General features: G+C 54.3%; 40 protein-coding genes and 5 pseudogenes. 20 read left to right on the forward strand and 25 right to left on the reverse strand.

The features are described 5' to 3' along the window. Positions 1-379 (forward strand): RES family NAD+ phosphorylase (locus ACQZ51_RS22415; RefSeq protein WP_448780697.1); only part of this gene is annotated, 379 nt, incomplete at its 5' end. Positions 380-739: 360 nt separating this feature from the next. Continuing rightward, positions 740-1264 carry a ClpX C4-type zinc finger protein gene (locus tag ACQZ51_RS22420; RefSeq protein ID WP_448780699.1) on the forward strand — a complete coding sequence of 175 codons (525 nt, stop codon included), beginning with the start codon at positions 740-742 and terminating at the stop codon, positions 1262-1264. A 101-nt stretch (positions 1265-1365) separates the two neighbouring features. Here the strand turns inward: ACQZ51_RS22420 and ACQZ51_RS22425 are convergent. The 5 genes and pseudogenes from ACQZ51_RS22425 to ACQZ51_RS22445 form a co-directional block, all read right to left on the reverse strand. After that, a pseudogene (locus ACQZ51_RS22425) lies at positions 1366-1608 on the reverse strand (EAL domain-containing protein); the annotation flags it as partial. A 255-nt stretch (positions 1609-1863) separates the two neighbouring features. Next, complete coding sequence (locus ACQZ51_RS22430; RefSeq protein WP_448780701.1) at positions 1864-3297, reverse strand: DUF6880 family protein; 1434 nt, start codon at positions 3295-3297, stop codon at positions 1864-1866. Between the two features lie 235 nt (positions 3298-3532). Beyond that, positions 3533-4468, reverse strand: coding sequence for a nucleotidyltransferase and HEPN domain-containing protein (locus ACQZ51_RS22435; protein WP_448780703.1), 936 nt, complete (start codon positions 4466-4468; stop codon positions 3533-3535). A 208-nt stretch (positions 4469-4676) separates the two neighbouring features. Next, the gene (locus ACQZ51_RS22440) at positions 4677-5255 is read right to left on the reverse strand and encodes a cytochrome b (RefSeq protein WP_448780705.1); all 579 of its coding nucleotides are present in this window, start codon (positions 5253-5255) and stop codon (positions 4677-4679) included. Positions 5256-5504: 249 nt separating this feature from the next. Further along, the gene (locus tag ACQZ51_RS22445; RefSeq protein ID WP_448780707.1) at positions 5505-5885 is read right to left on the reverse strand and encodes a mobilization protein; all 381 of its coding nucleotides are present in this window, start codon (positions 5883-5885) and stop codon (positions 5505-5507) included. Between the two features lie 201 nt (positions 5886-6086). Here ACQZ51_RS22445 and traA point away from each other — a divergent pair, with 201 nt between their 5' ends. Next, positions 6087-9488: a Ti-type conjugative transfer relaxase TraA gene (traA, locus tag ACQZ51_RS22450; RefSeq protein WP_448780758.1), complete on the forward strand. Its 3402-nt coding sequence runs from the start codon at positions 6087-6089 to the stop codon at positions 9486-9488. 262 nt (positions 9489-9750) lie between these two features. On the opposite strand, the pseudogene ACQZ51_RS22455 reads toward traA, so the two are convergent. Continuing rightward, positions 9751-10038 (reverse strand): annotated as a pseudogene (locus ACQZ51_RS22455) (integrase core domain-containing protein); the annotation flags it as partial. A 135-nt stretch (positions 10039-10173) separates the two neighbouring features. Between ACQZ51_RS22455 and ACQZ51_RS22460 the strand changes: the two are divergent. Further along, complete coding sequence (locus ACQZ51_RS22460) at positions 10174-11433, forward strand: IS110 family RNA-guided transposase (RefSeq protein WP_448780709.1); 1260 nt, start codon at positions 10174-10176, stop codon at positions 11431-11433. 245 nt (positions 11434-11678) lie between these two features. Here the strand turns inward: ACQZ51_RS22460 and ACQZ51_RS22465 are convergent. From ACQZ51_RS22465 to ACQZ51_RS22530, 14 genes and pseudogenes are all read right to left on the reverse strand, one after another. Continuing rightward, positions 11679-12486, reverse strand: a pseudogene (locus ACQZ51_RS22465) (IS3 family transposase); the annotation flags it as partial. Between the two features lie 149 nt (positions 12487-12635). Continuing rightward, complete coding sequence (locus tag ACQZ51_RS22470; protein WP_448780711.1) at positions 12636-13484, reverse strand: FkbM family methyltransferase; 849 nt, start codon at positions 13482-13484, stop codon at positions 12636-12638. A 50-nt stretch (positions 13485-13534) separates the two neighbouring features. Then, complete coding sequence (locus tag ACQZ51_RS22475) at positions 13535-15079, reverse strand: glycosyltransferase (protein ID WP_448780713.1); 1545 nt, start codon at positions 15077-15079, stop codon at positions 13535-13537. Then, complete coding sequence (locus tag ACQZ51_RS22480) at positions 15076-17253, reverse strand: capsular polysaccharide export protein, LipB/KpsS family (RefSeq protein WP_448780715.1); 2178 nt, start codon at positions 17251-17253, stop codon at positions 15076-15078. Before ACQZ51_RS22480 ends, ACQZ51_RS22475 begins: the two co-directional genes overlap by 4 nt. A gap of 27 nt (positions 17254-17280) precedes the next feature. Continuing rightward, complete coding sequence (locus tag ACQZ51_RS22485) at positions 17281-18573, reverse strand: capsular polysaccharide export protein, LipB/KpsS family (protein ID WP_448780717.1); 1293 nt, start codon at positions 18571-18573, stop codon at positions 17281-17283. 18 nt (positions 18574-18591) lie between these two features. Next, entirely contained in the window at positions 18592-19872 is a 1281-nt protein-coding gene (locus ACQZ51_RS22490) for an RkpR, polysaccharide export protein (RefSeq protein WP_448780719.1), read from the reverse strand. After that, positions 19869-20534, reverse strand: a complete 666-nt coding sequence (locus tag ACQZ51_RS22495) for an ABC transporter ATP-binding protein (protein WP_448780721.1) — start codon at positions 20532-20534, stop codon at positions 19869-19871. Before ACQZ51_RS22495 ends, ACQZ51_RS22490 begins: the two co-directional genes overlap by 4 nt. Further along, positions 20531-21301 carry an ABC transporter permease gene (locus ACQZ51_RS22500; RefSeq protein ID WP_448780723.1) on the reverse strand — a complete coding sequence of 257 codons (771 nt, stop codon included), beginning with the start codon at positions 21299-21301 and terminating at the stop codon, positions 20531-20533. Before ACQZ51_RS22500 ends, ACQZ51_RS22495 begins: the two co-directional genes overlap by 4 nt. 99 nt (positions 21302-21400) lie before the next feature. Continuing rightward, complete coding sequence (locus ACQZ51_RS22505) at positions 21401-22555, reverse strand: polysaccharide biosynthesis/export family protein (RefSeq protein ID WP_448780759.1); 1155 nt, start codon at positions 22553-22555, stop codon at positions 21401-21403. Between the two features lie 204 nt (positions 22556-22759). Further along, entirely contained in the window at positions 22760-24070 is a 1311-nt protein-coding gene (locus tag ACQZ51_RS22510; protein ID WP_448780724.1) for a capsule biosynthesis protein, read from the reverse strand. Beyond that, on the reverse strand, positions 24067-25617 hold the full coding sequence (locus ACQZ51_RS22515; RefSeq protein ID WP_448780725.1) for an LTA synthase family protein: 1551 nt from the start codon (positions 25615-25617) through the stop codon (positions 24067-24069). Before ACQZ51_RS22515 ends, ACQZ51_RS22510 begins: the two co-directional genes overlap by 4 nt. A 150-nt stretch (positions 25618-25767) precedes the next feature. After that, positions 25768-26571, reverse strand: coding sequence for an SDR family oxidoreductase (locus tag ACQZ51_RS22520; RefSeq protein WP_448780726.1), 804 nt, complete (start codon positions 26569-26571; stop codon positions 25768-25770). After that, the gene (locus ACQZ51_RS22525) at positions 26540-27943 is read right to left on the reverse strand and encodes an aminotransferase class I/II-fold pyridoxal phosphate-dependent enzyme (RefSeq protein ID WP_448780728.1); all 1404 of its coding nucleotides are present in this window, start codon (positions 27941-27943) and stop codon (positions 26540-26542) included. The genes ACQZ51_RS22520 and ACQZ51_RS22525 overlap by 32 nt, the downstream gene beginning before the upstream one ends. Continuing rightward, a complete protein-coding gene (locus tag ACQZ51_RS22530; protein ID WP_448780730.1) occupies positions 27940-35364 on the reverse strand; it encodes a type I polyketide synthase in 7425 nt (2474 codons plus the stop codon). Before ACQZ51_RS22530 ends, ACQZ51_RS22525 begins: the two co-directional genes overlap by 4 nt. Positions 35365-35910: 546 nt before the next feature. On the opposite strand from ACQZ51_RS22530, the pseudogene ACQZ51_RS22535 reads away from it, so the two are divergent. Then, a pseudogene (locus tag ACQZ51_RS22535) lies at positions 35911-36196 on the forward strand (IS3 family transposase); the annotation flags it as partial. Positions 36197-36733: 537 nt separating this feature from the next. Here the strand turns inward: ACQZ51_RS22535 and ACQZ51_RS22540 are convergent. Further along, positions 36734-36961 carry a DUF6894 family protein gene (locus ACQZ51_RS22540; protein ID WP_448780732.1) on the reverse strand — a complete coding sequence of 76 codons (228 nt, stop codon included), beginning with the start codon at positions 36959-36961 and terminating at the stop codon, positions 36734-36736. 785 nt (positions 36962-37746) lie between these two features. Then, positions 37747-37968 (reverse strand): hypothetical protein, encoded by a 222-nt coding sequence (locus ACQZ51_RS22545; protein WP_448780733.1) that lies wholly within the window; start codon positions 37966-37968, stop codon positions 37747-37749. A 197-nt stretch (positions 37969-38165) separates the two neighbouring features. Here ACQZ51_RS22545 and ACQZ51_RS22550 point away from each other — a divergent pair, with 197 nt between their 5' ends. Continuing rightward, positions 38166-38366, forward strand: coding sequence for a hypothetical protein (locus ACQZ51_RS22550; protein WP_448780735.1), 201 nt, complete (start codon positions 38166-38168; stop codon positions 38364-38366). A 404-nt stretch (positions 38367-38770) separates the two neighbouring features. On the opposite strand, the gene ACQZ51_RS22555 is transcribed toward ACQZ51_RS22550, so the two are convergent. Next, a complete protein-coding gene (locus ACQZ51_RS22555) occupies positions 38771-38980 on the reverse strand; it encodes a hypothetical protein (protein ID WP_448780736.1) in 210 nt (69 codons plus the stop codon). Positions 38981-39445: 465 nt separating this feature from the next. Here ACQZ51_RS22555 and ACQZ51_RS22560 point away from each other — a divergent pair, with 465 nt between their 5' ends. Genes ACQZ51_RS22560 through ACQZ51_RS22570 form a run of 3 tightly spaced genes read left to right on the forward strand, consistent with a single transcriptional unit; the run spans position 39446 to position 41476 of the window. Beyond that, a complete protein-coding gene (locus tag ACQZ51_RS22560; protein ID WP_448780738.1) occupies positions 39446-40105 on the forward strand; it encodes a nutrient deprivation-induced protein in 660 nt (219 codons plus the stop codon). Further along, positions 40098-40514 (forward strand): phage holin family protein, encoded by a 417-nt coding sequence (locus ACQZ51_RS22565; RefSeq protein WP_448780739.1) that lies wholly within the window; start codon positions 40098-40100, stop codon positions 40512-40514. Before ACQZ51_RS22560 ends, ACQZ51_RS22565 begins: the two co-directional genes overlap by 8 nt. Beyond that, positions 40514-41476 (forward strand): DUF3618 domain-containing protein, encoded by a 963-nt coding sequence (locus ACQZ51_RS22570; protein ID WP_448780741.1) that lies wholly within the window; start codon positions 40514-40516, stop codon positions 41474-41476. The genes ACQZ51_RS22565 and ACQZ51_RS22570 overlap by 1 nt, the downstream gene beginning before the upstream one ends. Before the next feature lie 125 nt (positions 41477-41601). On the opposite strand, the gene ACQZ51_RS22575 is transcribed toward ACQZ51_RS22570, so the two are convergent. Beyond that, the gene (locus ACQZ51_RS22575; RefSeq protein WP_448780742.1) at positions 41602-42009 is read right to left on the reverse strand and encodes an alpha/beta fold hydrolase; all 408 of its coding nucleotides are present in this window, start codon (positions 42007-42009) and stop codon (positions 41602-41604) included. A 252-nt stretch (positions 42010-42261) separates the two neighbouring features. On the opposite strand from ACQZ51_RS22575, the gene ACQZ51_RS22580 reads away from it, so the two are divergent. The 3 genes and pseudogenes from ACQZ51_RS22580 to ACQZ51_RS22590 all read left to right on the forward strand — a co-directional run. Continuing rightward, positions 42262-42558 carry a DUF982 domain-containing protein gene (locus tag ACQZ51_RS22580; protein WP_448780744.1) on the forward strand — a complete coding sequence of 99 codons (297 nt, stop codon included), beginning with the start codon at positions 42262-42264 and terminating at the stop codon, positions 42556-42558. Positions 42559-42612: 54 nt separating this feature from the next. Then, positions 42613-42804: a hypothetical protein gene (locus ACQZ51_RS22585; protein ID WP_448780746.1), complete on the forward strand. Its 192-nt coding sequence runs from the start codon at positions 42613-42615 to the stop codon at positions 42802-42804. Positions 42805-42819: 15 nt separating this feature from the next. After that, positions 42820-43745, forward strand: a pseudogene (locus tag ACQZ51_RS22590) (pyruvate oxidase); the annotation flags it as partial. On the opposite strand, the gene ACQZ51_RS22595 reads toward ACQZ51_RS22590, so the two are convergent. Then, complete coding sequence (locus ACQZ51_RS22595; protein WP_448780747.1) at positions 43744-45108, reverse strand: MmgE/PrpD family protein; 1365 nt, start codon at positions 45106-45108, stop codon at positions 43744-43746. The pseudogene ACQZ51_RS22590 and the gene ACQZ51_RS22595 sit on opposite strands and share 2 nt — an antisense overlap. 117 nt (positions 45109-45225) lie before the next feature. Here ACQZ51_RS22595 and ACQZ51_RS22600 point away from each other — a divergent pair, with 117 nt between their 5' ends. The 8 genes from ACQZ51_RS22600 (at position 45226) to ACQZ51_RS22635 (ending at position 54660) form a co-directional block, all read left to right on the forward strand. Beyond that, the gene (locus ACQZ51_RS22600) at positions 45226-46164 is read left to right on the forward strand and encodes a LysR family transcriptional regulator (RefSeq protein WP_448780749.1); all 939 of its coding nucleotides are present in this window, start codon (positions 45226-45228) and stop codon (positions 46162-46164) included. A 14-nt stretch (positions 46165-46178) separates the two neighbouring features. After that, positions 46179-47087 carry a LysR family transcriptional regulator gene (locus ACQZ51_RS22605; RefSeq protein WP_448780760.1) on the forward strand — a complete coding sequence of 303 codons (909 nt, stop codon included), beginning with the start codon at positions 46179-46181 and terminating at the stop codon, positions 47085-47087. 176 nt (positions 47088-47263) lie between these two features. Then, complete coding sequence (locus ACQZ51_RS22610) at positions 47264-48208, forward strand: ABC transporter permease (protein ID WP_448780750.1); 945 nt, start codon at positions 47264-47266, stop codon at positions 48206-48208. Further along, entirely contained in the window at positions 48205-49023 is an 819-nt protein-coding gene (locus ACQZ51_RS22615; RefSeq protein ID WP_113170315.1) for an ABC transporter permease, read from the forward strand. The genes ACQZ51_RS22610 and ACQZ51_RS22615 overlap by 4 nt, the downstream gene beginning before the upstream one ends. Next, complete coding sequence (locus ACQZ51_RS22620) at positions 49020-50648, forward strand: ABC transporter ATP-binding protein (protein ID WP_448780752.1); 1629 nt, start codon at positions 49020-49022, stop codon at positions 50646-50648. The genes ACQZ51_RS22615 and ACQZ51_RS22620 overlap by 4 nt, the downstream gene beginning before the upstream one ends. Before the next feature lie 2 nt (positions 50649-50650). Continuing rightward, a complete protein-coding gene (locus tag ACQZ51_RS22625) occupies positions 50651-51526 on the forward strand; it encodes a serine hydrolase (RefSeq protein WP_448780754.1) in 876 nt (291 codons plus the stop codon). 32 nt (positions 51527-51558) lie between these two features. Next, the gene (locus ACQZ51_RS22630; RefSeq protein ID WP_448780755.1) at positions 51559-53103 is read left to right on the forward strand and encodes an ABC transporter substrate-binding protein; all 1545 of its coding nucleotides are present in this window, start codon (positions 51559-51561) and stop codon (positions 53101-53103) included. Positions 53104-53217: 114 nt separating this feature from the next. After that, positions 53218-54660 (forward strand): M20 family metallopeptidase, encoded by a 1443-nt coding sequence (locus ACQZ51_RS22635; protein WP_448780757.1) that lies wholly within the window; start codon positions 53218-53220, stop codon positions 54658-54660. Positions 54661-54971 lie beyond the last annotated feature (311 nt).

Genomic DNA, 54971 nt, shown 5'->3' on the forward strand with positions numbered 1-54971 from the left:
TTATACGTCATTGACCATCATGACGGCACTGAGGGAAGCAAATCAGGCAGGAAGCCTACAGCCAACCACTCTTGTCTCCTATGAGGCCGATCTCGAGCCTTTGTTCGATACCCGTGACGCGAACGCGCTGCAGGACCATGGCATCAAACCTCAAGATCTTGGCGCGACAACTTGGCGCGACGACATGAAAGTGCTCGGTGAAGCTCCGACACAGCGGCTGGCACGCGATTTGAAGAGCGCGGGCTTCTGCGGCTTGGTCGTCAGGAGCTTTGCTCCAGGCGCCACCGATGCCGACCTCAATATCGTCCTCTGGACATGGCGTGGATCAGTCCCACCTCCCCTGACCTTGATCGACGACGAACGGCGATTGTCGCAATAGCAGCGTTCCATTTCAACAATCACAGGATCACCGGAGCCACGCTTGAGCCGGACCTTGCTAACATCAGGGAACTGGAAGCAGCCTGACACGGCAACCCGTACCCACAGCGCGAACTGTGACGCTTTTCTCAAGCTTGAGCCAAGTTCTGCGGCACTCGAAAGCGGCTTAACCCGTGACGTCAGGCATGTTGGCCACTTTGGCACGGGCGACTTACAGGTCACGCTGAAGTCGATGGCGGACTTTGAGAAGGCACAGCCGTTGTTGCTAAAGGCGTATGAGGGTGGATAGCCTTGTTTTCGTCTTGGCAGCAACGAACAGTTATGCACAATGACTGGTTGTCCGTTCAAGAGCGAGTGCAGTATGAACCAGCTCTCTATAAAAGACCGATTTCATGCAGCGCGCCGAGTGCTCTTCGGTCAAGGCGACAACGCTGTAATATGTAGTTTCTGCGGAAAATCCCGGCAGGACGGCGTCGGCAATATCATTGCAGGACCAGGAGTGGCGATCTGCGCCTCATGCGCGCGGATCGCCGTAGATTGGGACCTCACCAGCTATTTTCAAGAGATGACCGGCACCACGATCGACACATTTTCGATCTTTTATCAACATCAGGCATGCCTGCTCCCACAACATAGGCGCCAGATTGATGATGACCTCCAGTGGTGCGCTGGGGAATTAAACGCGGAGCTCATAGGCTGGAATTATGGATGGGCAAAAGGTGATTCAGTTGACGGGTTGACCGTTTACGTGCGAACTAGAGACAATGTGAATATCGCTATTTTCAGAGAGACATTCACCCAGACCTACCTCCGTCTGGCGTCAACCGATGTGCCTTCACCACGCTCCGCCACACTGGCGGCACCTTGGCCCAGTGAAATCCTCTAACCGGCGCACGTATCAGTGCAAGCACCCTTATTAGGCACAACGCGATTGCGAAACCGCTGCCTATCATCTGCATCCTTTTCAATAACCTTCTTGGGACTGGACTAATATAGCGTGTCCAGAAGCGCATCAATCGTGAGATCGCAGACGGGACGACTGTAGAAATAGCCCAGACCGAGTTCGCATCCCGCTTGATGTAGAAACTTCGCCTGCTCGATGGTCTCAACACCCTCCGCAACTACCTGAAGCTTGAAACTTCGCGCCAAGTTTAAGATGGCCGTGACAATTGCACAGTCTTGTTCGTCGTCTGGCGTATTCGTGATAAACGATCTATCGATCTTAAGACGGGAGAACGGGACTAACGAGGGGGCTACCCGACACCGCTATGTTCTCCATCGCTCAGTTACTCCAGCAGAGGCGATTGCATTGTCGTCATTATTGGTTTCATTAGAATGAACAGCTTCTCCCGATTGGCCTGGAATGTGCCGGGATAAGCCTTGGCTCCCCTCGGGGGCCGTCCGACGCACGACCTTCAATATGATTGAAGACCACGATGGCAACGATCCGGAAACTGAGAGGATGCTGGCAATCGCAGGTGAAAATCACTGCACCAGGCTCCAGAAACCTGACTTCCGCCCGTGCTCTCGTTTCAGGTCAGCTACATACGCATCATTCGACTGTATGCTCCCAAAGTCCTTTATCTGGCTCGCCAGCGATCGGCATTCTGCAAGGTGTCGTGCGGCGTGCTTGTATCGGCTCGACCGGCCACTCCTCAGAGTGAAGTCGACCATGGATCGAAGGACAACGGTCGCTGCTAGCGGGTGTTTCGCGGAAAGCGCGTCTGCAGCTGGTGTCATCAGTCCGTAAAGATCACCATCCAGCTCGGCTTCTCGCTTCATGACCACCTTTGCCGCCTCTGCTGGCGACGGCCAACGGAGGAAGAAGTGCAGAGCACGATGGACGTTCGGGAATGCCTGAGCGTAGCTGAACGCCTTCGCCTCTGCCTCAAGATCATCGAAGTCAGGCAGGCGTCGGACATAGGCGCGCAGATGCTCATCGTTCAACGACTGCTCGAAGCACCTCCACCGGAATGCCTGAGCTTCTTCACCACGTCCGAGTGCTTCCAGAACCTCAATGCGGGCCAACTCCCACTCGAATGGGACATCCGTTCGTTCGCTCGTATCGACTTTGTCGAGCGCCTTCAGAGCTTCTTCGGCTCGTCCCGCTGACACGAGGCGGTGGGCGATGTCTGCTGCAACCATAGGCGCTGCGCGTGTCTTTTCAGGCTGTTGTGCGATATAGGCATCTACGTCACCCAAGGCGTCAGCGATTTCCTGGAGCGCGATACGGATAGTGAGGTCGTTGTGGTTGCCATAAACCTCCTCATAAATCGCGCCAGCACTGCTGCGGCCTATGACTGTCCGGTCCGTCTTGCGAGCCTTCTCTTCCGGTTCTTTCGACCAGGTCACAAAGAGCGCTCTGAGGCGCTCAAGCCCATCATTCTTCAGCGCTGGGACCATGGCAGTGATCAGCCGGTCAAACTGACCATAGCCGTTGTCCTGCAATGCCTTGAATATCTTTTCGGCCAGCACGTCGATGTCGATGTTCGCAGCCTTGGCGATCGCCCCGGCATCATTGCATGCCTGATGGAAGCTTTGGATCAACGAGCCACTCCCATCGTCCGACCGTCCAAACAGCGGAGCCGCAACAGCCAGGAACTGCCAGATCAGTTCGAAAGCTTCAACTGGATCGTGCAGTGCAACGGTATCGACGATCGTCTTGCGCTGGGTCTCCAGATCCATCTTCATCGCCTTGACCTTGCGCCAATCGATGAATGTGCGGGCGCGCATGATACTGGAAAGCCTCTTGCGGACCTCTCTGGAAACATCAGCGCTGCTGTGGTTGCCTGCGATCTCCATCCGGAGACGACGCTTGTGTGCGGCGCTGCCGGTGCTGATCTCAATGAGAAGCTCGGCAAGCCTTTGTGCGCCGAGTGCCTCGAGGTTCTTCGCGTTGAGTGTTGTCTTGGCTGCCATGCGTCGTCTTTGATTTGTTTCGCGCCAACGTTAAGCTGTCTGGTTCTTCTGGCCAAGGCGGGCGTGCCGGAATTATCCTTGGCCTCCTCCACGGGGCATCCTACGCGTCATGTCGATCGCAAACGGAGATTGATGTCGCGACGACCAGGAAGCTTAGAGGACGCTGGCAAGCACCGGCGCGTCGTCAGGGATTGCCATTTCTGCAAAGCAACTGACGTGTTTAGAGCGCGAATGACTAACCACCCGTCTGAGACCCTTTTTCATTCGCATTCTCTGCGAGTTTTGTCAGGTGCTCTTCGCAAACCTGTTTGACCAGCTCAAGCAGATGCGCGGTCCGCTCTCCAAGCCAGACAAGCGCCTCTTCGCTGATCTCGAAATGCTTGGAATACCTTGCCTTCACATAGGCCTCATTGATCGTGTTGAACCAGGCCCGCTCGCGGTGTTGGTCGCGCGGAAAGGCTTCGACCAAGCGAAGATCCTGCTCTTCCGCAAGGGAACGGAGAAACTTGATGTTATGCGATGCTGGTCCGTAGTTTGTCAGAGTGAGCAGGACGCAAGCGTAGGCTTGCTCTATTGCTTGATGAAGCTCGAAAGAGGCAACCTTAGTATGGCCTTCGCTTAGATAAAATTTCGAACCTTTGATGAACGTCGAAGCGAGTTCGAAGCGCTCCTTAAAATGCTCCCGCGCCACTCTCAACCGCTCTTCGGCCGTGAGCGGTTTGGGCTCAGCCAGAGGCTCGTCATCCAACTCGTAGAGAACGATGCCTTCCTTGCGGATATCCGAGAAGAAGTAATGACCCTCCTTCAGCTGCGTGTTTACCTCGCGACGCGAGTGCACGATGAACTGCGTCGGCGTTTCGATAAAGCTGTCGCGGATCAGACGGTCGGCTGCCTTGTACCAGTATTGCGCAAAGTCGGTCAGCTTGCGATTGTTGACGATGACGAGAAGATCAAAGTCAGAGCGATAGCCCTTCATCGTATGCGGTTCGTCAACGAAGGTGCCGCGGGCGTAAGAGCCGAACAGGATGATTTTGAGAATGCGCCCGCGCTTCTTGAAGTCGGCTGTTCCTTCGCCCAGAGCATCCTCGAATTCCTCGTGCAGGATTTCCAGAGCACGGGCGAGTTCACGTTGCTTGCGCGGCGGGATATGATTGAGGGAGGACTTCATCATGGTAGCGGCTTCTTGGCGTTGGCGGTATCGACGTCGACTCTCTGAATGGTGGCTCTAAAAATCTGACACAGTTAAACCGAAACAACAACTGCAGGAAATCCCACCAGGCCTTTGACACACATTGCACAAAAGCTCTCAGAGGCATTGACCAATCTGCGTCTTCGACCCTGTTTTTCGGATCTGGTCTAGTGGTCATAAACGTGATTGGTTACTCATCAGCCGTGGCCCTGGCCCACCTTCCCACCATCCGTCCAAGCGTTTGGTCATTCAACGCGAACCGGTGAATGAGCGCCATGATGACATGGCCTGCGATCAGAACCGACAAAACCCATGCCAGCAAACTATGAAGAAGATCAGCCGGCTTTATCATCCACATGACCTCTATCCCGCTTGCAGGAACCCACGGTGCCCACCCCTTGCCGCTGCCATAGGCCCGCAACAGCCCCAGTGCCGGAATGCTAAACATCAGAAGATAAAAGCTGGCGTGAACAACAGCGGCTGCACGACCGGTAACGGTTGTCGATTGAACCGGGCGACGATTGCGATTGACGGTCCACCAGATAGCGCGAATGACAACAAGCACGATCACCAAAAGGCCAACGGTGCCATGGCCAGGTCCAAGCGAGGTGACCGTCCTGACCAACTCCGTATCCCCGAACAATCGCCACGTCAAAATGACAACAAACTGCCAGATCAAAAGATAGGCCATTGTCCAATGCAAGGTCCGGCTGATCAGACCATAATGCTTCGGCGTATCCAGCCACATGCGAAAATTCCTCTTTATCATTGCCTGCCTCTAGCTGCCGATGGCGCAGAGCGCAACGCTGGGATCAGACCCGGATCGTTCGTTAGATCCTGGGCTGCGTTCCCTCACCCGATGGCGCCAGACGCACGCCCGTCCTGCCGCTCACTACGGCGCTATGGAAAGCGCGTTCCCGTCAGGACAGGCTCATCCCGCAATCCCTCTTGAGCGTCCAGTCATCCGTATCGCCGCGAAGGCGTAACTCAGGGCCAAGCGTTGGGACATCGAGCACCGTCATGGTTCATTGTCCCCGATGACATCAGCTTGATTGCCATTGGCTTGACGATGGTACCCATTGCTCCGTTGCGCGTTACCGTCTTCCACACCGTGGCCTTGACCCAGCTGGCATTCTTCGAGCAGGTCGGCAAACAAGGCACGATCGGCATCGCGACGGAGAAACGCCGGCAGCTGTGTTGCAAGCCAATGCCTGAGGGCAGACTGATCGCTGGTATCACCATCCTGCGCTGATCGACACGCCAGGCGCTCCAGCACAAATGATCCGAGCAATATCTTGCGCCGGGTGTCCTGCGCGCACTCCTGCTTGCCCAGCCGCGATTGCAAGGCGCGTTTGCGCTCCTCGAGCTCTTTGATGCGTTGCGCGATCGGCTTTCTCATCGCGGTGTCATCCTTTTGTCAGTCTGCCATTGGGGCACATTGGAACCTCGATTTGTCCGGTCCGCAAGATGCAGATCTGCACGTCGCCATTCCATGCCTTCCAATGCTAGCCGTGCCCTGACGAAAGCAACAAGGGCGCACTTACGAGTTGCAGCATTCCTCACCCAGCCGGTTGTCAGCACCGGGAAAGGACAGATGGCGGTGGCGATTTACCATCTGAGCAGCAAGCCAGTCTCCAGATCAGGGGGTCGCAGTGCCGTGGCTGCCATTGCCTATCGCACTGCAAGTCTGCTGATAAATGAACGCGACGGTCTGGTGCATGATTTTACCGCCAAGCAGGGTGTCGACCACTGCGAGATCGTGCTTCCCGATGGTATCGACGCAACTTGGGCGCTGGATCGATCTGAGTTGTGGAATGCGGCAGAGGCCGCCGAGAAACGCTGCGATGCGCGCGTGGCCCGCGAGTTCGAGATTGCCCTTCCCCATGAGCTTAGTGACGAAGAGCGTCTGTCTCTAACACGTGCCTTCGCACAGGATCTCGCCAATCGTCATAGTGCCGCCGTCGACTTTGCCATCCATGTGCCCCAGGGCAAAACAGATACCCGCAATATCCACGCCCATGTGATGATGACCACGCGGGTGGTAACGCCAGATGGCCTTGGCGACAAAACACTGATCGAGCGCGAGAACAAATGGCTGCTCGCCCATGATCTGCCAACCTCTCACCTGCAGATGCGCGATATCCGCCAAACCTTTGCAGAGCATGCCAACCGACATCTGATGCGCGCTGGTCTTGATGTGCGGATTGATCATCGCTCACATCTGGAGCGCGGCCTGTCGATCGAGCCTACCGAACATATGGGCGTGCATGCCAGCCAGATGCAACGGCGCGGGCTGGATGTTTCAAGGACCCGGATAGAAGAGCAATCCGCGAAACGAAACGCTGAGCGCATCCGGCGCAAACCCGACGAGGTCCTGCGCCTTCTGAGCGACGAAAAGAGCGTGTTTACCCGTCACGATATCGCCCGCACGCTCCATCGCTACATCAACGACAATGACGGTTTCCAACGCGCGCTTGCTGCCGTCATGGCCTCACCGCAATTGGTTAAGTTGCAGCCCGGGCAGGACGACGAACTGGCGCGTTATTCGACACGCGAGATGGTCGCCATCGAGCATGCCATGGCGGCCAGTGCGCTGCGGATGGCAGAGCGCAATGACCATGGTGTGAGAGCAGATCGTGTCGGCGATGCGCTCGATCATCAGGATGCCCTCTTGAAGGCAAGCAAGCTCAGTGACGAGCAACGGACAGCTGTGCGTCACATCACATCATCGCAGCAGATCGCCGCCGTGATCGGCTTTGCCGGTGCGGGCAAGTCCACCATGCTTGCGGCAGCCCGCAACGCCTGGGAGCGCCAAGGTTATCGTGTCTATGGGGCAGCCCTTGCCGGAAAGGCAGCCGAAGGCTTGACGCAATCATCCGGCATTGCCGCTCGCACATTGGCATCATGGGAGTATGGCTGGAACAAAGGCAAAGATGAGCTTGGTCACGGCGACATCTTCGTTATCGATGAGGCTGGCATGGTCGCAAGTCGCCAGCTCGCACGGATCGTCAGGGAGGTCGAAGCGCGCGGTGCCAAGCTCGTTCTGGTTGGCGATCACGAGCAGCTTCAGGCCATCGGTGCAGGCTCGCCGTTTCGCGCGATAGCCGAGCGCATCGGCTCGGTCGAATTAACAGAGATCCGCCGACAGACACAGGACTGGCAGCGTCAGGCATCGGTGGCGTTTGCGACCCATCGCACCCGTCACGCATTACGCGATTATGCGGATCGTGGTCACGTTGTGTTTGCCGATGACCGGGAGATGGCGCGCGAAAAACTCGTGGCTGACTATCTTGCCGACATCAACCAACATCCATCCGAATCCCGCATTGCTCTCGCCCATCGCCGCGTCGATGTTCGCGCCATCAATGACGGCATCAGACAGGCGCTTCAGGCCAAAGAGTTGCTGGCGAAAGGCGATCATCAGGAACTCCAGAATGGCCCCGTCAATACGATCGGCGATGGTCAAAGAACAGAGGAACGACACGCAGCCACGGCTGGTGCCTTACAAGCTGATCACAACCGTCAAACCGATCGCGAAATCGTCTACCAGACCGTCAACGGCAAGCGGGGCTTTGCACCCGGTGACCGTATCCTTCTTCTGGAAAACAATCGCGATCTCGGCGTCAAGAACGGCATGTTGGGAAGGGTGGAGGCCGTCGAGCCGAACGCAATACAGATGCGGCTCGACGGAGATTCAGCTGGGCAAAACAATGCCCGTGTTCTCTCCCTACCCGTTAAAGATTACCAATCCTTTGACCATGGTTACGCCACCACCATTCACAAGGCACAAGGCGCTACCGTTGACAGGGCCTTTGTCATGGCATCCTCAACCATGGACCGGCATCTCACCTATGTCGCCATGACCCGTCACCGTCATGAGGCAAAGCTCTATGCCGGTCGCGATGAGCTTCCCGACATGAAAGAGATCGTCGCCAGCATGAGCCGGTCCGGTGCCAAGGAAACGACGCTTGATTATACCAACGTCTTTGCCGAGCGGCGCGGACTGACATCAAAAGTGAACGCCACAGATGAGATAAAACTTGAAGTCGCGACAGCTGTGGCGCACGACGTTCAGCACCTCACCGGGCGGCCGGTGGGCCAGATGCAGGATCGGCCACATGATCGCAGCCAGGCTGACGAGGAGCCGGTCTACGATCTGGTCGGTCCTGCTCTCAACGCCCTCGACGCCGCGCATGGTCTAGAACACGTTCAAGCCGATCAGGGTGCGCGTCTCGTTGTCCCCGCAGACGTTACCGCCCCGCTCATTCCCGCCGTTCGTTTCTACGATCGCACCATCGAAGACATCGCCCGCGAAAAGGCCTTGCCCAATCTGGTCAGCTCTATGGAAGACGTGCGGTCAGTGGGTCGTGAGGTCTATGTCGATCATGAACAGGCGGCAGCAACGCTCAGTGCCGCAATCGTAGAAAAGGGGATTGAGGGGCGCGTCCTGGCCAGATCACTCATCGAGACCCCCGAGCAGTTCGGACCCCTGCGCGGCAAAGTCGGGCTTCTCGGCGACAACAAGGAGCGCAAGCTTGCCCGCCATTATGCACACGCCCTTGGCAACCACGTCCTATTCGCTGCTCAAACCTGGCAGCGTCGCCTGGAGGCAGAGCGCAAGTCAGAAACCTGGAAACGTGAGCGCCAGGACATTGTCGAAGTGCCCGGCTTGACAGAGCGCAGCCAAGCCCTTCTGCAGCAGTTTGACAGCCTGGCCCTTGAAGACAGGCCGACATTCCTCAAGCATCTTCTGACAACGCCAGAGGGACAATCGGCTCTTGCCGAAGCCCGCACAATTACAGCCGCGCTCGAGCAGCGCTTTGGCAGCGCCGATCCGCGCCACCTGAAACCGGACGCGCTACGCCTGGAGCCAGACTTTGCCAAACAACTCGACCGGATCAAACACGTCGCCCGCATCGTCGAGCGCGCCCAACGAGCCGAGCTCACACAACAATACGAGCTCAAACAGTCCCTGAGGAACGGTCTGGGGTTGAGGATGTGAAACGTGTAGCCGTGGCTTACGCAGTCAGCCTGTGAATGCGCAGCCGCCTTGCGATCATGTCAAAAACCAGAGCGTCACCATGGCAATGATCCCGAGACCGACACCCTGCCAAAATGCTGAAAAAACTGCGGACCTATTTCTGACCGCGCCGACGTCATTGGCTGCTGTCGGCCTATCGGGCCCGGGCTTTACGACCGGGGACGTGACTGAGGTGCTCCCCGATTTTGGGCCATCGGGAGCTGGAATTTTCCGGGGTTTTGGCTCAGGTCGGCGTGGGTGCCGATGAGCCGTTCATGAGCGAAATCGGCACCTTGTTGCCGATCGCGCTATGTGGCCGGAACTCGTTATAGTCTCTACGCCAATCCTCCATCTTTGCCCGTGCGTCGTCAAGGCTCATAAACCAATGAGCGTTCAGACATTCAGCCCGGAACTTGCCATTAAAGCTCTCGATGTAGCTGTTGTCCGTGGGCTTGCCCGGCCGCGAGAAGTCGAGCACGACGCCTCTATGATATGCCCAGAGATCAAGATCACGAGAGATAAATTCGCTGCCGTAACACCTTCGGAAGAATACGCTGAATGAAGCTTTGACTGACTGCGTAGCCCTTATCAGGCGAAGCAGGTGGTCATAGCCGGGCATCAGGTCTCACAGTGGTTTTGCAAAGCCACACTGTAAAGGAGACCGGCTATGACCAAGTGCGACATTACCGCATCTGCCACCATTCTGGCAGCGATTGATATTTCGAAGGAACGTCACGAGGTGCTGATCGAGGCGCCGGACAAAAAGCGGCGCCGTCGAGTGAGTGTGCTCAACAACCTCGATGAGTTCGACAGGCTCATCAGTCTATTGCACAGCTATCAGCGGCCTGTCCGCGTCGCCTTCGAGGCGACGGGAAACTATCACCGCGCTTTGGCATATCACCTCGGCACGGCCGGCTTTAAGGTAAAACTGATCTCGTCGGTCGCGCTGGCTCGCACCAGAGAAGCGTTGCACAATTCCTGGGACAAAAATGACCCGAAGGATGCCCAGGTTATTCTGCATATGATGACCATTGGCGCCGAGCAATTCTATCACGACCCGTTGATGCACGGCACGAACGACATTCAGGAACTGTCGAAGACCCACGACATGATCTCAAAGTCGAAGACCGAACTGTGGCATCGGATCCTGACGCATTACCTGCCATTGTATTTCCCTGAGGCGGATCGATTTCACCGCAGTTCACGCAGCGACTGGTTCTTCGCTTTCCTCGAACTGTTCCCGTCTCCGCATTTCATCGCGGCCCTGGACAGGGAGGCTTTCATCGAAGCCGCATGGGATGTCGTTGGTCGCAAAGTTGGGAAAGAACGTCTGTTGGCAGACATTTACGCTACCGCTACGCGCTCGATCGGGCTTCCGGTCGCACCGGACTCGGACGCTATAAGCATGTTCCGTATGGTTCTCGCCGAGGGCAGAAGCCTTATCGCCCAGCGTAATCAAATCGAGGCAAGGGCGGTAGCGATGCTGAAGGATAATCCCGACTACCAGCTGCTATGCACTATTCCCGGCATAGGTCCTATCAACGCTCTGACAATCCTGGCGGAAGCCGGAAACTTACGCCGATTTCAACACCATCGCCAGTTCCTAAAGTTCTGCGGCATGGACCTCGCCACAATCCAGTCAGGAATGTTCCGCGGTCAGACCAAGCTCTCCAAGTATGGTAATGCACGGCTGAGGCGGACATTATGGATGGCAGCACAGGTCGCCATTCTACAGCGTGCCAACAGTTTCCGCGACAAGTTTGAGCGATACATCACCAAGGACCGCCACAACACCAATTTACGCCGTAAGGCGTCTACAGCAATCGCCGCCAAAATGGCCCGGACCGTGCATGCGGTTATCAAAAGCGGCGAACCCTATCGCCCCTTCTTTGAAGGGACGATCCACAGCGGAAGGACCCTTCTCTGACAGGGCCGTGGAGGCGCTGATCTAATCAGCGACCTCGTAGATAATGTTCAGGCCTTCCGCTCGACGGCAAAAGGATCTCGTCTTAAGGACGGTGAGAGCCGCATCATGCGTACTCTGTGTTTGTTATGGGAGAGACCGTTCGTTGACGATCGGCGTGGCCTACATCATAATTCAAACGCATCGGGATAACCGACGCGACAACGACCTGCTGCCAAAATGGCGTTTTATTCCGAATATAGGACGTTGTCTACCCGAATGGTGGCTGGGTAGCCGACCTGGCGACATACCCTCTCAAGCGTCTGAACAACATCCTCACCCTTGTAACTGAAGCGGGCATCGACTGCCGGCGAAAAGCGTGAAAATGTATCAACCACTGTCAGAATCCTGATTTTGCGGCCGGTAGCCAATTGGTCGTGTACGAAGTCCATCGCCCAGACATGGTTAGAATGGGTCGGTTCCGTACGGTCTGCTCGCAGCTTAGCCTTGACCCGACGCTTGGGAACCTTGTTGCGGAGCTGGAGGTCCATCTCCTTGTAAAGACGATAGATTCGCTTCGGATTAACAGGCCATCCATCACGCCTGAGCAGGACATGGACGCGACGATAACCGTAGCGCACGCGCGTTTGGCAGATGTCCCTGATCTTCAGCTTTAGTTCGGCCTGCTCGCCACGTCTGGACTTGTAGACATAAAGCGACCGGTCAATCTTCAACACCGAGCATGCACGCCGGATCGAAACCTTCCAGTCCGCCTTGACTGCGTCGACAAGCTTGCGCTTGCGGGCAGGCCTCAGAGCTTTTTTGACAGAACATCCTGGAGCATGGCCTTGTCGAGTGAAAGATCCGCTACAATCCGCTTCAGCTTGGCATTCTCCTCTTCAAGCTGCCGCAGTCCCTTCATCTCCGAGGGCATCAGGCCCGCGTATTTTTGCGCCAATTGTAGAACGTGGCATCCGAAATGCCGGCCTTGCGGCAAACCTCACCGATCGGTGTCCCATCCTCTGCCTGCTTCAACACAAATGCGATCTGCGCTTCCGAAAACCTGGACGCCTTCATTGAATTCTCCTCTTCTTCCCAGCAGGGATAATAAGTGAAAAATTCCAGTTCAAAATGGCCTAATTTATTGGGGGCACGTCAGGATGAAAGAAAGCAGCGCGACCGACTAAACTAGCCGGCCGCATCAACACCAAAAGCACAACAAGGCACTAAACAGTAAGAATGACATCCAATTTACGACGCCATATTTCACGATATCCAAAGCTGGACTTAAGCATCGAAATCGCCGCTTTCTCTGGACCGGAAGTTTCCTCTACCAACAGCACCGGTTTATCCCGCGAAATCGTACTAATGGCACCATTGATAACACCGTCACCTCGGCCTTCTACGTCAATCTTGATGAAATCGACTTTCGAAAAGGCGAGATCGTCTATCCGCTCGATGCGCACGTCCCCTGCCTCATCGTCAGCAATTTGATTCCCCCCTAGATTGCTGCTCCATGTATTTAAATTACGCGCACGCGAGGACCTAGCGCCCACGCCCACTTGGTGGAGTTCAACAACATCATCCAAACCATTAAGTTCAACGTTTTTCTGCAATATAGAGAACGCAGGTGGGTTGGGTTCGAAAGAATGCACCTTCTTCACCTCCATCGCCCTGCCAAAGAAAACAGTGTGGTTTCCAATATTAGCACCAACATCAAGAACCACACTCGATGCGCTAACAAGTTTGTGTTGCTGGATAAAATTAAGCGGCTTCGGCTGATAGAAATAAGCCGTCCGCAGAATGTCTTTTTGGATTTGATCAGATCCCCCCAACGGCAAGTAAAACGAAAACGTTACTCCATTGGTTGAAAACCTAAATATCTTATCGTCACTGGAAAAATACGCCGCGTGACCATCAATCTTTTCGTTCTGGAATCGGAAAAAGGGATCAACTGCATTTCTGATAATTTCGGCCAGGCGCGCCTCGCTGAGTTGCTCCTTTAACTCTTTCAATTCGTTTTCCAACTTTTCTAGCCGTAGCAGCATATTTTTTTGGTCATTCTCACTTGCCATCGGTTTCCCACTCCCCCTTATACTAACCAGTTACGATCTCGGCGAACGCCCTAAAGTTTGCTTTTGGCAAGAACACGCAAATAACCGTCACGGAAAGATGTAACCGCACCACGCTTCACGTCCTCGCTACTAGATTTGCGCAATTCATAATTGTTACAAAAGCGATCTGCTAACGTCAGGAACGCTTTAATCCCCTCACCAGAAGGGATATCTTCCGCCGTATATACTAATTCAGTCCTAGGTAACGACTTACTTCCAAGCGAATTTACGTATACGGGAACACCGGCCACAAGACTTTCCATAATCTTAATATTGAGACCTCCCTGCATCAAAACGGGAGAAACAAGCGCATCGATAGACGTATAAAAACCTCGCAAAGAAGCCACGAAGCCAAGACAAGTTATATTAAAAAGCTTGTAATTCCTGCTTTCCACATAACTACAGATATTCCCAGCGATAAATAATCGAGCATTTGGTCTTTGCTTACAAATAAGCGGCCATACGTCAGTTATAATATGATCTATCGCTTTTCTGTTTGCGATCATATCTGCACCAATAAATCCGAATGTCAGCGCTTGAGCATTTCCCGTACCTTCCACCGTATCAATCCAATTGAAACTTGGAGGCATTAAAATAATCTGTTGCTTCAAATCAGTTTTACTAAAAATTTCATAATCTGTTGTAGAAATGGCCGCAACTTTGTCCATCGAGCTCAAAAGCCTGAGTTCCAAATATCTGCCAAATCGACTTAATAACTTTCCGATAAGACCACGTCCTATATAATATCCACTATCACGGACAAAATTCACGTCGTGGGTATCAACGACATACTCAAAATTATTCTTGCGTTTAAGAAAAAATGGAATCATCCAAGCATACGAAAACACAACAATTCCAGATGTTTCAGAATGGCGGTCGATTAACGAGCGATAGCTTGGAGACAGACTGAATTCCATCCGAGCAAAAAGTGGCAAAAAATACCCTCCACCCAACAATTTCTTGCAAGTCGCTCTTAAACGCTTGAGGATTCTTTGAACAATGGTGGAGCCCTCAAAAGCTATAACTTTCACACCAAATTGCCTCAAAAATTCTCTATAGCTCGTATCTAGCGTCTGCTTACCGGCTGCAATCGTTATATTTTCCCCAGAGGAAATAAGCTCAAAAAATAAGCTTAATGCCCGTTGCCTTGAGCCATTATTAGCAGGAGCAAGAGGCCCTGGATAAATGAAAAGAACGTTCTTTGAAATCTCTTCTCTTGCTTCTAAGAACGAATACCCTTGTACTACACCATCGTCAAAACTGAAAAAACTCGGAACTGACTTCGATAAAACTACGGCCAGAACGCTGCGCGCGCACAGCCAAAAACCGTGAGGCCTGAACAACATAGCAGAAATTTGCATCGAGGCGATAAAAGCTTCGAACTGCGTCAGCCCACCCGTGTCATCTTCGAAAAATGAAATACGCTGCCCATCAACAGGTTCACCAGAAGACCGACCGATGACGGCGACCAATGAAGATGGAAAAGACTGATCGATTGCCGCTAAATCGACAGATGTTAACGGACGCTCGGGGGAATAGACAACCACTAAACTCATGATGCTTTTTCTGCCAATTCAATGTCACGATGTTGAGCGACTAGCTCACACAACCCTGCTATGTCTGTCCGCGAACCCTTGTATGGATCGTAATAGACCGATCTCGCCATATATGCCCAATAAAATATCTCTTCTATGGAGCGGGAGCGAGCACGCCAATCAAGTTTTAACGAGTCCTCAGTCAGCCCCCACCCAGCGTAAAAAGGTGCACCGTAAGTCTTCACCTCTTTTCCGGCAATTAAAGCCTCGAAACCCATACCAGATGTGACGCAGCAGACCCGATCAACAACGTTGAATAACGAATACGGATTAATCTCATTATCTTCGACAATAATGCATTCATGATCTAGCAAGCTACCCAGGAAACTTCGACTAAAGTAGGAACCCTTCCCCCCCAAAGTCCCATCAGGATGTCGTTTGAGAATGACTAAAGGGCTTCCACTATCATTTACCGCATCAATAACCATTTGCCGAAACGAGTACTCAGTCGCCAGCCCCGACGCGACCGACTGGTCACCAAACCGTTGATCGACGAGAAGATACTTCTTTCTTGTCGAACCCGCCCAAGCCGGAACATATTCAGGTGCATGATTGTACTTGCTAACTTTTAGCCTCTTGATATTTCCGAGCACATCAGCTGCAAATGCCCGATCCGCTGCGCCTATCTCCCAACTAGACGCCAACATCAATTCAATACGCGACCACTGCCGAGCATCGTAATACGGGGCTAAATCATCAATCAAAAATGATAGCCCAGGGCTACCCGTTAGCCCAATAGACAGGGACCGGACAAAACCGTCTTCAATAAAAAAGAGAGGAGCACCGGATATCTTCGCATTTCTACGCAAGTTGCGGCGACGGTTCGATTCCGCAGTACCCCATTGCAAAAATGCAGCTGAAGCTGAAACCGCAGGAACCGTTGATATCTTGTTGGCGCCGTCGACGCGCCCCACAGCGTCGAAAGACTGCACAAGGAATTTCTGAACGCCTTCGATAACCTCCTTTGTCTCTTCGGACTGAGCAAGCGCAACGGTACCTTGAACCCGGCCCGATACAAGCTTCTTTCCGACAAGTAGCCCAAAATCAGGTGATTGATGAATTTCTAAAATCGAAGCCAAATACGCTGAAACGTTCGCGTTAGTCGATTTAATTTTTTCAAAATTTTCAAATAGCCAATCCAAGCGTTTTTGAGATATCAGCAGCAAAGACAATAAATCTTCCCATTTCGATTTATTCAATTTATGAATCCAGCTACCGAAATGTATTGTCCTCTTACTAGATATTAAGTTTTTTAAAGTTTCATCATCTTTTACTTCCCCCGGAAATAGTGAAACTTTATCCGACTTAATGATTCGATCGTAAGTATTCGTGTTAAGAGCGTTCTCAATACAATCTTCAACGATTATCAAATTCGCGCTTTTTCGCTCACAGTCTTCAATAAGCTTGATAACTAGCTCGTTCCAATATTTTCGATCACGCAAAGCTCCGTTCCCTCCAACAAGAACAAAACAGTTCCGCGTGCTCCTCAAGCCGCAGAAAAATTGCAGACCTCTTATAAAATCTTCGTCGTCTGCATTCTTGCCACGGCGACCCTCAATCCCGTCGGGAAGCGAAACCAAAGTCCTATTCTCAGCCGAGTTCCAAGGAATTTCTCCGATAACATCAAATCCTCCGCGCCCCTCAATAGAATAGAAGCCTAAATTATCGGAAATTGAACTTAGAATTTTAGATAATCTCGTATCTGGAGTGTTTTCTAAAAGCACAAGCTTAGTCCCTTGCTTAGTGCAGATTTTATTCAACTGAAACAATGCAGCCCGAAGTGGCATCGGATCGGCCAGTATGGCATCAACGTCTACACGAGAGTTGCACAGACTAGACAGATCTACAGTTACAATATCGCGCGCCTCGAAATCGGATAGATGCCTCGTTATTCCGCCATCAATTCCGTCGCCAAAACGTGTGCACACAACCAATAATCTTGGTTTGCTGCGAAGCAAATCATCAGCCAAATCCGAATTAATCGACATATAATATCGGCGACTCATAGGCTTAATTGGACTTATTGCCTTCTTTTTTGCAAACATACTGTCAAATAACTTAATCGCATATGGATTTTTTCTCAACGCAGCGGGCGCATTATTCTTTATCAAGGATCCGATCGATTGAATTACCATAGTACATTATTCCTTTACTATTCAGTCTCAATCAATAGACCAAGGATATAGTATCCCGCCGATTGTCTGAAACCGCTTATCGGAAAGCTCTCTGAAAAACCCAGCCGGATTGCTGCGGTACTGGACCTCATCCCGCTCATTCCCCACCTTTGCCACCACACGCGCTACGACTGGCGTTAGCAGATGTCTCCAGCCGAGAAGGCCGTAAGTGCCATACGGTTTCCACTTTACTCTACCGGCCAGTGAAACGTTTGGCTTTGCGGCAGGGTTGATGATGCTGGCTATCGTCTGTTCAAACGAGCTGCTTTTGCCGGTGGCGGGATCAAAATACAGCGGATAAAGGATATAGGTCGCTGCAAAGAGGGCTTCGACGGGCAAGATTCTGCCTCTGCGGGGTGTTGCTTGCCTGTCATCTGTAAGGCCCCAGCCAGCGTAGAAGGGCGCGCCTATTGTGGTGACTTTCTTTCCGCGCATGAGGGCTTCGAAGCCGGCCAGTGACGTGATGGTATAGACGTGATCTGCGGCATCCAGCGCATCTGGCAGGGACATCTGGCCTTTTATGATCGTGCAAAGGCGAGCGACATCATCCGGGTTTGAAACTTCGCGACGCATGCGGCTGAGGACATCAGGGTGGGGCTTATAGGTAATCTCAGCATGCGGGTTTTCTGCTGCGGCCAGGCGCACCAGATCATTGTTCGTAAAGGGGCGATCACAGCCATACAGGATTGAGGCATCTTCCTCCACCTGACCAATGACCAGCACCCGTTTGCGCGTTTGGGCGGTCTGCGTGTGTGCAGGCGTCTGGCTCGCGAGGCGTCCGTTATATTTCGTCAGCCGCTGTTCAAGCAAGGTCTGCATGCCCTTGCACGCGCGCTGCATGAGTTGCCGGTCATTTTCGAAATCATAATGCAGGAGCAGGTCTTCAAGATCGCTTATGCCGCGACTATCGAAATATGGCCGGTTGCTATCCAGCGACAAGGAGAGCGGGACGGAGTAACCGGCGTGTGCTTCCAGAGAGCGGATAAAGCCATCTTCCATGAAAAACACCGGCAGGCCGAGGCGAGCGATTTCCTGCGCCGCGAAATCCGGCAGGTTATTGCTCCAGACGAAGACGACAGGCTTTTGCGGTGCCTGGAGAAGCGGCAGCACATGACGCCGAAACGTGCGCGGGGTGAGCTGGAACGGCGCGAAGTGAATGTGTTTATGCGGGAAAAACTGTTGCAAGAAGGGGTGTTTCCACGCCTTCATGTGGAATGCGATGACCGTGCCTTCGGCACTTAGCATTTCTGCACGGTGGGCTAGCGGCGCTTGGCCTGTCATCTCACTGGGCGCCATCACTCAGTTGCGGTCACGAATGTTGTAATAGGCCATTGTGACCACGCCCCATGCGAAGAGGCAGGCAAGGAACACCAGAGCTACATTCATGGAGCGGCTTGGATATTGCGCCATTTGCGACAATGTTGGCTGGATGAAGGTGGCGAGGTATCGCTGCTGGTTATTGGCTTCCATCCGCGCCTTTTCCAGACCGCTCAAGGCTGCGGTATAGGCTTTTTCCGCAAATTCACGCTCTGTTTCCAGGGCCTCATAGTTCAGAATGCGGGTGGCGACATCACTGGACTGGCTGTTGCCGGACGTGCCGCTGCCGAAGCGCTGCTTTTCCTGCTCCAGCTGTTTCTCAAGGCTGTTGATCTGCGTGGTGATGACGCGGATGCGCGGGGAATTTGCCGCCATTCTGGTCTGTGCAGCGGTGAGTTCGGTTTTCAACTGGGTCAGCTGCTGTTCCAGTGTGCCAACCAGCAGGGCAGCGAGCTTGGCTGCCTCCACCGGATCTGCCTCCTGGGTGACATCGCGGAAGTTTCTGAGCGACACGCGGGCATTCGACAGGCGGGCTTCCGCCAGCGCTACCTCTTCCTGCGATGCCTTCAGCACACCGTTGCGGGATTCCAGCGACAGATCATTGATAAGCCGTTCGCTTTCCACAATGATCGCATCTGCGATGGCCTGTGCCGTTTGCGGCTCAAACGCCTTGACCGAGAGGTTGAGGATGGACGAGGTGTGGTCATAGTCGATCCTGACCATGTTCTTCCAGTATTCCAGCCGATCCTCTATCGGCAAGCCGGGGGCCATCGCGTAAAAGAAATCCGCGCCACGGCGGGCGAAGGCCTGTTCCAGATCAACGGTTTCCGAAACGGCCTCGATCATGCGTTCGCTGCGGATATAATCCAGCAGCATGTAGGAATCCGAACCCGTCGTGCTGCTGCCAGCGCCCTGGGTGAACATGCCGAGGAGATCGCCGCTGACCTTGCCATCAATGCTGCGCACCGCAAAGGCGGTGGAGCTGTGGTACTGATCTGCCGCGATGAATGCCATGTAGACGCCAGCGAGGGCCGTTGGCACCGCTACGCACAGCGCAAAGCCGGCGGCGATGACCACGTGGCGCAGTTTCAAGCCTTTCAGCCGCTTGCGAATGACCGGTTGCGGCGAGCCTATGCGCGTACCATCCCGCTCCGGCTTGATATCCAGCTTCAGAAGGTTATCGAACACCGTGAGGTTGGCGCGCTTCGCAGGAAGCTTCACGTCATCGGCTTTCTTATCCGGGCCTGGGCTCTCGACGCTCATTTCTCGCTTCCCTTCATATTGCGGTCATGAACGCGAATGGCGTCCTCGACATCATCGAAATATGTCAGCTTTCCGTTTTCCAGAACAACACCGGTTTCGCAATAATCTCGAATCGTGCCTGTGCTATGGGATACCATTATCACGTCTGAGTCCTGCAAGCGATGCTTGAACACATCGTGGCACTTCTTCTTGAAATTGGCATCCCCGACCGCCGTGATCTCATCCACCAGATAATAATCGAACTTGATGCCCATGCTGACCCCAAAGGCCAGCCGCGCCTTCATACCCGACGAATACGTTCCAACCGGGGCGCTGTAAAAGGCGCCGAGCTCTGCGAAGTCATCCACATAGGCAATCAGCTCATCCGTATCCACGCCGTAAATGCGGGCGACAAAGCGGACATTCTGCTCACCCGACATGCTGGGCTGGAAGCTGCCCTGAAAGCCAAGCGGCCAGGAGATCTTGCCCGCCCGTACAATGCGACCGCGATCCAGTTGCAGGGAGCCGGCAATCAACTGCAGCAGGGTCGATTTTCCCGCCCCGTTGCGCCCCAGAAGCCCGACACTGCGCCCACGATTGATGACCATGGACGCGTTCTCGATAATCGGCTTCTTTATGCCCTTGGCGTGGACATATTTCGTTGCGTGCTCCAGCCTGATCATCGGCTCCTCAACACGGAAACTGAGGTGGTGAACAGCGCAAGGCCGACGAACATGACGGTGAATGTGAAGGAGTAGAGATAGAACAGGTCCATCTCACTGGCACGATATTCGGGATAAAAGCCCTTGCGAAACAGCATGACGACGTGAACCAGGGGATTGAGAAGCACGATGTCTCTGATGGGACCGGGAAGAGCATCCGGCAGGAAGAAGACGCCGGAGATCAGGAAGAGCGGACGGTTTATGATATTGAAAATCTGCTCGTACAACGGAAATTTGAGCGTTGCGACATTGTTGAAGATACCAACTCCGAGCCCAAGAAGCGTGGCGGCAAAAGTGGCTTCGAGAATGGCGGGCCAGTTCAGGTAGACCGGCTGGTCGACCGTCATCAAAATCACGCCCAGCACGCAGAAAGAGACGACCGCTGTTGTGCCTGCCTGCAATATATATCGCGAAACAATGGTGTCGATGGGCGCAACATTGGGATAGCTCAACAGCGTGCGATTGGCCTTGATGGCGCCGTTGATATAGCTCGCCATGGCCGCATAAAACTGAAAAGCGAGATAACCCGTCGCAAAGAACAAAGGAAAGCTTTTGCCTAGCGCCGGAGTATGGGTGATCGCCATGAAAATCAGGGACAGAAAGGCGATGTGACCGGCGGGATCGATAATGGCCCAGATATAGCCACCCGGCTTGCTCCCAAAGCGCGTCGACATCTCTCGCACCAAAAGAGCTGCGACAACGCGAATATGGGTCTCGAGATAATACAATCTATATTCCCGAAAGCTGGAAACCGTCTATTCAGAGGATGCTTATATGAATTGATAACAGCTCAGCGCCCATCCGCCAAGCCATACATGTCTTCATGGTCAGTCCGCAAAGTTCTTGACCTGATAGGCCGTGCCAATCGGGCGGCCTACCAATTGCAGGAACCGATCGATATCGACAGCCGGATGGCGCGACACGAAGATGACGTCGCGGCTCTTGATCGGGAATGTCTGCCCAACGATCAAGCTATCCGGACGTGTCATATCCAACCGGTAGACAATCGGGAAACGACCATCCCTGTTGGGAGACATGCCCTTGTCACGCAACTGCCGGAACCGTTCCCCGCCTAGCAGGTCGGCTACAATTTCAGGCTCCTCATATCTGAAGATAAAATAGCCAGCCGCGTTAGACCGATCAGAAGCTCCGCCTCCAGCCATAGCAACGGCCTCGAGAATATTGAGATCGTTTGCCCCAAACTCGATACGGCTGTTCTTCAGGACTTCACCCAACACAGTGAACGTGCGCGGATCCTTGGAAACAAAAATCTGATCGCCCGGCTCGATGTGAATGTTTTCGGACGGGTTCTCGATGATCGTCTTGAGGAGTGCCGTTCCAGTCTGCTTGCCACGAACAAGGGTAACGTAGGATTCGTATGGCTGCGCGCTGGGGCCACCTGCCTTGGCGACAACCTCGGCAATCGTTTCGCCTGCTAGGCTCAAAGGCACCATTGATGGGCTTCCGACCGCACCTGAAACGGTGACATTTCGAGACGCTGTACCTGTGCTGGTGACGATGACATCCGGCTCCACCGCCTTACCCTTGAGGCCAGCGAGGATAGCCTGACGTGCTTGCTCAAGGGTACGCCCGGCAAACTTGACGGTTCCCACATAGGGGATGGCTGCTGTTCCATCAGGTTGGACGACAACATCAAGTGTTGTCTGCTTGCTTTCTGACGTCGAAAACAGACCGTCGGCACCTGCCTCGAACACTGTGACCTTCAGTTGATCACCCACGCCGATGACGACACGTTTCGCCGCACCACCAATACCAAACCGGCGATGAAGGGTCGTAGTCGAAAAATTCGCAACCATCTGAGCTGAACGATGACTGACATCAACAACATCGAAAACAGTCGAAACTGAATCGCCTGCAACAACCGCTGGCTTCCCGGCCTGCGCGTTGATTTCCATGGCGCTTGGACCTGCGCTCGGCAGTGCTTCACAACCAGACACACCCGCACACACCAGAACCAACATGCCGCAGGACGTTTTGGAACCTAAAAACCAACGCAAATTACATTCCCCAGATGCCTAGCTTGGCAACGTCAGCACTAACGAGAATGCCGAGTTGTCCGCATTAGATTATTGCAGTTTTTACTCTCAACAGCTTCTTAAAGAAGACCAAAAAAGCGAAGCAACCTCGCATAGAAAAATTCTTTGTCGCCAACTGTGCCAAACTTATCACGCATGCCTTTCAACCGCGATCCTCGTTCTCTTGACTGGCTTGACGCGAGGAACATATCCACAGTCTGCGCCCAAGCCGCTCACCTCATGACAAAGCAATTTTTGTCCGATATCCGCAGCAGCAGAATCGGTACCTCGTCTTGAGTAAAAGTTTCCCCTCACGTGAATGCTGTTTGCCATGAGCCGAAAAAAGCAATCGGTCAAATCTGGTTCAGGCTTTTCAGGAGCGCTCCAGAAAGTGTCGAGATTTCCCTGATGCGTCATGCCTCGCACATCGTAGATCGCACAACCGAGAACTTTGACAGGTAAACCCGCCTTGAGGGAGTTAAGGACCGCAGTGGAATTGACTGTCACCATGCCACGACACTTGCGCGCCAGAAGCGAAAGATCGCCGCCATCGATAAGATGAACTCGGGCCGTTATACCAAGTGACTCTGCTAGCCCTCCGATTTGCCGCGCCCAGTCGATCAGCCCGTTATCCAGCGGGTGAATTTTGATGACAAGCGCGGTATCCGATGAAGAATGCTGAGCGAATGACCGCAAAACTTCGTCTATCGCTTCCGACTGTGAGCGATAAGGAGAGTGCGCGCGCAACTGATAATCCGTTTCCAGTTGTAGCGGATAGACGAAAAGAGGTTGGTCGGAACGCATGACCATTTCGATGACGGCATCGGCCACTTTCCGGCGTCGGCCTGATTGCGACAGACGACGTACCCAACCTACATATTCAAGGACAGGATGAAAAATTGCGTGACGTCGATAGCCCGGAAAAAGGGGGGCCAGCAGGACGTTAGGAATATTGTAGGCAATATCCAGAACTGCCTCCACGAAGAACTGCTGATGGTAGATCTTCTCCATCGAAGGCATTGGCAGAGAAGCGCCTGCAGAGCGAATATGGTCCGGATCGTTTGGAAACCGAGAGTTCGACGACATTCCGTCCCTTTCAACGGTGATCCAGTCCGGACGGAGATACCCCATTTCAATGACGGTGACCGCGATGTTCCGTGCCTTGGCCACGTCAACTGCGACGCGGTGGTAGGGACGTTCTTCCCCCAAGAGCACGAGGTCTGTGACTTTGTGAGAGGACATCAGCTGGTCGATGTACGACTGCCATTCATCAAAGCCCCGGCGATAATTCTGCGCACCGCCGCGCCGCCAGAAAAGCCAGTCACCGACGTTCAAATTGACACGCAAACAGAGGTGACCAGCCTTTTCGAGGACACCAGCAATCTTGTAAAAGATTGACGACGATGGTCCTTGCAAAAACAGAAACACACGACGGGATGACGGCGTGGCGACAAGGCTCATACAAGACGCTCCTTGTAGAGCTTGGCGTGTTGCAGGATCGCTTCGAAGAGGTTCCAGGGAGCTTCATCCCGAGCACCGAGCCGAGGCGGCTCTTCCGGTTTTGCTGTGCCGAGGGGAACGACGAAGTAATCTGTCCGTGGATCCGGGAATGGATCCGCGTAGGACTTTAACAAGGGTGCATGGTCACCGTAAAATGCCAGCCAGACAGGCCGGCCAGATGCATCGAGCCTATCCACCAATGTTGAGAGTGCCGCATCGGCTTCCCTTAGAAGCTCTCGGTATATCTCGACTGGCTGTGCTAAACCATCGACGCGCCCAGGCTCCCAAGGGCCGTGGTTGGCCATGGATGCGACGAACATGAAGGATGGTTTGTTCCCCCCTACCCCTTCGATGATGGTGAGTACTTTTTCGGTTAAATCAGCGTCAGACACATATGGTTTTGCCGCCGTCGGCTGATATGCGAACGCATCCAGCATCGTCATATGCTCGAAACCGAGCAGCGGCAGCGCCTTATGCCGCATGAAAAACGTTTTGTCGTACGGATGAATGAAATGGGTATGCCACCCATTTCGCAGCAACTTATTAGGCCAGACAATCTCAGCATAGTGACCGGCACGCAAGTATGGATAAGAGGCGTCCACATGTACCTCTTCCGGCTGTAGCCCGCTGAGAACGGCAAATTCTGTGCGAAGCGTATAACCACCCTCAAACACATTGGTAAGACGCCCCCACTGGACGGCCTCACGTTTCAACCTGTCGATGGTTGGCAAGTCGAGCTCATTGTCCCCCATATGACGTAAGTCGTAAAAGGACTCCGACTGCCAGATAACGATCAAAGGCGCGTCGTTATTCTCGCCATCGATCAGGTCATGGATAGCACGGTGAAGGCCATGAGTAATTTCACTGACAACATGGTCGCGATTTTTTCCTAGCCAGACCAGGAAGTGCAGGGCAACCGAGGTGAAGGTCCCAAACCTGACAGTGTTGGGCCTGACTTTGAGCGACTTGAGAAGACGTTCGGAAAGACTTGCAATGAGCTGATTGAGAGGCTTGGAGAATACGCATATGATCGGCGTCAAGAAGGCGGCCAGACCGAAAATGACCCAGAAGAACTGGAGATGGTCCGGCAATATTGAAGGTTCAAAAATCATGTATAGCGCAGAAACGCCGAATACATAGCCCAGAGCCAAAATCCAGAACAGAATATTGAATTTTGTTGCATAGAAAATCGTCTTGTATTTGAAGACATCAACGACCAGCGCAATATCTGAGAACAACAATGGCTCACGGATAAATACGAATTTTACACGCGATATTCCTGTAAAAATGACGAAGAAGCTTGCCGTTCCATGGGCCGCATATATCGGCCGCCAAGAAATAGCAAAGAAGAACAAGAATACAAATGCGATGATCGGAATTCGGGCGCTGAGCTCCACAACAGTACGCGCGAAACGACGCGGCTGCGTGTATTTTCTCCGGGCATCTTTAGGGAGAGCAAACATATCCGTCGCATAAATAATCAACGTCGCCGCGAGGAACGAAAGCATGGTCAACTCGACAGGATGGTCATGATAGGCGAGAGAATTAAGCATACATTTTTATTAGCTTGCGGTCAGAAAGACGCAACTCCTTAAAGTTGCTCGCATGTATGTCTTCGAGCCGCTCAACGGAATTCACAACCAGGAGGCGACACAAGCCTAGCTGCGTATCTTCCTGTAAAGGAACGGTTTTATGTAGGGGCCGAGCAGCGCAAGGGCTTTAAGTTGCCAGCCAAAGTGCACCTCTTTTTTTTGCTGGCGTATTCCGGCGAGCACGTATTTCGCTACCTTTTCCACAGGCCAGGGCTTTTCAGCTCCCATAATTTTTCTCGCCATCTCTGGCCGTTTGGGCAGTTCTGCGGCGAGCTGGGGCGTTATAGTATCAGGGGGGAAGCTTATGCCGATATGGACATCCTGCCCTGCTTCGCTGCGAAGACTTTCGGCGAAAGAAGCAAGTGCAGCCTTTGAAGCACAATAGGCGCTGTATCCGGGAATACCGATCAACGCAGCGCCCGACGAAATCATCATGATGCAGCCATGACCACGATCTTTCATGGCTGGATAGATGGCACGCACAGCATTGATTGTGCCAAAGAAATTGGTCTCGATCTGTTCGTGAAATTGTACCGACGTTGTTTCGGTAAACAAGGCTGGCTCGACAACACCAGCAGAAGTAATGAGCACGTCGCAAGCGCCAAAGCGTTCTACAGAGGTGGTGATCGCGGCTTTGATTGCGAGCTCATCTTTAACGTCTGCACAAACGGCGTGAGCGCTTCCCCCTTCAACCATCTGTAACGCTTTCAACGCGTTATCCAAACGTTCGGAATTACGGGCAATGATGGAGACGTTGTGCCCCTCAGCGACTGCCATCTGCCCTATCGCCAGGCCAATTCCGCTTGATCCTCCAGTTATGATGAAATGCACATTGTCCTCAGCCAGCCACGAGGGATCGTTGCAGGGCATCTAGATCGAGAGATCCAGTGCCGACATTCTGGTCGATGAGCTCTTTGAGGAGCGTCGCGGTTTTTTCAACCGTCATCTGAATCTGGATGTCTGTGTGGCCGCAGGTGAGGAAGAACCGTATCCTGGCGAGGCGTTCGGGCACTGCAGGATGAATAATGGGAAGGGCATTTATTCCTTCAGCAAAAAGCCGATTGCTGAGTTCCACCGCACGCAGTGAATCGCCCACAATAACGGGCACCACGGAATGACCGCCGCTCGTGCCGGTATCGAGGCCTCTCTTCCGGGCCAATTCAAGAAAAAGCCTTCCGTTTTGATTGATCTTTTCAACGCGCTGTGGACGCTGGCGCAAAAGCGATAGGCTAGCCAATGCAGCTGCCGCAAGGGGAGGAGCAAGCCCTACACTATAGACGAAACCTCCTGCCTTGGCTTTCAGGATTTCAATGAGCGCCGCACTTCCCGCTATATAGCCACCGCAGCTGGATGACGTTTTTGAAAGCGTGCCCATCCATATATCGATCTCGCGCGGGTCGATATCAAAATGCTCAAAGGTGCCCCGCCCTGTTGCACCGAGCACACCAAGAGCATGCGCTTCATCGACCATCAACCAGAAAGCGTGCTTTCTGCGGAGTTCAACGATGGCCCTGAGATCGGCGACATCGCCGTCCATGGAGTAAATACCTTCAACGATCACAAGGATATTCTGGTAAGAACCCCTCGCATTCGTGAGAACGCGCTCGAGGTCGACAATGTCATTATGCTTGAAACTCAGTCGTTTGGCACCTGACAGTTGCACGCCCACAAGCGCGCTGTTGTGAATGAACTCATCATGGATAACGAGATCTTGTGCCCCCATGAGGCAGCTGATTGCCGTGATATTGGTCAGATAGCCACTGACGAAACAAACAGCCGCATCAACTCCATAGTTTTCGGCAACCGCCTTCTCCAAATCCTGGTGCAGGGGTCGTTCGCCCGCTACCAGTCTGCTGGCCGATGCCGAAATGCCGTAGCGGTCTATCGCCGCTTTAGCCGCAGCGTGAACCTCCAGATCGGTGTTTGTCTCCAGATAGTCGTAAGAGGCAAAATTGACGAGCCTGCGCCCATCGATCAGTGTTTCGGCACCGGCGGCTGAAGCGTGCGCCCGATAGAATGGATTTTCAATTCCAGCGAAGCTCGCAATGCGTTTTTGGAGTTGGATGGTTTTATAGGACGACAAATCTTCAAAGCGGGTAGGAGCGACCCGGCGCGTTGGTTCAATCGCTCTCTCGGCTCTTTTCCCAGCGGCTTGTCCACGCTGCTGCTTGAGCTTCTCCATCATATCCGATGACAGAAGCGAGCCTTCTGGTCTGCTAGCGGCACGATCACTTGGGCTCATTCGACATCCACCAGTGCTTTGGGATCAAGATGTTTCATCTTCAGGTCGGACAGCAATTCCGTGACGTCGTCATCGGCAGGACCATCCAGAGAAAGACGATTGTGCAACTTCTCGCGCAGTTTGACAACGAGGTCACCGACGGTCGTGCCATCAGAAATTGCGCTTAAGGGGAGATCGATGCCAGTCTTCTGCTCGAAACTTGTGCCGAGTTCCATCGCCATCAGGCTGTCCAGACCGATATCCCTCAGTCCTTTCTCTCGGGTGATACTGGTTTCAGCCACCCGCAAGATAGATGAGAGCTCGGCAGCAATGAGCGTGTGTAGAATCTCGTCGGCTTCATCGGCCGCTTTGCCAACGATCATCGCATGGATGTCCAATTGCTCACCGGGCGCTGCCTGCTGTGACATTTTGCTGATGCCGATGGTTGAGAAGAGTGGTTTCTTGACGATCTCCAAGCCGACTGCGGCCGACCAGTCAATATCTGCAATGACCACCATGCCATCATTGTTCTTAGACGGCACGCTCGACATATAGTCTTCGACGAAACGGAGTGCATCTTTGGCCTTCATTGCCGACTTGCCGATACGCTTGGACAATAATTCATTGACCTCTGCATTTCGGGCAAGAAACCCGGCATCTGCTATAGCCCCGAACCCGACTGCAAGAGCGGGTTTTCCGCGTTGCCGGCGCAGGCGGGCAAGCCCTTCGAGATAGCCGTTTGCCGCAACGTAATTCGATTGTCCAGGATTTCCAACCATCGTGGTGGCGGATGAAAAAAGCAGGAAGAGATCGAGGTCATCCTGTTCAGTCAACTTATCGAGGAGTGCTGCACCCCCGACCTTTGTATGAATAACCGGCGCATTTCGCTCTGGCGTCAGGTTCGCAATCAAGGCATCATCCAAGACCATGGCCGCGTGAAGAATGCCCTTGATGGGCCCTATCTTGCGCAATTGCGCCAGAATATCCGCTAGCTGATGTTCGTTCGTGACATCGCACCGATGGATTGAAGCCGCCACGCCGTGACGTTTCCACTGCTCAATCGCGCGTTCTGTCGCGGCATCGGACACGCCGCTGCGGGTCGCAAGTGCGATATAAGACGCGCCTTTCGCTGCAAGCCAGGTTGCGGCCTCCAGCCCGAAGCCACCAACCCCGCCAACGACGAGGTAAACGCCTGATGACATTTTCAGTGCGCCTTGGCTCTGTGGCAAGACCGGATCCTTGCCTTTTTCAGGCGGCGTCACGATGATCTTGCCGATATGCCCCGAGCTTTGCATCAGGCGGAAAGCGGCTGAAATTTCGTCATAGCTAAAGATACGATATGGCAACGGTTTCAAAAGGTTTTCAGCAAAGAGACGTGCGAGCTCTTCAAATATCCGCTTGGCCGTGTCAGGCACTTCGACCAGAAGCTGGTCGGCGTCGATGCCAAAATAGGAAATGTTGTTGCGGAAAGGCCGAAGACCAATCTTGCTGTCGCCGTAGTAGTCACGCTTTCCAAGTTCCAGAAAGCGACCGAATGGCTTCAGCAGTTCAAGGCTCCGTTCCATGGCTTCCTGAAACAGGGAATTGAGAACGACATCAACGCCCACCCCATTGGTGACATCCATGACATCATTGACGAAATCGAGAGAACGGGAATCAAAGACGTGGTCAGCACCCAATGTTGCAACAAGGTTGCGCTTTTCGTCCGTTCCTGCCGTCGCGATGACGGTCGCGCCGGTCAACTTAGCTATTTGCAGCGCTGCAAGCCCCACACCGCCCGCCGCGCCATGGATGAGAACTGTCTCGCCCGCGCGAAGGCGCCCCAGATCCAATAGTGCGTAATATGCGGTGAGGAATGTGACGGGGAGTGTGGCGGCTTCGACCATGTCCATATTATCCGGAACACGCGTCACGCCTTCTGCCGCGACGACGACATTGGTCGAGAACGCGTCAGGGCCAATCCCCATGACACGATCACCTGGTCCAAGGTCGCCGACATTCTTACCAACCGATAGAATGGTTCCGGAAAATTCCATGCCAATTGTCGCACCGGCAAAGCCACTCTCAAGCGCCTCCTCTGGAAGCACACCCATCGCCCACATCACATCGCGGAAATTCAGTCCGGTCGCAGCAACCTCGACGATGACCTCGCCGTCGCCAGGGACGCGGAGTGGAACCTGCTGCCATGCGAGTGTCTCGATCCGTCCGGGCGACGTCTGTGTGATGGATGCGGCCCGGTAGTCCAGGACAAGTTGGTCCTTGCCCTTCACAGGCCCTGGTACGGCGCGCAGGAACTGGAAAGTGCCCGACGGAGCGTCGTAGCATAGCTCGTTCTCACCCTTAGTGTTAAGGGACACTATGTCCTGGAAGCTGTCCTGAGACAAATGCTGATGAGCCATATCAACGGTAACGACTTCGATCTCGTCATACTCGTTTTGCAGCACGCGTGCGAAGGTCCAAATGCCACTCGAAACAGGGTTGATTACAGTGTCAGCGACGCTGGCACCGCCTGGAGCAATGACAAAAAGGCGACGCTTTCGAGCTTCCGTCGAGAGCGATGATTTCCGCAGCCCCTCCGCAATACGTCCGAGCAGGTAGGTATGATCCTGCAGTGACTGCGAGTGGGCCCCGCTTGGGACATCATCCAACACGTAAACAATGTCACTATGCCCATCAATCGCGCCTTCGACCCTCATCCAGCCATTTATAGACGAAGCATCGATGTGCACGTCCACCATATCGCTCGTATCGAAAGATGGTGTGCTGCTCCAACCAATCGAGATTAGGCTGGGCCTTGCAGTCTGTTCAGGTTGCTGATGTGATGCATGGTCCCCATAAGCGGTCAGGAACAGCAGCGAGCCCTCCGCGAAGTCATTGGAAACAATGGACGAAACAGCGAAGCCAACATTCTCTACCAGCTTTCGCATACCGTCAGGCGAGAGCATTTTACCGATCGGGAGATCAGACACCGCGGCTTGGTCAAACCAGTCTGGCTGCAAACCGAAAAGGAAGTCAGCGAGGACGCCGTACTGGTGCTCTACAACGAGTAATTCCGCACCCGAGGCGGCAATGTATTTCAGCGCCGCTCTCATGCTTTCATTGTCTTGAAGACGCGTGCAGAGATATCCACTTGCGCTCACCGCAAGATCAATCCTTCGTGGCAGTTCATCATCGACATCAACGACAGTAACATGAGGATTATGCGTGAAGGCAGTGCTCAGCACGCCTCGTACGTTCTCGTCGTCAGCAATTATGAAAAGCCGTGCGTTGTGCTGTTGCGCTAAGCCCGCGAGCTTTTGGCTGGTTGCTACAGACGTTGCGCCAATCTCCACGATGACGGCACCGGGCTCAGTTGCCGAAATGCGGGTCAGGTAGGCTGCGGTGAGACGATACGCTTCCTCTACCCGCTTTTTGGCTATTTTCAAACCGTTGCGGAAATGGTCGAGCGTTGCCTCCGAGGCTTGATTTACGCCCAAATCGGCTGCTTCGGCCTCAGCAGTGAGCGCTTGAAGTGCCTGCAAAACAAAGTGGTAGTTGTCGTTGATAAGTATAGCGGTCGCTGCGCCAGCGGGAAATTCCGCCATAACTTCGCGGATGATCTCAGTGAAGGGTGGCAATCCTGATTCATCCGCAAGCTGCCAACACCCCGCGTCAAATAGCGCCAAACCAGCATCTCCGAGGACCAGGAGGCAGTTGGCTACATAGGAGCGAAGAACAGGTCGCGACGCGAGAGCGTGGTGGTCGACCGTGCCGAAGGTGTCGAGCGCCTGCTTGGCAATGTCGTATGACGCGCGATAGACGGCCGCATCATGAAGAAGGACCTCTTCCCCAAAGTCAACACTTTCGTATTGGGGCAAAACATCAGGCAGAATTCTGTTTGACCCGCCTGACAGACGGCTTGTCACCTTTTCGAAATGGTAGGAAACTGTTTCCAGACTATGCTGGAGCTTCAGAAACGTCCGCCTGAAGCGGCAATCATCCAAGACAGCGACCAGCTCTCCCCGAGCGTCAAAAAGTTCAACACGGACTTTCAGAGAGTGCGTCGAAAAGCTTTGGATGTGAAGGTGGGCCGAACAGATATCCCCGGTGTTGGCGCGGAAGCGAACCGCACCAAATCTTACAGGAATATACGGAGCTCCCGACATGTCCCCCGTCAACTGCCCGAAAAGAGCAACAAGTCCGTGGAATGAGGCATCAACGGAAATCGGGTTGAGATTGTAAGAAAGATAGGGGTGAAATGGTTTGGCTGCCGGATGCAATTGCACCGACAGCACCCTCTTTGCGGATGAACTCTGGACGTTTTTCAGAAGATTGAACGAAGGGCCATAATCCAGACCGAACCGCCGCGCAGTTTCGTAGGCCTCATCGGTTCCAATCTCGGCGGCTGGCTCGTCCTCGCCAATAATCTCAATCCTGGCGGCCATCGTCTTGACCGATTTGCGAATTCTCGCAACTGCGTGAACGCTCCAATCGTCCTCGCTCATATATTCCCGCGAGCGTATTTCGATCTGACCTGTCTCAATGGAGACAATCGTCGACAGTTCGGTCAGTCGTGTCGCATGCAATTCCAGTGGACGGAAAATCTCCAGATTCATCAACTCGACGTCAGACGAACCCGACATCTGGCGCGCCGCCGTTATGGCAATCTCGATGAATGCACTTCCGGGAAGGATTGCCTTGCCGTCTACCACGTGCTCGGCAAGGTCTGGAAAAAGGTTGGAATCAATATGGTTTTTCCACGATGCCGACTTGGGGTCAGTGCGCCAGCCAAGCAGAGTGTATTTTTCAGAGCTTTGCCCGCGGCCGAATAGATTCACTTTGTCCGACGTTTCCGGCGCACGCAAAGTCTGATTTTCAAACGGAAGGGGCGGCAGGCTGGTGCCTGCGCTTCGAGGAATTCCAACTTCGAGTGCCCAAGGCGCCGCCCCCTTGGCAACGGCCTCCGCAACGATGTGCGGCATCGGGTTGTCGTTTCGTCCAGGCCGCGTGAGCGTTGGAACAATAGCGACAACAGATCCGTTCTGGCGGGCATTTTCCACAAGATAAGAAGAGAGGATGCTTCTTGGAGAGATCTCCATGAAGAGGTTGCAGCCCTCACTCATTGCCACGGCTACAGCGTCACTGAACCTGACCATATCCCTGACGTTCTTCCACCAATAGGCTGCGTCAAGCATCTCACCATTCAAAACCTCTCCGATTACACTTGAGACAAAAGTCGTCTCGCTTGCATTGGGTTTGTAATCGGGCAATTCCGCGAGGAACGCGCTTCGTTCGCGGTCAATCAACGAGTGGTGGAAAGGATAATCGATGTCCAGAATGTGGACCGAAACATGCGATTTGCGCGCAATCTCTCGATAGACTTTTATATCTTCCGCTGAGCCCGTGATCGTAACAGAAGCCAGGGTATTTATCGCGGCGAGTTCTATACCGTTCAAGCCATTTTTTTGAGCAAATTCGATGGCTTTTTCTGCAGGCAGCGATACCGCGGCCATTTTGCCTTCGCCAGCCAAAGCATGCTGATGACGGGAACGGACCGCAACGATGGCGACCGCATCCAAAAGCGACAAGATTCCGGCGCAATAAGCGGCTGCAATTTCTCCGACCGAGTGGCCGAGGACATGACTAGGCCGGATGTTTTTCGCTTGCAGCGTATCGGAAAGGCTTGCCTGGATAGCAAAAAGCAACGCTTGACCGATCCGAGTATCGGCGAGGTGCTCGGCAAGGGTTTCCGAGGACAGGAGCGGAACGAGATCCACATCCAACCAAGGCTTGAACGCGGAGCATATCTCGACAAGTCTGGCGGAGAATATGGTATCATGGCGATAGGCATCTTGCGCCATTCCAGCCCACTGACTTCCATTGCCAGCGAACACAAAGGCGACGCGCGTCTCATTATTGGGCGCTTCCCCTGCAAATCCTGCTGCCGATGGAAGACCTGCGAGGTGGGCTTCTATCTCGCGACAGACATGGTCAGGCGCGTTGTTCTCAACGGCGAAACGGTATTTGTGATGGGTACGATTGATGGCTGAAACGGCCACCATGTCTTCAAGATCGGGCCGGCCGCTTTTCAACTCCTCGACATAACTTGCAAGCAGCGCCTCAAGGGCTGACTCGGTGTGTGCGCTCACCATGAAGGGGCCGGTTGCGCTTTTCACTTCAGTCCCAGCATTGGCGGGATCAGAGATCACAAGATGCGCATTGGTGCCACCAAAACCAAATGAGTTAATGCCAGCGAGCCGGCGCTTTTCGCCACGCCGGATCTCACGCCCCACGCGGTTAACTTCGACATGAAGGCTCTCAAAATCGATATCTGAGCTTACTTCTTCGGCATGAAGTGACGCTGGTAGGAAGTCATGTTGCAACGATAGCATTGCTTTGATCAAGCCAAAAATGCCGGATGCGGGCTCAGAATGACCTATGTTGGACTTGACCGACCCCACCAGCAAGCGCTCACGGCGTCGTTGCCCCAGTTCGGTGCCAATAGCCCAAAGTTCAGCGGGATCACCGACCTTCGTGCCCGTGCCGTGACCTTCGATAAATGCGAGATCATTGGGGTCGAGTTGATTTCGGGCATATATGCTTTGCAGCAATTGTGCCTGCTTTTCTCCAGAAGGCAGCGAGATACCGTTGGTTCGCCCAGCAGAATTAAGTCCCGTTGCTACAACCGTCGCATAGCTACGATCGCTGTTTGCGGTTGCATTTGCCGTTGTTCTTAGAATGACAACCCCGCCACCTTCCGAACGCACATAACCCTGGCCGTTTTCACCGTAAGCACGGCACAAGCCCTCAGGCGACAACATCCGCGCCTGTGAAAACCCGATAAAGGAAAATGGATGAGCCAAAACATTGATGCCGCCGACAATCGCGGTATCGATTTCACCACTTTCCAGCGCTCGAACCGCATGATCCATCGCCACGAGAGAGGACGAACACGCTGTATCGATCGTCAGACTGGGACCGTTCAGACCGAATATATGTGAAATGCGATTCGAGATGATGGAAAGGGTGTTGCCCGTCATAAAATACGGTCCACCGGCTGCGGGATCCTCGACATAGGTATTGCCGGAGTCCAAGCTAGAGGCGCCAATATAGACACCAACGCGCTCATTCTGAACCATCTGGACCGTTAGAGACGCATCTTCAAACGCGCGCCACACGAGTTGAAGCAGCATCCGTTGCTGCGGATCCATATACATGGCCTCTCGCGCAGAGAGGCCAAATACAGTTGCATCGAAATCGTAAATATCGTCTACGACTCCCGCTGCGAACGTATAGGCTTTTCCCGGAACACCCTGGAGGGGATGCCAGAAACGAGCTTGACTCCACCGTTCCTGGGGAACACTCGAAATTACGCAGCGCTCGTCTCTTAAAAGCTGGAAAAGTTCTTCAACATTCCGAGCACCCGGAGTGCGCACTGAGCGGCCGATAATCTCAACTGACATACTTCGCTTTTCTCTCAATCTCAGATGGATTGAATGCTACAATTACATCATATTTTCAATGCATAATTTACTTTGGGTTGGTATCTAAGGCCATTCGCAAAGGCCACTCCATTCTATTTGCCTACATTGTCTTGCCTCGTGACCGAGGTTTGCAATGAGCATCATTCTTCATGGATAGCTGTCTCAACAAAAGGCAATGAAACGGTGTCAGCGCTGAAGCGCGGGAGATCAACACACTGCCGAGATAAGCTTGCGAAAATCTCTCATGCAACCCGACAGATGGGGGCGAGTTCCATGGCTTGGATGATTGGTTCAATGGTCCTAGCTTAGTCAAGTTCGGCAAAAGCTGCGTGGCATCCAGCTGAACGGCTGCATCTGAATCGAACCTGCTACCCTTCTGATCTTCTTCAGCCACCTGCACAATTATGACCACACACTGCAAAGAAAAGACTTTCGTCATTCTTGGACTTAAGGGTAGTCCTCCCGCGAAATAACGGCCTTCAAAAAGTAGAATTTTCTCGGGCTTGATGATCGAGGATATTTTTGATGAAGATGAGCAGGTTAAGCGAACCGCAACCCCTTGCCGTCCTTCGCCAAGCGGAAGGGTGTGGCCCTGTGCCCGAGATTTGGCGAAGACACGGGATGAGCATGCAGGCAGAACTGGTGAAAGAGGCTTTGGAAAGACAATCACACGGCCGTATCAACGCCGAGAGCCTTACCTCAAATGCAAGCGCTTGCCCGTCGGCCACGGGATGGCCGGGAACTCTGAAGCATTGCGTTTGCCTGCCGAACCTTCGCGGTCAGCGAGACCTGCTTTCGTTACCGCACCAAGCCTTTCTCGCACCGTCCGGCACGACTCGCTCGACCAGCACATTGTCGAAAGCACAGAGGAGGCACTGCAATTTGCCACGAAATTGCCATCGGCCCACAATCACGAACGTATACGTTCAGCCCGGTTGGCCAAAAGAAGGGCAGACACGGTGAAAACGACCTGATGAGGGAAGTTGTGCGTGCTGTACGCGACCGCGCGAAGATATTCCTGTTTCAGACCGTCGAGGCCTACGCCTGTCCATCAGGCATGATCCACCAAAAAAGCTGGACGAGATCCCGCCACATCCTGATCATATCCTCCCAAGCGGCGACCGCTTGTCCATATGCATAAATCGCCAAGAGTGTGACAGCGAACAAAAGCAGCCAGGGCCATATAAAACGCCCCCTCCTCTGTTGTTCCAGGCCATTATCTTTGAGACCATTTAATTGCAAATCTCATCTCCATCGGTCTACTAACCGCGAAATTACCCCGCGCCAGCACACAGCAACAGCTACTAAACTTTTTAGAAATAAAACTCTGAGACTGATTGGGATTTCTTTAATCGCTCGAAAATGACAGCTCGCCTGTATGAACCTTGGTGCCTTCACTATTCCTGACAGCAACCTTGATACTCACATTGCGGCTGACCGGAATTTCGTCCTTGGCAATATCAGATAAGATCCTACCAGCCTCATGTCGCACATGGTCTAGCGACTGCAACTCTTGTCCTTCGCTGTCGCGTTCCAGACCGTTACCGTTGGTGACGTCGAAATAATACCGGGCCATCGCTCCACCTATTCAATGGGTATTTGAACTCGCCGAAGCCGGTATCGTTCCTAAGGGATGTGCAGATGAACCTGAAAAGTCTATGCAGATCGCAGTCGGAGGGCGACTTACAACGGCGGGGACTTTGTTGACACGTTGCAGGGGAGAACATAATTAGCTCCGGTCGACTGTTCCCACCACATTCGGGCATTGGACTCTCAAAACGGAGATAAGAACGTGCGCCCGTAGAGCAGATCAGCGCGGCGTTGCGGAATGATACCGAGGTATATCATAATCGGTGCCAGCTTCGATTTTATCGATGCCTTCGAGACGAGAACGATCAAGTTTGAATAACCAGCCCCACGACAACTGGAGTAAGGGTAATGCAGATCGGCCCCACGCGGCGGCAATGCTCCGCGTGCGCAATGTTGAAAATGGTCTAAACCACCTCCTCTAAAGCTATGGTGCAGAAATTGACTGACCAAGATCTTAATAAGCCCAAACGCACGCAATCCAAGCCAGACTTCGATACATTGAAGTTGACCGTTACGAACCTTGAAGAAAAGCGGATGCGCGGAGACAGAGAGAAGACCAAGCTCCTCAAAGCGGCGAGAATTAAACAAAATGAAAGCGAATAGTCGTCCGCTTTAATGCGTCTTTAACGCCCTGGATGCACACGTAACCAGAGCGCGAAATTTGTGTCGTACGCGCCACTTTTACAGACATCGCAAGTGGGGCAGATTTCCAGCATCACGACTACGTCGTGAAAGCCTCAACATAAGTAGGCGACATCTCTGATGGTGCCGCTAGTCAGTGCTTTTCATCGCGACAAGGCGACGCGGCTTACCCTCCTCAATGACTGCGACTTGTCTAGGGACAGGCTTGCCGCGAACTTTCGCTTCCAGTGCGAATGTCAGCAAATTCAGTTCAGCTTCCGTGATCGCCCGGCAGGGGTTGGCGAAATTGCAACCGTCCACATCTAGCCTTGTGGCCGTTTCGTACATCATATGGAAAAAATACCTGGTCATTCCGCCTTCACAGACTCTCAATTCATGGGTGCCTAACCGCCGCGTCAGGCTGGGTTCCTGAATGAAAATATATTAGACGTCCTTATATTAGACTTAACTCTGCCGCCGAGGAGCATTTAGAACTCATTCTTCGTACGGTATCGTACCGAAATTCAGGCCGGCTTTAATATGGCGTCACGCTGCGTTAAGCAGGCCAGATGGCAGATGTGTTCGAACGAATCGAAGAAGTGCTTGGTGATGTGGTTGAGTTGTTCTCTTTGAACGACATCTGGACTGTGCGCGTAGTCGAAAATGGTTCCCTGCTAATGGCTGCATTCCCTCATGAAGCCGACGCAATTACCTATGCAGAGGCGCAGATAAGGCGGCTTGGCCTGACGAATTACATACGTCTTCGATAGGTGTCGCCGTTACTGAATTCGCTCTAGGATTGGGCGCCAGCTGCCGCCAGTCCTTCGAACAAAGGCAAGAAATGCCGTAAGTGCGATTTTAGTCTGCTCTTGTCCTCGAACTGCATCACTCGCGTGGTCTTGTTTTGGACGATGGTAGCCCAATATCGGATAGAACTACCAGACCATAAATCTTCAACCCTCGGCTTGACGAGGTCGCAAGCGCGGAGCTTGCTGTCGATGGTAACGTTAAAGAGCGCGTCAGTTCCTACAGCCAATCCTCCATCGGGCAGCAGGATCATACCACGTATTGTCGCTGCCCGGTCTGAAGGAGACATTAAGATGCGGAATTGGTCGGCTTAGCATCCGATAATCGAAGCGACGCGTGTTACCACCTTCTTTTTGCACAAGTTCCTTCAATGGAACAGCAGCGTAAAACCAGGCCCATATGCGTGGATCGTGCTTATCGACAGCACCCCACCGTTGGACATTTCAGCCTTCGCAGTGAGGCCTGAATCCTTATTGAGCGACAGCGATACTTCCGCCCGCTGGCGGTCACTGAGAAACGCTGGCCTCGTACCGCTGCCATCTCCATGATTGGAAGGTTCCTTTTCCTTATGTCTCATCCCTTGCTCTCCTATTCTGCCTTGGCCTTGATCCCGGAGTTTTGACCCGGAAACGCGGCGGCTATGCCGATGTTCCGCAGTTCTCAGCCAACATTACGGTAACGTTGTCTGCGGCTGGCGTTGCGCCCTCTTCCGGCTCGCCGCCCGCCGCGCCGGTCTGAGTTCTTCAATCGTCGGTTACCACCGGACGCTTACGGTTCAACGTCTCCATATTCTTCATGTATTCGGAATCAAGAGCGTAAGGCACGGCAACCTGCTCGCCTTTCTGCGGCCTGCTAAAGGTAGTCCGTTCATTTGGTATGGTTGTCCAACATATCTCTACATCATCGGTTCAAGAGTCACTACGGGCCGATCAACCCTTGGTTCTACTGTCCTAAACCGGCTCCGGCTAAAGTGTTGGCTCGGAACATTTCAAATTTTCCTTTGTTCGATCACCGGCTGCACATTGTTTCAAAGGAGATTCGCATGACATATGACAACAACAACTCTGCCGGAGGCTCGGGCTCCCCGTCAGATGCCCCGGTCGAGGATGGCTCCGCAAAGTTTGAGCGCGACACGACGACATCAGCCGATATCAAGCAGAAACTGTCAGACGACGTCAGCTCTGCCAAGGACTATGCGCGTGATAAGGTTTCTGAGGCGACCGATCAGGCAAAGGACGCAGCCGATCAACAAAAAAACGTCATAGCCGGCAAAATGAACGACGTAGCCATGGCCATCGAGAAGGTAGCGGACGAGCTCGAACAGGGCGATGATCGCGATATCGGCAAGCTGGCTCGCACGCTGGGCTCGACGATGAAGACCTTTTCCAATGATATGCAGGATCGCAGCCTGGGCGAGATGGCTGGCAAGGCGGAAGACTTCGGCCGTCAGCAACCCCTCGCTTTTCTCGGCCTCGCCGCAATCGCCGGCCTTGCCGCCAGCCGGTTCCTGACCGCGTCTGCAACGCATAACGCAACAACCACCTCCACCAAGCCGACGGGCCAACCCGCCAGGCAACCCATAGGACAGCCGGCCGATGTTGGCCCAGTTGATCCTGCACCCGCAGATCCGGCCTATGCCACCGCGCGTCCTGTAGTGTCCACAATGTCTGAAACCAGCCCGGAGGGCCGCATCAATGGCTAAAGCAACCGACGACAGATCGCTACCGGAACTCGTAACCGGCCTTGTCGGCGATATCTCAGGCCTGTTTCGTAATGAAATCAATCTCGCCAAGGCGGAGGCATCGGAAAAAATGGCGCGTGCCATGACCGGCGTCGAAGCCCTTGCTGCCGGAATGGTGCTGGCAATCTGCGCCGTTGGCGTTTTGTTGTCGGCGCTTGTGCAGGGGCTCACAGCCTTTCTGGTCATGCAGGGCATGTCGGAGCCAAATGCCGGTGCGCTCTCGGCCGTCGTGGTTGGACTTCTTGTCTTGCTGGTTGCCTGGGGCCTCATTTCGCGCGGGCTTAACACACTTCGGGGCGGCAGTCTCACGCTTGAACGCACATCGGCATCCCTTCAGCAGGATGCAAAGATCATAAAGGATAGAACGTGATGGCTTATACTTCTGATACGTCAAGTGCGGCTGATATCGAACGCGAAATCGCCGAAGACCGTCGCCGCATCGAAGACAGGCTCGATGCCATTCAGCAGCGCATGTCACCCGGCCAACTGGTCGATCAGGTCTTGACCTATGCAAAGACCTCCGGTGGCGGCGAATATGCCTCCAACCTCGGCGCGGCGGTCAAGAACAACCCGGTGCCCATGGCATTGGTCGGCGTTGGCCTCGCATGGCTGATGGCTGGACCGAAAACCAGCTTAGCATCCTATGCGCGCCATGAAGATGACATCCATGACTATCCGTTGGCAACCATTCAGGGAGATTTGCGTCGCTCAGGCCCTGTCACAATGGATAATGGCGAACGCTATAGCCATTTCACCGATGGTTCCGGCAGCCGCTACAAGGCGTTGACGGATGAGGCAGGCAAACGTGCTGGCCATTTCATGGATGAAAGCGGAAAGACCTTCCGCGGGTTTGTGGATGCCTCCGGTCGCCGTTATCACGACCTTCGAGATGAAGCCGGCAATCTCTTTGACGATGCTTCAGGCTGGGTCTCCGATACCTGGCAGGATGTGAAGCGTTCGGCCTGCGAGGCGGGCGATGCTATTGCGGATGCGAAGCAGAGTGCCATGGAAAGCGGCGCACAGCTCAACACGGCCATTCTGAAGCACTTCAGGGATCAGCCTCTGGTGGGTGGCGCACTCGCTTTTGCCGTGGGTGCTGCAATCGGTGCGGCCCTTCCGCACACCAAGACCGAAGACGACATGCTGGGCACCTCAGCCGATAACGTCAAATCCCGCGTTTCGGATGAGGCCGCAAAAGCCATGGACAAGGCCGAGCATGTTGCCACCAATGTTCGCGACAAGGCCGCGTCGGTCGCTGCCGAGGTTCATGATATCGCCCGCGATCGCATCATCGAAGGGGCTAGCTCGCCTGGGCACAACGCCCGTTCTTAAATTTCTCACAGCCTTGAAATGCTTGACCGGTGACGACCTTCTTGGCTGTCGTCGGTCAGGCCATAATGCCAGAATAGGTGTTTCTGCTGCCACAGGTCGTTGAATCACACGGTCTGCATAGCGACTTATTGCAACACGCTGCCGGTACCAGGAGCGACAGCGAGGCAGAGCAGCACCGTCGCCTGCTCCGGAGTCGGACGGCCAAATGGCGCGATCAGGACTAGACAACTCACCAGATCGGGACGGCGTTGCGCCAGAGGGATAGTCGCCGCGCAGCCGATGGGATGGCCGGTGATCGTCAGGCTGCCAAACCCAAGGGCGCCGGCCACTTCCTCAAGCCATAGGGACTGTGCCAACAGTCCTCTCTGCCCTTGCGGTAGCGGGTTGCTGAAACCACAGCCGGGCCGATCGGGCGCGACAATGTGGAGCCCCGTTTCCCGGAAGGAAGCTGGCATTTTCTGGGCAAGGCTTCCACAACCATAAAGCAGGACGATAGGCGGATCAGCGTCATCGCCGACTTTGAGGATATGCACTCTACGTCCGTTGACGACCTGATCGAAGCACCGAACCGGGGCTGGTGTCTATTTTAGTTTAATTGCTGGCGAACTGGGCCGTTAGGCTCCGATTCCGCCTTTGTGCGAAAGCGGACAACAGCCGGAGGCCAAGAAACAAACACGAACTGTCTTGCGTTTTTCGACATCGCGTCCAACCAGCCATTCCCTCTTGATGCCTAAAATCATGATGCCTAGATCATCGGCGCTGAACGCCACGAAAGGAGGAAGCTCATGGCATTTGAAACTTTTGACCGTCCGATTTACGCGCAGCGGAAGCACTTTATTCAGGAGATCGCCGTTCTCGACGATGTCTTCGATTTCCTCGACGAATGGCCGCAAAACAGCCGCGATATCGTCTATGAGGTCATAGTGGACGCCTGCAGGAAGGCGGCAAGCGGCCGACTCCCGGTCCAGGCTGTCGCGGAGAACTTTCGCCGGTTCCTCAAGAAGCACAACATGCTTGCTGACGTCAAAGAGGTCCCATCGCATCTGCGGCAGGCCCAGGACCGGAACGTTTCTGGCGTGTAGCTGATGAGACGGCGCGGAACTGTAGGCCCGCGGACCCTGGTTTTATTTGGGTAGATGCCAGCAAGACACAACCCGGAACTTTCGAAAGACAGCGTGGTTTACGCAGCAAGACCACCATGGAGCTGCGCCATCATTAATGCCGCTGATATCCTCGTCGAAACGCTGATCGCCTGGGAGGTTAAGGTCGTGTTCGGCCTTCCCGGCGACGGGATCAACGGGATTATGGAAGCGCTGCGCGAGCGGTAGGATCAGAGTAGCTTCGTGCAGTTACGTCACGAGGAATCCGCTGACTTTATGGCCTGTGCCTATGCAAAATTTACCGGAAACCTTGGCGTGTGCCTGGCCACATGGAAAACCTCGCCAGCCTTGCTTGTCGCTCCGCCCTGGCAAAACGCGGCGTAGCCCATCTCTCCATCGCCAGCGACACCCAGGAGATGGAAGCGCAATTGCGATCCACACGCAATCGGCCCAAGCACGTGCCTAACCGCTATTTTGCGGGTCGCCAGCTTCCGAACGACGGCGAACTGGATCGTGCGGCACCGATCCTGAACGGAGCTGGCAAGGTCGCCATTCTCGCCGGTCGCGGCGCTCACGAAGAACTTAAGGAGACGGCTGACCTGCTAGCGGCGCCTGTCGGAAAGGCGCTGCTGGGCCAAGCTGTGCTCGCGGATAGTGACCCCTACACCACCGGAGGGATTGGGATTCTCGGAACGGCCCCTTCACGGGCAATCGTGGAGAAATGCGACGCCCTCCTGATCGTCGGGTCGACCTTCCCTTACATCGAATATTATACAAAGCCGGATTCCGCCCGGGGCGTTCAGATCGACAGCGACCCGCAACGTATCGGCCTTCGCTTTCCGGTGGAGGCCGGTTTAGTGGGCGACGCCAAGGAAACGCTCCGGCTTCTCAACAGCCGACTGACACGGAAGCCGGACCGGTCGTTCCTCGAGCAAGCGCACTCGGCGATGGAGGACTGGCGTGGAAATATGGCCCTGATGGAGAACGATGAGAATGCTCCGTTGAAACCAGCAGCAGTCGTCCTTGCGTTCGGCCGACTGATCGCTCAGGATGGCGTTCTGGTCGCAGATTCTGGACAGAACACTGAGCTTGCGGCGCGACATATCGATCTCGGTATCGGAAATCAGTTTTCCGTCTCAGGGGCGCTTGCCTCCATGGTCTCTGGCCTCATCCAATCCTGTCCTTCCAATAAACTTGCTTCATCACATACTCCACAGAAAGTGCGCAATCGAGACGAGCTAAAGCAGAGTACCTATCTTCGTCCGGCAGCCGAACCCAAGCTATGCAATCAGCAAATTTCGACTGCCGTTCGGCTTCGGACATAGGGTCTGCGGACGACCCCTTGGCGTGAAGCCTCTCTTTCCAAAGCGTCCGCCCATCACCTAATGTGATCGTTACCTGATGCGCAATACGTTCAACTCCGCGCTCTTGTTCCGCGCTATAGGCTCTCATCGTAATTTTCGGCATATGATGCCGGATATCAGGTCTAAATATTGTGTCGCTCCTAAAATCCTCCAATGAAAGCTTGCCTTTAGCCAGAGCGGCAGCAAGACAATATTGCATCGAAAAACGTGCCTGCATCTCATCAGCAGGGTCTGGATAAGCCAGATTATCAACAGCAGACCGCCCCACTTTTGTGTCTATGCGATGCACGTCATCAAGCGAGAACCCATGCTCTTTCTGCAAATCCAGCGCGGCGTCGATAGCCCGATGTGTAGAAGCACAACATGGGTGAAGCTTCGTTACCAACCCTCGGGTTTCAATGACGTGGGTTTCGTCCAGGGAAAGCCCGTCCCATCCGGTTGAGTCTGCGCCTCCGAACAAATCCAGAAAACCTTGTGGTCGTTCCAGAATATCCAGTCGTCCAGTCATGCCCGCCTGCGCAAGACACGCGGCCTCCACCGCATTACGGGCTGCGATACCCGCGTGGAGTGGCTTCACAGATGTTCCGAACTGACCTTTCGGGCCTGATGCAAGGCTGACGGCGATACTCATCGCCTGGGCTGCACACCCGTCATCAAGACCAAAAAGGACGGCCACGCCAGCCGCCGTACCAATGCAGCCGACAGTGGAGGTGCCGTGCCAACCCCTGTTGTAATGGGAAGGGTTGACGCCGAAACCAACGGCGGCCTGCGCTTCGAGACCGGCGAGATAGGCGCGGATAAGCTGTTTACCGGAAACGGAACTGTCCGCCGATGCGATTGCCAGCAAAGCAGGCACAAGAACGGCGGACGCGTGCGCACGGGCCGGGTGAAAGTTATCGTCGAAATCCAGACAATGGGCCGCGGTCCCATTGACCAAGGCCGCAATAGACGGTGATGCCCTTCCGCCGGTGATTAACGCGGAGGCTCCGTTTGGACCAATGTCTTTGGAAAATGCCGCCGCGACAGAGCGAGGTGCCGGATCGGTGCCTCCAGCGATCATGCACCCCATCGTATCAACTATAGCCTTTTGCGCACGCATGGTGGAGCCTTCAGAGAAGTGCTTTCTTGAAACCACATGTGTTGCGATTTTTTCCAGAACTGTTGCCATTGCCTTTTACCCCTGCCAAGTCTTTGCTCTTGGCTGTATCATTGGAAGGCCTGGTTCAAGCGTGCAATCTTATGCAGTTTACGGGTGATCCTATTTGTTTTTTGGGGGGAGAGATTGATGGGGGACAACAAGATAGCCATCAGCGTCAAGCATATTCATGCCTATGACGCGATTGCCGCTACGGGTTCGACCATAGCTGCCGCCGCTGAGCTTGGGATTTCTCAGTCGAATGCCAGCCGGCTTCTCCACCAGCTTGAGCTTTATCTTGGAGTACGGTTGTTTGAGCGGGATAAAAACCGGCTTTCCATGACGCGTGAAGGCTTAGCCCTGGGACCGGAAATCAGAGTGATTTCGGATCGGCTGACAGCATTGAAAGTGACGGCGCGGGAGCTTGAAAATGGTCATTCGCTGGAAATTCCGTTACGGCTCGCGTTTCCGGCCAGCCTTTCGGTGACGCTCATCCCGCGTTTGATCAAACGCTTTCTAACGGAGAGCGGGCCGGTCAGGATCGAGGTGGCATCGGGTAATTATGTAGCAATCGAGCGGATGATCGCTGATGGCCAGGCGGATATTGGCTTCACCCGCCTACCTTCAGCGACACCGGGGTTACGCGAGGAAGATGTGCTGCCCTCTCGCAATATCTGCGTCATGCATCCGGACCACGGACTAGCGAAGAGCAAAACACTGACCGTGCCCGACCTCAAATCGCACGATCTGATCCTGTTGAATCGCGAGAGGCCTGTACGCCATGAACTGGAAGCGCTGTTCTATAAACAGGGATTGCGGCAGCGCCCGGCCATCGAGGCACATTCGGTCGGTTGTGCCTGCGCGCTCGCGGCCGCGGGGCTGGGTGTTGCCATTGTCAGCGAACTGCTGGCGCGTGAATATAGCGCCATGCCGCTTGTTTTCGTACCGCTTGAACCAGCGCTTGTCGTGAATTACGCAATCGTCGGCTCCGAACAAACGCCGCTACCGAAATCGGCTGCACCATTCTTGCGGTATCTTAGGGAATGGTATGAGAGGCAGGATATTAGTGCACGACCGAGCGGACGATAGGGCAATTACAGATGATCAATTTTAGGCAATTGGAAGTTCTGAAGACCCTGCTTGCCACAGGATCGACGATTGCGACGGCCAAAAGTATGGGGCTTAGTCAGTCCGGTGTCAGCCGTCTTTTGCAACAGCTCGAGTCAGATCTTTCGTTGAGGCTGTTCGACCGCGACAAGGGTCGGCTCATTCCAACGCCGGAGGCCAGCATTCTGGCGCGTGATGCAGAAACAGTCCTGCTAGGGTTAAACCGCTTCTCGAGCCTTGCTGAGGATCTGCGCAGTGGTGCTACCGGGCCGGAGCTGGTGCGTATCGGCCTGCCCAGCAGCATGTGGGAAAACTTTGCACCGGCGATGTTGCTCGAATATGCCAGCGAATATCCCACCGTCCGGATCGAAACGTTTTTCGAAACGACCTCCAGCATCGCAAGGCTTGTAGAGCAGAAGGTCATCGATTTCGGGTTTCTTCGTTACGAGGATCAGCTAGGCCCGGGCATCGACATGGAAAAGGTGGCTACGGGATCGAGCGTCTGCGTCATCCCCGAGGATCATCCGATGGTAAGCGCGACCGAAATTACGGCCAAGGACCTGCGCGGCGAGCCGCTCATACTGATTGGTCGTCAGAGACCGAACCGCATGTTGCTTGACCAAGCGTTCAAACGTGCGGGTGTGAAGCAAAACGTCAAGATCGAAACACATACCAATAGTTCGGCATGCTCCTATGCTGCTCACGGCTTGGGCATCGCTATCCTGAGTAGTTTTTTTGCCAATCTTTATCGGCACCTGCCCGTCGTGCAGCGACCCTTTATTCCTGCGTCGAAACAGGAGTTCGGATTGGCCACTCCGTCCGGCACCTCTTCATCGCTTGCTGCAAGGGCGCTCATGGACGCGCTGAAGCGACAAATCGTCATTTCCCAAAAAGATACAACCTAACAAGACCTTAAAGGTTTTTGATCCTTACGCGTCTGACGAGACGCAGCGCACGATATGCATAAAGCTATGATGAAAATGCATAATATTGCGCAAAAATCTCTCATCGCTCATAGTCTACCCATAAACAGCCGGTGACTTTGTAGATCCGGCCCCGCCAATCGTGTTCAGGGGAACCGATGATTAGATTTATATTCAACCGCCTGCTCATGGCGTTGCCGACCATGGTCATCGTTGCCATTACGGTCTTTGCGCTAATCCGATTCATTCCGGGTGATCCCGCCGCTCTCATGCTGGGCGACATGGCCACGCCGGATCAGATCGCCACCATGCGAACCGAACTTGGTCTCGACCTCTCGATGCCCCAACAGTTTCTGGTTTGGAGTGGCAATGTGCTGACCGGCGACTTCGGCCGCTCCATCGTTAACAACGAGGCAGTACTTCCGCTCGTCGTGTCGCGCTTCATGGTGTCTGCTGAAATCGTCATCATCGCCGTCATTCTGGCGAGCCTGATCGCAGTTCCAGCCGGCGTCATTGCCGCATGGCGACAGAACAGCGTCACCGATCTAGCGCTGGTCGGTACCGCAACGATCCTACTATCGATCCCGACCTTCTGGCTCGGCCTACTGTTGCTTTTGTTTTTCGGTCTCAAACTCGGCTGGTCGCCGGTGCTGGGATATGTGTCGATCAGCGACAATCTGGTTGGCGGCCTCCTCTATCTCGTGCTGCCGATCATGACACTTGTCATTCATGAGGCGGGTGTCCTGATCCGCATGGCACGCGCCTCTACGCTCGAAGTGTTGCGGCTGGATTACATCACCCATGCCCGCGCAAAAGGCCTGTCGGAAAGTGCCGTTCTCTGGAAGCACGCTTTCAGAAACGCCTTCGGTCCGACATGGACGATGATTGGCCTTATTCTCGGTAATCTTCTGGGTGGCATCGCGGTCATTGAAACGGTTTTCACCATTCCCGGTCTTGGACGGCTGATGGTCGATAGCATCTTTCAGCGCGACTACCCGGTCATTCAAGGATGCCTGCTGTTCGTCGCCTTCTCCTACGTCGTGGTCAATCTGATCGTCGATCTCCTTTATCCTCTGTTTGATCCGCGCGTGGTGGCAGAATGAAACATTTTACGCTCAATGGCCTGATCGGCGGCTTTCTGATTGCCATTCTTCTGATCATCGCAGCTGTCAGTTTGTTCTGGACACCATTCGATCCGATGAAGCTCAGCTTCACCGCTCGTCTCGCAGCACCGGGCCCACAACATCTGCTTGGCACGGACGAATTCGGCCGGGACGTTGTCAGCCGTCTGATGATTGGTGCACGGGCCAGCGTCTGGATCGGATGCCTGACCGTTGGTTTTGCCACCATCGCTGGGACGCTGATCGGACTGATCAGCGGCTATTCCCGCGGCTGGATCGATGGTGTCATCATGGCGATCAACAACGCACTGCTCGCTTTTCCCGGCATCCTGCTGGCACTCGGTCTGCTGGCTGTATTCGGTGCCAATCAATACGGCATCATCTTTGCGCTCGGCATTGCCTACACGCCATCCATGGCGCGCGTGGTGCGCGGTGCCGTTCTGTCGCTGCGTGAACGCGAATTCATCGAAGCCTCCAAGATCATGGGCAACAGCGAGATTTTCACCATGGTCAGGCACATTCTGCCGAATTGTCTGGCACCGATCACCGTTCTTGCGACGTCCATGTTCGGCTGGGCCATCCTATCAGAAAGTGCTTTGAGCTTCCTCGGTCTTGGCGTGCCACCACCGGCACCCACCTGGGGCAATATGCTGGCCGCTGGCCGACCCTTCATCGAACAGGCCGTCTGGCTCGGACTTTTTCCCGGCCTCTGCATCGCGTTGACATTGCTCGGCATCAATCTGCTCGGAGATGCGCTTCGCGACAAACTCGATCCCCGCATGAGAGGTTTGAAATGACACAGGAAAAACTTCTCAGCGTGCGCAATCTCTTGCTGGAGATTACCCATCGCGGCGTCGAGGTCGTGAAGAATGTCAGCTTCGATCTCGAACCCGGAGAAATCTTCGGGATCGTTGGGGAAAGCGGCTCCGGCAAATCGCTGGCAACGCGCGCTCTGATTTCACTTCTGCCGCCCGCCATCCGCAAAACCGGTGGCGATGTGACCTACAAGGGTCGCGACGTCACAGCGATGAGCGAGGCGGATTTGCGCCGCCTGCGGGGTGCCGAAATCGGACTAGTTTTTCAGGAACCTATGACATCCCTCAATCCGTCCATGACCATCGGTCGGCAGTTGGAAGAGGGCCTTACCCTTCACACCAAATATACGCCTGCTGAGCGGCGCGCCAAAATCCTTGCCATGCTCCAGCGTGTCGGCATTCGTGATCCGGAGGGGGCGCTCACATCCTATCCGCATGAATTTTCCGGTGGCATGCGCCAGAGGATCATGCTGGCCTCGGTAATGCTTCTGAAACCGGCCTTGCTGATTGCCGACGAACCAACGACAGCGCTCGATGCCGTCATCCAGCGCGATGTCATGGAACTGATGGTCGAGTTGACCAAGGCCGAAGGCACGGCTGTTCTGCTGATCAGTCACGATTTGCCGATGGTCGCTCGGTATACCAGCCGCATCGTAGTGATGGAAAAAGGATCAATCGTCGAGGCTGGAACAACAGAACAGATCCTTGAGGCACCAAAGCATCCCTATACCCGCAAACTACTATCTTCGTTGCCAATCCGCGGCGAAGTTCGGATAATCGATACGGCATCGCCACCGATAGTGTCCGCGAAAAACATCGTGGTCGATTATCCGGGCCGCAGATCCCTGTTGAAAAAGGGAACTGCCAAGCGCGCTTTGCACGGTGTGTCCATCGATATTCACGAGGGTGAGGTTGTTGCGCTCGTGGGTGGCTCCGGGTCCGGCAAGACCACGCTGGGTCGCACCATTGCCGGTCTGGTCAGCGAGACCAGCGGTGAAATCCTGTTCCAGGGTCGCAAGCGTGATGCCGATTGGCAGGATTACCGCCTGAACTGCCAGATGGTGTTTCAGGACCCCTATTCCTCGCTCGATCCGCGCATGACCATTCTGGCGCTGGTGGAAGAGGCGCTACGGTTGGTTCCCGGCATCAATCGCGCCGCCAAGAAGAAACGTGCCTATGAAACGCTGGAGGAAGTCGGTCTCGGTGCTGAATATGCCCTACGTTATCCGCACGAGCTTTCGGGCGGACAGCGGCAACGCGTGGCGATCGCCCGTGCGATTGCGCGGCGTCCCCGCTTTCTGATTGCGGATGAACCGGTGTCGGCACTCGACGTGACCGTTCGCGCGCAGGTGCTGTCGCTCTTTTCCGATCTGCAAAAACGCTACGGCTTCTCCTGCCTGTTCATCAGCCATGATCTCGGTGTTGTGGAACAGGTGGCAGACCGCGTGGTCGTCATGCAGGACGGTCGCATCATCGAAGAGGGCGATCGGAATACGATCTTCGACACGCCGAAAGAGGCCTACACGCGACGTCTGCTTTCGGCCATTCCCGCACTCGATCTCAACGAGACCGGCGGCGTCAAACTGAAATGGCGTCTGGAGAACTGAAAATGACAAACACCACGACAATGCAAAAACTGTCCGGCACCGTGGCCGAGCGCCTCAACGCCGTCTGCGACGCGCAGGATTTCGTCACCCGTTTTAGCATTCGCAACCTGCTGACGGGCGAGACCTTCGAGCGCGGCGCGGATGAGGAAACGCCATCGGCCAGCACTCGCAAGACATCGATCATGATGGCAGCGCTGAAAGCCGTCCATGAGGGCAGGCTCGATCTCGATGAGCGGATCACCTACGAGGCACGTTTTGCCGAAGAGGTAGCCAGCGGCATGTTCCGCTACATGACGCCCGGTATCATCATTTCGCTGCGCGACGCCATAACCGGCATGATGGTGCTGAGCGATAATGTCTGCACCAAGATGGTGTTCGAGCGGCTAACGCTGGAAGAGGTCGATAGCTACTGCAAGTCGATCGGTATGAGCGGCACGCATCACCGCTTCCTCATTCCGCCATTGGCTTTGTCGCCGGACCACACCTTGAAATCCGTGACGACGACGACGGCGCGTGATCAATTGTTTCTGCTCCAGACCATTCTCGACGCGCAGACATCGCCTGATGCCGCGGGCAGGTTGGGCTCTTCACACGAACTGTGCGCCTATGCTCTGCAGACGCTGAAGAGCCAGATCCTGCGTTACGCCATTCCATCCCGGCTACCTTTCGGCACCGTGGTTGCCCACAAGGGCGGCACCGGCAAACGCGGACGCATGAATGCTGGCATCGTCTATCGGGATGGTGCGCCGCTCTACATCATCACAGCCTTTACCGATCAAGTGCCGCAGGACATGCCGGATGGTACGCCGGGCTACACGATGTCTCTCGAAACCATCGGCAAGCTGTCTCGCGTTTGCTGGGACGCATTCCACGCTTGAACAACCATAAACGTCAACAAAAAGAGGGTAACATGAAAAGCATTCTTCTCGCCGCACCGATCCTGATGTCGCTGACCGGCGTTTCCGCCGCTCGTGACATCGTCATCGCGCAAAGCTCCGATCTGCGCAGTAGCAATCCGGGCGTCAACCGCGACGGCAACACGGACGGCGTCATTCTCCACATCGTCGAGGGCCTTGTCGGTTATGCCAACAATGGCGAGGTCAAGCCTTTGCTGGCCCAGTCCTTCGAGATGTCTGCCGATGGCCTGACCTATACGTTCAAGCTGCGTCTAGACGTAAAGTTTCATAACGGCAAGACGCTGACAGCCGAGGACGTGGTGTGGAACTGGAACCGCTACATGGACCCAGCAACGAAATGGACCTGTATCAAGGACTTTGACGGCAGCGGCACCGTAAAGGTTACGGGCATCAAGGCGGTTGATACACAGACCGTGACTATGACCCTGGAAAAGCCATCTGCCGTTTTCCTCGGTCTCATGTCGCGCCCCGAATGCGGTTACACTGGAATGATTTCACCGGATTCGGTTGCCGCCGATGGCACCTTCGACAAGCCCATCGGCACCGGGCCGTTTAAATGGGACCAGTGGAAAAAGGGCGAATATATTCACCTGACGAAATTCGATGGCTACGCTTCACCCGCCAATAATGGCGAGCCGGATGGAATGGTCGGCTCCAAGCGTCCGTTGGTCGACGGCATTAAGTTCATGGTCATTCCCGATGCCTCTACGGTGAAGGCCGGCCTGCAATCCGGTGTTCTCGACACGGCGGAAATTTCTCCCGACCTGATCCCTGAATTCGAAAAGAGCGAAAAAGCCAAGGTCATTGTTTCGCAGAACAACGGCAAGAACCTCTTCTACATCCAGACACGCGATCCGATCATGAGCAAGCCCGGCGTGCGCCGCGCTATAGCCATGGCGCTTGAGCTTGACGAACTGGTTGCCGCCGCATCCAATGGCACCGGCAAGGCGAATGGCTCCATGGTCGCTTCAGATTCCGTCTACTTCAGCGAAACCCAGAAAACGCGGCCTCCCTACGATCTCGAAGCGGCCAAGAAAGAACTCGCATCTTCCGGATACAAGGGGGAGCCGATCAGCATCATTGCCAACAAGCGTGGCAACGTACCGAGCTTCCCAGCTGCCGTCATCGCTCAGGCCATGCTTCAGCAAATCGGCCTCAACGTGCAGATCGAAGTTCTCGACTACGCTACACAGGTGGATCGGCGTCGTTCCGGGAACTATCAGATCATCTCGCAATCTGTCGCACCGCGTCTCGATCCGGCTTTGATGTACAGCTTCTATGTGGGAGACAAGGACAAAAACGCATCGCTGATGTGGGACAACCCCAAGGCAATTGCGTTGATGAAGTCCGCCTATGCCGAAATCGACACGGCGAAACGCCAAGCCATCTTTGACGAGTTTCACAAGCTGATGCTCGAGGAAATGCCTGGGATTTTCCTTTACGACATGATCGACGTCTGGGGTGCGACAAAGGCCTTGAAGGGCCGACCTGTCTGGCAGTCCAATGCTCGCCTCTGGGAAGTTTCCCTCGATAAGTAAGCCATGACGAAAGCCCGGGGCCGCGATGGTACGCGGCACCGGACTAACTTGCAGCTTGGCTAGTTCCTTTGCAAACTCGCTCCAAGACTGTCCATATTTCTCCGAGGATAAAACATGCCAGATACTGCCGCCTTGCAATCGCTCATCCAAACCGTCGATGCGCTGGCACCCGATTTTACCAATCTTAGCGACAGGATATGGGAGTTTTCGGAACTGAAATTTCAGGAGGTTCAATCATCGGACCTGCTGGTTGAAACACTGAGACAAAATAGATTTTCCGTTCGACAAGACATAGCTGGCATGAAGACGGCCTTCATCGGCGAGTATGGTCGCGGCAAGCCTGTCATTGCATTTCTTGGCGAATACGATGCGCTGGCGGGCATGAGCCAGAAATCGGGCGTAGATCAGCCAATGGCGGTCGAGGTGGACGGAAGCGGCCATGGTTGCGGCCACAACCTCCTGGGAAGCGGCTCGATGCTGGCTGCGATTTCGCTGGCAAAACATTTGGAAGCCAACGGTCTTCCCGGCACAGTGCGCTATTACGGCTGCCCCGGAGAGGAAGGCGGTTCCGGCAAGACATTCATGGTACGTGCCGGTGCCTTCGCCGATGTCGATGCGGCTATGACCTGGCATCCTGCACCCTTCAACGGTGTGCGCTCGACCAACAATCTTGCCGTTCTCGAATATTATTACCGCTTCAAGGGCGTTGCGGCCCATGCGGCAAATGCCGCACATCTTGGTCGCTCCGCACTGGACGCCGTCGAACTGATGAATGTCGGCGTTAATTTCTTGCGCGAGCACATGCAACAGGACTGCCGGGTCCACTACGCCATAACCGATGCAGGCGGACGCGCGGCCAATGTCGTTCAGGCCAAGGCCGAAGTCCTATACCTCGTACGAGCACCTGAAATGTCACAAGCGCTGGCACTGGCAGAGCGTGTTGATCAAGTCGCTCGGGGCGCGGCCATGATGACCGGGACGGAAGTCGAGATCATTTTCGACACGGCTGCCACCAATCTGCTACCGAACCTGACGCTGGAAAATGCAATCCACGACAATCTCGTCTCGATTGGTCCCGTGCCGTTCGATGAGGCCGATATAGACTTCGCCCGCAAGATACAGGCGACCTTTACCAACGAGGCAATCAAGAGCAGCATCCGCCTCTATCAGATCAAAAACGACGTCTTTTCGAACGATAAGATCGATGGTTCAACGCCGCTGCATCTCGGTCTGCGCGACTTCGAAGGTCAATCGCATTTCCGGGCAGGCTCGACCGATGTTGGCGATGTAAGCCGTGTAACCCCGACTGCGCAATGCTGGGCACCAACCTGGGCTATTGGGACAAATCCCCATACATGGCAGGTGGTTGCACAAGGCCAAAGCGCAGGCGCTCACAAGGCGATGATCCACGCTGCCAAAGCCATGGCAGCGACCGGGCTTGACCTTGCGACATCACCTGAGCTTTTAGCGCGCACTAAAGCAGAATGGCTGGAAAAGATAAAAGAAGAGCCATATGTCTGCCCTATCCCAGATCACATATCACCCGTTACCCAATAGTTTGTTCGGCATTCTAGACAGGCGAGGGCGTCGACTAAGTGATCTGAGGACGGCGAGCGATGTAGCTAGTGCGGGAATCATTCGTTCTTCAGCTGTGATACGAACTTTTGATGACTAGTCTCGCATGCTAATTGATCGTACGCCTGGACGGAGTACGAACTATCGAAACTCGGTTCGGTGGTTCTGTCTGTCTCAAATTATGTAATTTGGACGACTACTTGATTTTCACAGCAGCGGGTTTGGGCTGGCAAACTCGGTAGCTTTGATGCCAAAGCCATTCATTATGAGTTATTGCAACTTCGTATTCTTAA

It is taken from the genome of Agrobacterium sp. CG674, from assembly GCF_053521645.1.

Bases quoted from the DNA above. Each gene is read 5' to 3' on its own strand.
- ACQZ51_RS22420 (WP_448780699.1), top strand. From the start codon at position 740: ATGAACCAGCTCTCTATAAAAGACCGATTTCATGCAGCGCGCCGAGTG.
- ACQZ51_RS22430 (WP_448780701.1), bottom strand. From the start codon at position 3,297: ATGGCAGCCAAGACAACACTCAACGCGAAGAACCTCGAGGCACTCGGC.
- ACQZ51_RS22435 (WP_448780703.1), bottom strand. From the start codon at position 4,468: ATGATGAAGTCCTCCCTCAATCATATCCCGCCGCGCAAGCAACGTGAA.
- ACQZ51_RS22440 (WP_448780705.1), bottom strand. From the start codon at position 5,255: ATGATAAAGAGGAATTTTCGCATGTGGCTGGATACGCCGAAGCATTAT.
- ACQZ51_RS22445 (WP_448780707.1), bottom strand. From the start codon at position 5,885: ATGAGAAAGCCGATCGCGCAACGCATCAAAGAGCTCGAGGAGCGCAAA.
- ACQZ51_RS22460 (WP_448780709.1), top strand. From the start codon at position 10,174: ATGACCAAGTGCGACATTACCGCATCTGCCACCATTCTGGCAGCGATT.
- ACQZ51_RS22470 (WP_448780711.1), bottom strand. From the start codon at position 13,484: ATGGCAAGTGAGAATGACCAAAAAAATATGCTGCTACGGCTAGAAAAG.
- ACQZ51_RS22475 (WP_448780713.1), bottom strand. From the start codon at position 15,079: ATGAGTTTAGTGGTTGTCTATTCCCCCGAGCGTCCGTTAACATCTGTC.
- ACQZ51_RS22480 (WP_448780715.1), bottom strand. From the start codon at position 17,253: ATGGTAATTCAATCGATCGGATCCTTGATAAAGAATAATGCGCCCGCT.
- ACQZ51_RS22485 (WP_448780717.1), bottom strand. From the start codon at position 18,573: ATGACAGGCCAAGCGCCGCTAGCCCACCGTGCAGAAATGCTAAGTGCC.
- ACQZ51_RS22490 (WP_448780719.1), bottom strand. From the start codon at position 19,872: ATGAGCGTCGAGAGCCCAGGCCCGGATAAGAAAGCCGATGACGTGAAG.
- ACQZ51_RS22495 (WP_448780721.1), bottom strand. From the start codon at position 20,534: ATGATCAGGCTGGAGCACGCAACGAAATATGTCCACGCCAAGGGCATA.
- ACQZ51_RS22505 (WP_448780759.1), bottom strand. From the start codon at position 22,555: ATGTTGGTTCTGGTGTGTGCGGGTGTGTCTGGTTGTGAAGCACTGCCG.
- ACQZ51_RS22510 (WP_448780724.1), bottom strand. From the start codon at position 24,070: ATGAGCCTTGTCGCCACGCCGTCATCCCGTCGTGTGTTTCTGTTTTTG.
- ACQZ51_RS22515 (WP_448780725.1), bottom strand. From the start codon at position 25,617: ATGCTTTCGTTCCTCGCGGCGACGTTGATTATTTATGCGACGGATATG.
- ACQZ51_RS22520 (WP_448780726.1), bottom strand. From the start codon at position 26,571: ATGCCCTGCAACGATCCCTCGTGGCTGGCTGAGGACAATGTGCATTTC.
- ACQZ51_RS22525 (WP_448780728.1), bottom strand. From the start codon at position 27,943: ATGAGCCCAAGTGATCGTGCCGCTAGCAGACCAGAAGGCTCGCTTCTG.
- ACQZ51_RS22530 (WP_448780730.1), bottom strand. From the start codon at position 35,364: ATGTCAGTTGAGATTATCGGCCGCTCAGTGCGCACTCCGGGTGCTCGG.
- ACQZ51_RS22540 (WP_448780732.1), bottom strand. From the start codon at position 36,961: ATGGCCCGGTATTATTTCGACGTCACCAACGGTAACGGTCTGGAACGC.
- ACQZ51_RS22545 (WP_448780733.1), bottom strand. From the start codon at position 37,968: ATGACCAGGTATTTTTTCCATATGATGTACGAAACGGCCACAAGGCTA.
- ACQZ51_RS22550 (WP_448780735.1), top strand. From the start codon at position 38,166: ATGGCAGATGTGTTCGAACGAATCGAAGAAGTGCTTGGTGATGTGGTT.
- ACQZ51_RS22555 (WP_448780736.1), bottom strand. From the start codon at position 38,980: ATGAGACATAAGGAAAAGGAACCTTCCAATCATGGAGATGGCAGCGGT.
- ACQZ51_RS22560 (WP_448780738.1), top strand. From the start codon at position 39,446: ATGACATATGACAACAACAACTCTGCCGGAGGCTCGGGCTCCCCGTCA.
- ACQZ51_RS22565 (WP_448780739.1), top strand. From the start codon at position 40,098: ATGGCTAAAGCAACCGACGACAGATCGCTACCGGAACTCGTAACCGGC.
- ACQZ51_RS22570 (WP_448780741.1), top strand. From the start codon at position 40,514: ATGGCTTATACTTCTGATACGTCAAGTGCGGCTGATATCGAACGCGAA.
- ACQZ51_RS22580 (WP_448780744.1), top strand. From the start codon at position 42,262: ATGGCATTTGAAACTTTTGACCGTCCGATTTACGCGCAGCGGAAGCAC.
- ACQZ51_RS22585 (WP_448780746.1), top strand. From the start codon at position 42,613: ATGCCAGCAAGACACAACCCGGAACTTTCGAAAGACAGCGTGGTTTAC.
- ACQZ51_RS22595 (WP_448780747.1), bottom strand. From the start codon at position 45,108: ATGGCAACAGTTCTGGAAAAAATCGCAACACATGTGGTTTCAAGAAAG.
- ACQZ51_RS22600 (WP_448780749.1), top strand. From the start codon at position 45,226: ATGGGGGACAACAAGATAGCCATCAGCGTCAAGCATATTCATGCCTAT.
- ACQZ51_RS22610 (WP_448780750.1), top strand. From the start codon at position 47,264: ATGATTAGATTTATATTCAACCGCCTGCTCATGGCGTTGCCGACCATG.
- ACQZ51_RS22615 (WP_113170315.1), top strand. From the start codon at position 48,205: ATGAAACATTTTACGCTCAATGGCCTGATCGGCGGCTTTCTGATTGCC.
- ACQZ51_RS22620 (WP_448780752.1), top strand. From the start codon at position 49,020: ATGACACAGGAAAAACTTCTCAGCGTGCGCAATCTCTTGCTGGAGATT.
- ACQZ51_RS22625 (WP_448780754.1), top strand. From the start codon at position 50,651: ATGACAAACACCACGACAATGCAAAAACTGTCCGGCACCGTGGCCGAG.
- ACQZ51_RS22630 (WP_448780755.1), top strand. From the start codon at position 51,559: ATGAAAAGCATTCTTCTCGCCGCACCGATCCTGATGTCGCTGACCGGC.
- ACQZ51_RS22635 (WP_448780757.1), top strand. From the start codon at position 53,218: ATGCCAGATACTGCCGCCTTGCAATCGCTCATCCAAACCGTCGATGCG.